Consider the following 57,671-nt stretch of genomic DNA (forward strand, 5'->3'; position numbering starts at 1 on the left):
AGGCATGCGACGGATCGCCGGGGGAGCCCTCTGGGGACGGATATGCCATGTGAAGTCCACCCGGCGGTGATGTCATAGGCTGGAAGCATGAGTTCACCGGCCGAGCGCTACGCACAGTCACGTCGACGAGCTGCGGAGGCCAAGACTCAGCTCGGGGTCTTCCGCCAGGCTCAGGCCTTCGACCTCGACGACTTCCAAGTCGAGGCCTGTCAGCATCTGGAGGCCGGACGGGCCGTTCTGGTCGCGGCCCCCACCGGGGCAGGCAAGACCATCGTCGGTGAGTTCGCCGTCCATCTCGGCCTGGCCTTCGGGACGAAGACGTTCTACACGACCCCGATCAAGGCCCTGTCGAACCAGAAGTACCAGGAACTGGTGGAGGCCCACGGCACGGACAAGGTGGGACTGCTCACCGGGGACACCTCGATCAACTCCGAAGCGCAGGTCGTGGTGATGACCACCGAGGTGCTGCGCAACATGCTCTACCAGGACTCGGCGACGCTGCGCGACCTGGGCTACGTCGTGATGGACGAGGTCCACTACCTGGCCGACCGCTTCCGCGGCGCGGTCTGGGAGGAAGTGATCATCCACCTCCCGGAGCATGTCCAGGTCGCCGCGCTCTCCGCGACGGTCTCCAACGCTGAGGAATTCGGAGCCTGGCTGGACACGGTGCGCGGGGAGACCTCCGTGGTGGTCTCCGAGCACCGCCCCGTGCCGCTGTGGCAGCACATGTTCGTCGAGAACGAGCTGCACGACCTCTTCATCTACGAGGAGGACGATGACGCTCCGACCCTGGTCAACCCGGAGCTGCAGCGTCTGGCGCACCAGGGCGAGGCTCCCGGTTCCCGGCGCAGCGGCGGAAACCGATCTCGCGGCAACGGCCGCGGTCCCGGGCGAGGACCCGGTCGAGGCCGTGGCCCCGGCAGGGGTGGCCCGGGCCACGGCGGCCCCCGCCAGGAGCTGCGCAGCAGCGCCTCCTCCAGCCGGGGCGGCGCGGGCGGCCGCAGTGGAGCGGGACCCTCCGGTGCTTCTGGGATCTCCGGGTCCGGGGCAGGACGCCCACGGCTGAATCGGCCCAAGATGATCCGCGCCCTGGACCGGGACGGGCTGCTGCCCTGCATCGGCTTCATCTTCTCCCGCGTCGGCTGCGAGGCCGCAGTGGAGCAGTGCCTGCAAGCCGGCATCGTGCTGACCACCCGCGAGGAGGCCGCTGAGATCACCTCCCGGGTGGAGCAGATGGGTTGGGACCTTCCTGCCGAGGACCTTGCGATCCTGGGCTTCGAGAGCTTCCGCGAGGCTCTGATCAACGGGGTCGCCGCACATCACGCGGGCATGCTCCCGCCGTTCAAGGAGCTCGTCGAGCAGCTCTACGCCGAGGGGCTGCTCAAGGTGGTCTTCGCCACCGAGACCCTCGCGCTGGGGATCAACATGCCCGCGCGCACCGTGGTGCTGGAGAAGCTGGACAAGTTCAACGGCGAATCCCACGTGGACATCACGCCTGGGGAGTACACCCAGCTCACCGGTCGGGCTGGCCGGCGCGGCATCGATGTGGAGGGCCACGCCGTCGTCGTCTGGCAGCCCGGAATGGACCCGCGCCAGGTCGCGGGACTGGCGTCCAAGCGGACGTATCCGCTGAACTCCAGCTTCAAGCCCTCCTACAACATGGCGGTCAACCTCACGGCGCAGTTCGGACGACGGCGCGCGCGCACCATCCTGGAATCTTCCTTTGCGCAGTTCCAGGCCGACCGTTCGGTGGTCGGCGTCGCCCGGGATGTGGCGAAGCGGGAATCCTCCATGGCCGGATACGAAGAGGCGATGGCCTGTCATCTCGGGGATTTCCGTGAGTACGCGGCGCTGCGCCGGAGGCTCAACGAGGCCGAGAAGGACCAGGCCAAGGCGCGCCACCGGCAGCGCCGCCGCGAGATCATCCGGGTCCTGGCAGCGCTGCAGCCCGGTGATGTCATCGAGGTCGGTGGCAAGCGTGGCTTGGGCGAGTCCCTGGTGGTGCACAGTGCGCCGGAGCATGATCCGCGTCCCGGAGTGATCACCGCCGACGGCAAGTTCCGCAATATCACCGCCGAAGACTTCGTGCAGCCGCCGGAGGTGATCGCCAGCATCAGGCTCCCGCGCAAGCCCCAGGTCAAGGTGCCCAAGGTCCGCCGGGATCTCGCGTCCTCGATGCGCGCCGCGATGCATGAGCGGGTGCCTCCCCGAGCGGGGGCGCCGACCGCCGGATTCGGATTCCGCGAGGAGGAGACCGAGTCGGAGTCGCTGGAGCAGCTGCAGACCGCCTTGCAGCGCCACCCCTGTCACGGCTGCAGCGAGCGGGAGGACCACGCTCGCTGGGCCGAACGCGCCTGGAAGCTGCAGCGGGAGATCGACCAGCTCAAGCTCAAGATCGACAGGCGCACCGGCTCTATCGCGAAGATCTTCGACCGGGTCTGCGGGGTGCTGCACGAACTCGGGCACCTGGAAGCGGTGGATCCGGAGCTGATGCCCCATGTGCCACCCGCCGACCCGCAGCAGCTCAGCCCCGCTGAACCGGCACCGCAGCGTCCGGGATTCACCGCCGAGGAGTGGTTCGCCACTGAATTCGCGGTGACCGATCGCGGACAGCAGCTGCGCCGCATCTACGGGGAACGAGACCTGTTCACCGGGCTGCTCATGGAACGTGGGGTCCTCTCCGGGCTCACGGCGCAGGAGCTCGCCGCGTTCGTCACGGTGCTGGTCTACCAGGCCAAACGTGAGGATGAGGGGGCCATGCCGGTGATGCCGACCAAGCGCCTGGCCCAGGCCACGCGCACCGGGATCGAGGTTCACGCGGAGCTCGAGGGTCTGGAGAAGCGGCACCACCTGGAGCCCACTGCGGCACCGGAGCTGGGCCTGGTGCTGCCCATGTATGCCTGGGCGGGGGGCCAGAGCCTGCGCAGCGCGCTGGACGACTCGCCGCTCGCCGCAGGAGACTTCGTGCGGTGGACCAAGCAGTGCATCGACACCTTGGACCAGCTGAGCAAGATCCCCCACACCCCGGCCAAGCTTTCGGCGCGCTGTCATGAGGCAGTGCAGCTGATCGGCAGGGGAGTGGTGGCATACTCCTCGGTGGCCTATCAGAACCTGGAGGAACCCGCTGATGACTAGCACCGGTGCCGCGCACCCGCCGCGGCTGCTGACCAACGGCACGATCCATTCCCCGTCCGAGCCCTACGCCGACGCGATGCTGGTCGAGGACGGGCTCATCGCCTGGGTCGGCTCGGACGAGACCGCCGCGGAGCGCAGCGACCCCGACCTGGTGATCCAGGATCTGGACCGCGCCCTCGTGGCGCCCGCCTTCGTGGGCTGGGTGGATGTGGCTGCCCCCGGTGCTGAGGAGGGCTCCGGGACGCCCGAGCCCAGCTCCAGCTCCGTGGAGACCGACTCCTGGGAAGACCGCATCACCGCCGAGCTGGACGAGACCGCGGCGCAGGGATGCGGCGCGGCACGGCTGAACATCGACCTGCCGGTGAGCGCACTGAGCGACGCCGAGGCGGCACAGGCCTCGTTGAACGCCGCGTTCCGCGCCGCCGCCGATCACCGGGTGCGGGCCTATCCGGTGCTCACGCTGACCGGTCTCGGCGACTCAGGCGTGGCAGACCGGCTCGACGCGGTTCGGGGCGCCGCGGAGCTGCTTCGCACCGTGGACGCGATCATCGGCCGCCCGGCCGCCCTGCAGCTCCCCGCCGAGGATGTGCTGGAACACCTGCTGAGCATCCGGATCGCGGTCGCACTTGCACAGCGTCAGCTCATCCTGCGTGTGGAGCAGCCCAGCGACCCTGCCGTCGTGGTCGCCGCCCTGGTGGAGTCCACCGCCGAGATGCGCGCCAAGCGGCAGAGTCCACCCGGCGGGCTGCCCACGATGCTCCACGGCTTCGATTCCGCCTCCCGCGAGGACTGGGAATTGCTGCTGAACACCGGTGTGCAGGTGGTGCTGCGCGGTCGAGGTCACCTGGCCACGGCGCTGAGCGTCGGTGTACCGGTCAGCGCCGTGGCGGAGGCCGGGCACCATCCATGGGCGGCGGTGAGCGCGCACGTCCATCATGAGGACGATCCGGTCTCGGTGCGGGCGGCCTTCAACGCCCAGACCCGCGGCGCCTACCGCTCGCTGCCCGAGTCCAGCGGGACCCCGGCCACCTCCGCGCAGCTGGATCCGGGCGCCGGGCCACCTACGCGCTCTGGGAGGTGGATTCCCTGGCAGTCCAGACGCCGGATTCGCGCACGGCCGCGTGGAGCACCGACGTGCGGGCCCGCACGCCGCTGCTGCCCTACCTCGACGGAGAGACGCTGCCCACGCTGATCGCCACGGTGATCGACGGTATGACGGTGACCGCTGGACCGGGCGCCGGTTCCGGAACAGCCTCCCAGGCCTAGCTGCCAGCACGTGACCGTAGACTGACCCCGACCCTCCGCCCCCAGCCCCACGACCCCCAGAAGGACGCGAAGCGACTCGTGAAGATCCTGACGATCATCCCGACCTACGACGAGATCGACGCCCTGCCGGGCACGGTGGCACGTCTGCGGGCGGCAGTGCCGACCTCAGATGTGCTCATCGTCGATGACAACAGTCCCGACGGGACGGGAGACTTCGCCGAGGAGCTCGCCGAGCAGGACGCGCAGATCAACGTGCTGCACCGCAAGGCCAAGAATGGACTTGGCGGCGCCTATATCGCGGGATTCCACTGGGGACTCGAACGTGGCTACGACGTGCTTGTGGAGCTCGACGCCGATGGTTCACACCAGCCCGAACAACTGCCGAAGCTGCTGGCCAAGATCGATGAGGCCGACCTGGTCATCGGGTCGCGCTGGGTGCCGGGAGGTTCGGTGGTCAACTGGCCGCTGCACCGGGTGGCGATCTCTCGGGCGGGCAGCCTCTACTCCCGGACCCTGTTGGGCCTGAAGGTCCGCGACATCACTGCCGGATTCCGGGTGTTCCGACGTTCGGTGCTCGAGGAGATCGATCTGGGCAGCATCGAATCGGTGGGCTACGGCTTCCAGGTCGATATGACCTTCCGGGTGGCGAGCATGGGCAAGACCATCGCCGAGGTGCCGATCACCTTCGTCGAGCGCACCCAGGGCGAATCCAAGATGAGCTCGAACATCGTGGTCGAGGCCATGGTCAACGTCACGCGCTGGGGACTGCGCGCTCGGGCCCAGAAGCTGGGGCAGAAGCTGCGCCAACGCTGAGGATCCGCCCCTACGGGCTGGGCGGCAACGCCTCCACCGGGAGCGCACCGAGCCGCAAGATCCGAATCTGCAGCGAGGTGTGACGGCGGAAGAAGGACTGCTGAGCAGCAGATGCATAGAGCGACGGCGTCCGTCCCGAATTCTCGGGAAGGACGCCGTCGCTCTATGGTCGGCAGGCTTCTCAGCTCAGCCGGGTATCCGCTGCAGCAGTGTCAGGCGGCTTCGCCGCGACGCTCCTTGAGCAGCTTCAGCCGGTCCTGCAGGATCACCTCGAGGTCCTCCGTGGAACGGCGTTCCAGCAGCATGTCCCAGTGGGACCTGACCGGCTTCACCGGCTCGGCCTCGGGCCGGTCCACGTCGACGCGCAGACCTTCCTTGCCGGTGGGGGAGACCCAGGTGGCTGGGACGTCGGCCTCAGCGGAGAACATCACCCGCATCCGCTCGCCATCCTCAGTGCGGTACTCGATCTCCTGGCGGGGCGCCGGCTCGACGCCCTGCTCGGTTTCCATGGACTGCGCACCGAGGCGCATTCCGCGCAGACTGCGATCACTCATCGATTATCCTCCAGTGTGATGGGCAGAGTCATTCCTAGCTATAACTCTAGAGCACCGCGGTGTTATTCCCATCTTGGTCAGCGCTGGGGGTCCTCCAGTGGCTCCGGCTGCTGCTGGAAGACTGGCTGCTCGGTGAGCTCGGCACCTTCTTGGCTGGGAGCCTCGGTGCGTGACTTCGCGGCCTCGGCGTTGCCGACCTGAGCCTTGCGGGCCTCCTGCTCAACCTCCTGGCGACTGGTGTAGTGCGGGTTCTCGTCGGTCACCGAGGTGCTGCGGGCCGATTCGGCCAGATCCGCGATGGTCGAGGAGATTGCGGGCTTGCCCTGGTTCTGCGCGTTCTCCTGGGCCTTCTCCTGACGGCGCTGCTTCAGCCGCTCCGCGCGGGCCGCGCGTTCGGTCTCTCGGTCCTCGAGGCTGATGCCGGACTGCTGGGCTGACTCCGGGCCGCCGAACGCGCCGGAGAGGTTCTTCAGCGCGTCGCTGAACTCTCCGGGGATCATCCACATGGTGTTGGACTCGGACTTGGCGATCTCCGGGAGGATCTGCAGGTACTGGTAGGAGAGCAGCTCTGGGCCGGGCTCGGAGTCGTGGACCGCGTTGAACACGGTCTCGATAGCCTGCGCCTCAGCGTTGGCGCCCAGGATTCGTGCCTGTGCATCACCCTCGGCGGCGAGGATCGAGGCCTGGCGCTCACCTTCTGCGGTGAGGATCGCGGCCTGCTTGGTGCCCTCCGCGGTGAGGATCGCGGCGCGACGTTCACGCTCGGCGCGCATCTGCTTCTCCATCGAGTCCTGGATGGAGTGCGGCGGCTCGATGGCCTTGAGCTCCACTCGGGCCACGCGGATGCCCCAGCGTCCGGTGACCTTGTCCAGTTCTCCGCGGAGCTGTCCGTTGATCCGGTCTCGCGAGGTCAACGCCTCTTCCAGATTCAGTCCGCCGACCACGTTGCGCAGGGTGGTCGTGGTGAGCTGTTCCACCGCGATGATGTAGTTCTGGATCTCGTAGGTCGCAGCCTTCGGATCGGTGATCTGGAAGTACACCACAGTGTCGATGGAGACCACCAGGTTGTCTTCGGTGATCACGGGCTGTGGCGGGAAGGAGACGACCTGCTCACGCATGTCCAGCATCGGCAGCAGCCGATCAACGAAGGGGACGAGCAGGGTCAGTCCCGGGCCCTGGGTGCGCTGATACTTGCCCAGACGCTCGATCAGTCCCGCGCGAGCCTGCGGCACGATGCGCACGCTGCGAGCGATCACGATCACCACCAGGGCGACAAGGACCAGGAGAACTACAAGTGCAGTGACTTCCATGACGTTCCGTTCTTTTCAGTGGAGCGCCTGATGATCGCTCAGGCGCCTTCCGGTCGGGGAGTGTGGGGCCCGAGGGTGTCAGGTCCCGCGTCATCCCATTTGATCTCTCGCGCCGGCCTAAGGTAAACGGTCGCGCCGTCCACCGAATCGACGACGGCGGTCATGCCGGGTTCGATGCGCACGTCGTCGAGGGTGCGGGCCGTCCAGGTGTCGCCGTCGACCTCGGCGAGTCCGGAGTCTCCCGTGATGGCTTCCAGGACATGTGCTTCCATGCCGGCCATCCGGTCGATGTTGGTCAGCTGGTTCGCCGGACCCTTCTTGAGATGTTTGAGCGCGATGGGCCGGACCGCGCCGAGCATCAGCAGCGCGGTGGCGCAGCCGACCAACACCTGCAGCCAGGGCTCGCCCCCTGCGAGGGCGACAGTGGTGGCCGCGCCGGCTCCGACGGCGAGCATCAGGAAGAGCAGATCGAGCGTGATGGCTTCCAAAACCAGCAGTCCCAGGGCCAGTGCCAACCAGGGTGCCCAGAGGTTATCGCCGAACCATTCGATCATCTCAGCTCCTCATCAACCCATATACGCGTGGGTTCAGCCTATCCGCGCCACAGGCTCACGTCGAGGTGGACGGTGACTTGTGACACCTCCCGCGCCTGAAGGCTCTGGCGCAGCGTGTCATAGTCATGGTGATGTCCGGCAGGACCCATGAACACCAGGTCAGCCGCGAGGCCGGCGTCGACGGGAACCGCCGCGGTGACCTGTGTGGTCTGCTCGAGGGCCCCGAAGGACGGTGTCATCTGCTCCTGCAGCTGATGCAGCTTCTGGCCCGGCACCTCGAGCATCCCGGCTGAGCGCAGCTCGATCAGGTGTGAGTCCCCCGGGGTGACCACCACAGCAAGACCGTTCGGCCGGAGCACGCGCGCGTACTCGCCCACGTTGCGGGGCGCGAAGATGTCGAGCAACAGGTCCACCGAATCCGAGGCCAGGGGGAGTGGCTGCCAGAGGTCCCAGGCCAGCGCCAGGGTTCGCGGGTGGCGGGCCGCGCGTTTGAGTCCAGCGGTGGAGAGATCCAGGGCTATCCCACGGGCCTGGGGGACCACCTCGAGCAGCTGGTGCAGGTAGTGCCCGGTGCCGGCGCCGCAGTCCAGCAGCAGCGCAGGTTCAGCGGGGGAGGCGGCTGCCTGCTGGGGCAGGTGCTGGGTGAGGATCCGTGCCAGTTCCTTGCTCAGAGCCGCGAAGATCCCGGCATCCTGAACGCTTTCACGGGCCATGATCATCTGCGCCGAATCGGCGGTGAAGCGGGTGCCGCGGCCCGATAGCAGGTTGACATAGCCCTGACGTGCCGCGTCGAAACGATGACCGGCGGGGCAGCTGAGCGCCTGCAGCGCCGAGGGTGACGATTCTCGCCGCCGCAGCTCGATCCGTTGTGACGCTCGGTTATTCACGGTGGTCCTGGCGTGCTCCTGCAGCCCGGCACTGGTCGATGAGGCGGGTGATTCGCGCTTCAGGGTCGCCTCCAGCGGTGCGGCGCAGGCGGGGCAGGTCAGGGGCCAGGGTGGGGTCACGTGGTCCAGGCTATCGCTCGGGACCGGTGCCGCCGGACGATCGAGCCGAGCCATCCACCGAGCTGAGCCCTCCACTCGGGGCCGGGCCTCATGGCAGGCCAGGCGGGATCGGATCCCGCGGATCTGATCCCTGCGAGTGACGCATCAAACGGTCGCAGGCATGTCCTCTTGCTTGTTCTCCTCGCTGCTGCCCCCGGCGGGACCATCCCCGGCCGGCTCTAATCTGATGATCACGCCCTTCGAAACCGGAGTGTTGCTGCCGACCACGGTGTCATCGAGCGGCACCAGAACGTTGCCCTCCGGGTAATACACAGCGGCGCAGCCGCGGGCTGTGGGACAGGCCACCGCCCGGAACTTGCGCAGCACTCTGTCCTTGCCGTCGGCATACTCCCCATGCACATCCACCAGGTCACCATCGCTGAAGCCCAGCTGCACCAGATCCTCAGGGTTCCCGCAGCTCGCTGATCGGGTGTTCGGCCCAGAAGTCGGAGGCCACCGTCACCGGTGTGGCTTCCCAGGTGACTGTCTTCGCCCCGTTCTCGCAGTACTCGAACTTGCTGCGGTGACCACTTGGGTCCGGCCACGCGCAGCTCATGCAGTCGAATCCCTGTTTCTGGTTCATCGTCAGCAGCGTGCGAGCGCTTCGCGAGGCCCCCATGTGCTTGAGCGCTGGCTGCAGCGAGTGGTACACCCCCGGCATTCCGGCCGCCCAGTCCTTGGGCTTGTCAACTTCGAGATCGTTCTCGTCAGCTTCCTCCACGGGTGGATTGGAGCGAGTCATGAGCATCCCTTCTAGACCGCGTCTCAATGTTCAGTGGCCCTGCTCCTGCCGTTGTGATTCACAAGTCGGGTCCAGGTCCCTGGGTGACGTCCGGCTTCGAGCGGATAGGGCCGCCGTCACAGCGATATGACCCTCACCGCGAAGCGCGGTGAGGGTCTTCGACCATCGCGGTTCACTGGTTGGCGGCTCGCGGCGCACCGATCCCGGGAGTGATCTGGAACGGGCCATCTGCGGATGGCTGCACGTCGAAATCGAAGATCGAGGTGGGGATGTATACCGTCGAGCAGGAATTCGGAATGTCCACCACCCCCGAGAGTCGGCCTTCGATCGGCGCCGCACCGAGCAGCAGGTACGCCTGTTCGGGTGAGTATCCGAACTTGGCGAGGTAGTCGATGGCGTGAAGGCAGGCTCGCTGGTACGAGAGGTGTGAATCCAGGTAGCGCTGTTCGCCGTCGAGGGTGACCGAGGTTCCGGAGAACGCCAGCCACTGGCTGAATTGAGGTTCTACGTTGCCGGGCATGAAGATGGCGTTCTCACTGACCCCGTAGGTCTCCATGCCGCCCTTGATCACATCGACATGCAGGTCGATGAAGCCACCCATCTCGATCGCGCCACAGAAGGTGATCTCACCGTCACCCTGGGAGAAGTGCAGATCACCCAGGGAGAGGTTGGCCCCGTCGACGAATACCGGGTAGAAGATCCGGGTGCCCTTCGAGAGGTTCTTGATGTCTTGGTTTCCGCCGTTCTCGCGGGGTGGCGCAGTCCGGGCGGCCTCATGGGCCACTCGGTCGAAGTCCTCCGCGGCCAGGGACCCGAGAACCGCGTGTTCTGCCTCTGGAGGCAGCGCCAGGGGAGGTACTCGGTGTGGGTCGGTTGCGATCAGATCGCCTTCTCGCTTGTTCCACTTGGCCAGGAGTTTCGCCGACGGCGCGGTGCCCATCAGCCCCGGATGGATGAGTCCGGTGAAGGACACATGGGGGATATGGCGGGAAGTGGCTGTTTGACCGGTGAAATCCCAGATCGCCTTGTACGCGTCGGGGAACTGATCTGTCAGGAAGCCGCCACCATTATTGCGCGAGAAGATTCCGGTGTAGCCCCAGCCTTGCCCAGCGAGGGGGCCGGAATCCTCCATGGGGATGGGTCCCACGTCAAGAATGTCCACCACCAGGAGGTCCCCTGGCTGAACGCCTTCCACGGCGAATGGACCGCTGAGCTTGTGGACGGTCAGCAGCGGCGCGTTGAGTATGTCTTCAGCAGAGTCATCGTTGACGATGGCGCCGTCGAACCATTCGCGGCAGTCCACCCGGAATGACGTACCAGGCTTCACCGAGGCGACCGGCGGGATCTCCGGGTGCCAGCGGTTGTGTCCTACTTTCTCCTGATCCTCGAACTTCTTGGAAGAATCGAGTGGAAATAGCAGCTCGGGCATGGTGTTCTCCTTCGTCGGATACGTCGGATACGTCGGATCGGGCAGTTAGGGGCGGGGAAGCTTCTGGTGCAGCGGGTTCGCGGTGTACTTCTGTGCAGGCCCAGAGGGGCGGCCGGGAGCAGGAGAGTCCACGACGTCTGGTTCATGTGCACTGCGCTGAGTGGCTTCGATGAGTCGAGCTGCGGCGGAACCACCCCGAGAGAGCCGGGGCGCGCTGACTCGGCGTCTGGAGGAACCTCCGCAGGTGGGGCAACGTGCGGTGTCCGGCACCGAGCGCATCTCAAAGACCAGGTCGAAGTCGGTGCATTCTGGGCATCGGAACTCGTAAGTCGGCATGATCAGCTCTCAGGTGGCGATGGGTGCGGTGGTCGATGCCTCGGACTCTGCTGCGGCGCTGCTCCGGCGTCCGATGGTCACCGCGATGGCAAGCGCCAGAACTCCGAGGGCCGCAAGGGTCAATGCGAGGGTCGTGTTGGATTCGTATCGGCCGAGCAGCAGGACGAACGCTGGGATCGTGCCGGTGAGGTGGCTGATCAGAATCGTGAACCAGCCGGTGGTGAGGGTCAGAGAGTCCATGTTCAGTCCCAGCAGCAGGAAGAAGAGGAACCACAGGACGGCCCAGATCCACCAGATGACCGCGAACACGGGGTCATCGAGCGTGAGTTGGATGAACCCGATCACGACTGCGCATACCGAGACGAACAGCGAGAACCAGCCGAGGCCCTCCCCGCTCAGACCAGTGAGCTGCAGAATGCCCACATAGAGGTAGGTGAACCCGAAGAGGTAGAGGCCTGCGGCCCCAAGGATGATCCCCGGGTCGTTGTCGGCCTGTATCAGGATGATGGTCGGGAAGACCACCTGCATGCCACCTACGAAGAAGTTGAGTATGGCGGCGGACTTGCCGGGGATCACCCCGATCAGCATGAGCCCGTTGATGAATAGAACCGCACCGACGTACAAAAGTCCGACGTTGCCCATGATTCGGTCGCCTCCCAAGTGGCCTTCGGCCTATTTCAACCATGGTCCCGGGGTGCGAGGGCGGATAGGGCCTAAGGTCCTATGAGCCTGGTCAGCGGGCGGCGTCAGGGCTTCAGGATTGGTCCCCAGGCCGCCGGATCCCGGGTTCGGTATCGACGGTGGACGGTGAGCGTGCCGACCTGGGGGAGCGGGTCGTCGATCTTCCCTGCTTCTGCAATGGGTCGGGCTCGGGGCGCAAGCTTCGAAGACGTCGACGAGGACGAGACCTGGTTGGTGTGATGGCCAATGGCCCTGCTGCTGAGGAGTCTCGGGAGAAGCCAGGGGCCGTTGGGCCCTGGCGTGGACACTCACCTCGCGCTGGGATGTGGAGATGAGTGCCCATCATGGCGAGTCAGAGCGAGGGTCAGCTTCTGCCGCGGAATCCGGACGCAGTGACGAACTGTCCATCCAGGATCCGACGGAGTCTCTCGAGCGGCTGCTGATTGACCTCCGGACTCGGCGGGGTGGCCTGTCATCGAGGGAAGCTGCGCGTCGGCTTGTGGTGGCAGGTCCTAATCGGCTGATCCGCGATGAGAAGCGTGGCTGGGTGCGGGAACTGTTGAACCAGTTCATCCATCCGCTCGCCCTGCTGCTCTGGGCGGCCGCCCTGTTGGCCGTCATCACCGGCACCACAGCGCTCACTGTCGCGATCGTGGCGGTCATTCTGCTCAATGCGATCTTCGCCTTCCTTCAGGAGAGGCACGCCGAGAAGGCGGTCGAGGCCTTGGCGGCCTACCTGCCAGAGCGCTGCCAGGTGATTCGGGACGGCACTCTAGCCACGATCGAGGCCACCGAACTCGTCCCGGGAGACGTGATCGCCATTCAAGAGGGAGATCGGATATCAGCCGATGCCCGTCTGCTCACGGGATCACTTGAGGTCGATCTATCGACCTTGACTGGAGAATCCCAGGCAGCGCTGAGGACCCCGGAGGCGGAGATCAACGCTGAGACTTCCCTGCTGCAGTCGGTCGACGTGGTCTTCAGCGGCAGCAGCTGCGTGGGAGGTGAGGCCACGGCGTTGGTCTACGCGACGGGAATGGGCACCGAACTTGGACGCATCGCCGCGCTGTCCAAGCGCGTGGTGAAGGACCCGAGTCCGCTGGAGCAACAGGTTGCTCGAGCAGCCCGGCTCATTGCGCTGATTGCTGTCGGCATGGGTATGGCGTTTGTTCCGGTGGGACTCTTTCTGGCGGATCTTCCGCTGACCGACACCGTCAACTTCGCCATCGGTCTGCTGGTCGCCAATGTCCCGGAGGGTCTGCTTCCTACCACCACCTTGGCCCTGGCCGTCGGGGTACGAGTGCTGGCCCGCAACGGAGCGTTGGTCAAACGCATCTCTGCGGTGGAGACATTGGGCTCCACGAGCGTGATCTGTACGGACAAGACCGGGACACTCACGATGAACCGGATGCAGGTCACGGCTTTCTGGACATTCGGGGGGCCCCAGGATCCGCCGGCATCTCCGCCGGCCGAGTTGCTGCCGGGCATGAGGGTCTCGGAAGCGATGCGGGCTGAGGCTGGAGCGTCAGATCTGCTCGGGTTCAGGTTTGGGCGAGCGTCGGCGGCCTGTTCCAATGCCCGCTTGGTGAACCCGACAGTGTTCCCGACCGAAGCTGGGCCGTCGGCGTCTGAGGACCTGGGAGATTCCTCGGATCCGGTCCACTCGCGAGCTCAAGACGTCGGAGACCCCACGGAAGTGGCGATGCTTCGCCATGCGGTGACCCTGGGTGCCGTAGGCGACAGATCGGATCTGGAGAGACTAGTGCACTTCCATTTCGACCCTGTGCTCAGACGCATGTCCACGGTGGATCGTGTCGGGCACCAGGCGGTGGTTCACTCGAAAGGAGCTCCTGAGGAGATACTTCGGCTGTGCACCCGCGTGGCAGGGGCAGGGGAGGATCGCCCCCTGGGGGATCATGATCGGCGCTTGGTCGAGGCCGTCGTCCAGGAATGGGCGGCCCGGGGCCTCCGGCTGATCGCTGTCGCTGATCGGGTGCTCCACGATAGGGACCTGGGAGGTCTCTCTCGGGCGCAGGCGGAGAAGGATCTGACACTGCTGGGTATGGTGGGATTGTCGGATCCTGCTCGCCCCGAGGTCGCCGCCGCGGTGACACAGTGCCACGCCGCAGGGATCAGACTCATCGTGGTGACCGGTGACAACGGTCTGACCGCAGCCGGAATCGCCCGGCAGGTGGGCATCGGCGTCTCAGGTTTGGCGGTCGTCAACGGTTCCGATCTCGATCTGATGAGCGAAGCGGAGCTGGACGAGCTCCTGGAACGCAATGAGGAGCTCATCTTCGCGCGCAGCTCGCCGGAGGCGAAGCTCAGGATCACTGATGCGTTACAGAGCCTGGGGCACATCGTGGCTATGACCGGTGATGGCGTCAACGATGCGCCAGCTCTCCGCCGGGCCGATATCGGCGTCGCGATGGGCGGATCAGGTACCGACGTCGCGCGCGAGGCAGCCACCATGGTGCTCACCGATGACAACTTCGCTTCCATCGTTGCTGCCGTGGAAGCCGGTCGGCGGGTCTATGACAATGTCCGGAAGTTCATCGTCTACATCTTTGCCCACGCCACACCGGAGGTCGTGCCTCTCCTGATCTACGCGGCCTCTGGTGGTGCAGTTCCGCTGCCACTGACGGTCATGCAGATCCTCGCCATCGACCTTTTCACCGAAACGCTGCCGGCGCTGGCGCTGGGGCGCGAAGCACCGGAGCCGGGTCTGATGGAGCGTCCTCCCCGCCGACGGAGGGAGAACGTGATCAACTCCGAGATGTTGATCCGGGCTTGGGCGGTCATGGGAGGGGTATCTGCCGTCCTGGTCACCGGACTCTTCTTGCTGACCCTGGCCTCCGGAGGGTGGGCCTTCGACTCTGCGACGGGGGCGACCCAGCCGGAGCTTCTCTGGAGGGAAGCCACCACGATGACCTTCCTGGGCATCGTGTCGTGTCAGATCGGCACCGCGATGGCGTCCCGGACGCAGACGGAGTCTCTTCTCCGGGTCGGGGTGTTCAGCAATCGACTGCTGCTCTGGGGAATCGGCTTCGAAGTCCTCTTGGCTGCCGCCATCGTCGGGATAGCACCGCTGCAGGTGGTCTTCGGCACCGCGATACCTGAGACCTGGTTGATGTTTCTGCTGATTCCGCTGCCCTTCCTCGTCTGGGGAAGCGACGAGGCATTCAAGTGGCTCAAACGATCGCGCCTGACAGAGCAGGTCGAGGCTGCTCCGCGAGACTTCGGCGCGCCCCAGGCTCACTGAGACCTTCGGGACGCTCAGGGGAACGACGGAGTTCGCGGAGTGGGCCATCGGGACTCGTCGAAGAACCCAGCAGCCACCCCGGCCAGTTGCTGGACGTCAGCCGGTGAGCTGACGAAGCCCACGCAGGGATCTCAGGTTTGGTCGCACTGTGCCAGGCCAGGCTCACCCCATGCTGCTGGCAAAACTAGAGCCCAACCAGCGACCGGAGTATGGTCCCTTTCATGTCAGGGACGACGCCGCCACCGAGGACCGAGGTCTTGGAGAGTCGTGACTGCTGGGAGCTGCTCCGAGAGAACTCGATGGGTCGGCTGGGCGTGTGGACCGTGGATCACCCCGAGATATTTCCGCTGACGTATGTCACGGATGGACAGACCATCTTGTTCCGCACCGGTCCCGGAACGAAGCTTGATGCAGCACTAGGGACTGCACCGGTGGCATTTGAGATCGATGGCGTCAACACCGGCACCAACACCGCCTGGAGCGTCGTGGTTCAGGGCAGAGCAGACACGATCTCAGCACCTCTGGCGTCCAGTGGCAGTCGTGCGCACAGACTCATCTCCTGGCAACCCGGGACAAAGGACCACTTTGTATGCATCACCCCAGAACTGGTGACAGGTCGGCGATTTACGGTCGTTCCTGCTCATGATTGGGAGATCTCACTCGATGACGCGACACGTTCGGGCCTGGATTGAGACGGTGATCAGCTGTGCCTTGCTCTGAGGCGTCCGGTACCTGAGGGTCCGTCACCCACTGCAAGAAGTTCAGATGTAGCACCGGGACGAGGCCAAAGGCCCTAGGAGCCCAGCGGCTGGCTGATCAGGATTGGGTCAGAGAGCTAAAAACGGGGAGGCGTCTCGACGCTCAGCGGTCGGGATCCGAGAGCATCGGGCGACGGTTGGACCAGCATCTGAGTGGAGGCATCGAGGGGGTCTTCTCAGGGGCGAGCATCCGCAGAGCGGGAGATCGTCATAGACCGGGCACACGTTCAAGCAGGAGCAGCTGATGGTCAATATTCTTTGGTTCGATGACACCACCCTCGCCGATATGGCCGCTGTGGGCGGGAAGAATGCCTCATTGGGAGAGATGGTGACTCATCTTTCTGCCGCAAAGGTTCGCGTGCCAGGAGCTTCGCCACGACAGCGGAGGCCTACCGGTCTTTTCTTGCCGAGCGCGGTCTCGACCGGAGGATCTGGTCTGCCCTGGAGGCACTGGAGGTCGACGATGTGGGGGAACTTGCTCGCGTCGGCACCCAGATTCGTTCGTGGATCCACGACCAGCCTCTCTCGGAAGGACTGGAGCACGATATTCGCGAGGCATATACCAGGCTGATCGCACGGGATCCCGACCCAGAGGGCGTGACCTGGGCGGTCCGTTCCAGCGCGACAGCAGAGGATCTCCCAGACGCTTCCTTTGCAGGCCAGCAGGAGACCTATCTCAATATCGGCGGAGTGGACAATCTGCTCTCCGCGATTCGGAGGGTGTTCGCCTCGCTCTACAACGACCGCGCGATCGCCTACCGGGTGCACCATGGATTTACCCACCACGAGGTGGCACTCTCGGCCGGGGTGCAACGCATGGTCCGTTCCGATATCGGAACCTCCGGAGTGATGTTCACTGTGGACACAGAGACCGGATTCGACGAAGCGGTGTTCATCACCAGCGCCTATGGTCTCGGTGAAGCTGTGGTCCAGGGAGTGGTGAATCCCGATGAATTCTACGTCTACAAGCCTGGGCTGCGCCGCGGAGACGAAGCCATTCTGAGCAGAACACTCGGCGACAAGGCGGTGGCCATGCGGTACTCTTCGGGGCTGAGCTTGGAGAGCAGCACGGTACTTGAAGGCGTGGCATCCGCCGAGCGCTCCCGGTTCTCGATCACCGATGAGGAGGTCACAGAGCTGGGCCGCTGCGCCCTGGCGATTGAGGATCATTACGGTCGGCCGATGGACATCGAGTGGGCGCGTGATGGAGTCGACGGGCGGGTCTACATTCTTCAGGCGCGTCCTGAGACCGTGGTGTCCCGCACGAAACGACAGGAGCTACGTCGTTTTGTCCTACACGGCCGCGGGGAGGTTCTGACCACGGGGCGCGCGATCGGACAGCGCATCGGAACCGGCCCGGTGCGAGTTCTCCGTTCTCCTGCGGACATGCATCTGTTCCAACCCGGTGACGTGCTCGTCGCTGAGATCACGGACCCGGATTGGGAACCAATCATGAAGCGGGCCTCAGCGATCGTCACCGAACGTGGAGGTCGCACCTGCCACGCAGCGATCCTCGCGCGCGAGCTGGGGCTGCCCGCCGTCGTCGGAACCGGCGACGCCACAACGATCTTGGCCAATGGTGAGCATGTGACGGTCTCCTGCACGGAGGGAGACAACGGCATCGTCTACGCCGGTGCCCTGCCCTTCGAAGAGGTCGTCACAGACTTGGAGCAGCTTCCGGTACCTCCGGTGAAGATCATGATGAACGTCGGGACCCCCGATAAGGCCTTCTCGTTCTCCCAACTTCCGCACCATGGGGTCGGACTGGCTCGCATGGAGTTCATCATCAACCACCAGATCGGTGTGCATCCACGCGCCCTGCTGGCACGTGACGCCTTACCGGATGAGCTGGGCGAGGAGATTGATCGGCGGGTCCAGGCGTATGGGTCACCCAGGGGGTTCTTCGTGCGCAGGGTGGCAGAAGGGGTCTCGACCATCGCCGCGAGTTTCGCGCCTGAACGGGTCATCGTGCGGTTCAGTGATTTCAAGACGAATGAGTATGCCAAGCTCCTCGGCGGTGAACTCTACGAGCCGCAGGAGGAGAACCCGATGCTCGGTTACCGCGGTGCTTCCCGGTACCTCTCTGAGAACTTCCGAGAGTGTTTCGCCATGGAATGCCAGGCGCTGCGATTCGTTCGCGAAGAGATGGGCCTGGAGAACGTAGCCATCATGGTTCCCTTCGTCAGAACCGTCGAAGAGGCCGCAGCGGTCGTCGAACTTCTGGCCAGTCATGGCCTTCGCCGTGGAGAACTCGGCTTAGAGATCATGATGATGTGCGAGGTGCCCAGCAATGTTCTGCTCGTCGACGAGTTCCTGGAACACTTCGACGGTTTTTCCATAGGGTCGAATGATCTGACTCAATTGGTGCTCGGGGTGGACCGGGGTTCGGATCTGGTGTCCCACCTCTTCGATGAGCGCAATCCAGCAGTGCTCAAGATGCTCACCAGCGTGATCGACGCGTGTCGGTCGCGGGGTAAGTACGTGGGGATCTGTGGACAGGGACCCTCAGACCATCCGGATCTGGCGCGGTGGCTGGTCGCCCAAGGCATTGAGTCGATATCGCTGACGCCTGACACGGTGGTGCAGACCTGGGTCGATCTGACCGGGAAGGCTGATCGGTAGCCGATCATTGGGCCTCGGCGTCAGGAGGGGTGGACCTCGAGATAGTTCTCCACTTCTGTCACATGGGGTGAGGACCATGCTGCTGCGACAGCCTGCTTCTTCTCCGCCCAGGACCGCACCTTTCCGGTCAGCGTGACCGTGTTTCCCTGAACGGTGACCGTGATGTGCTTCGCGTCGAGTTGAGCATTGCGCACCAGCGCTCTCTCGATGCGTTCTGCTGCGTCTTCTGAGGAAGGCCGTGCGGCAAGTGTGACGCGGTTCTCCACGTGTTCCACGCCCCGGAGGTACTGGATTGACCTTTGGGCGGCTTCGCGCTGGAAGTGCCAGTCGGCTTCCCCCGTGAGGGTGACATTGGCCCCCTTGATCTCAGCCTTGACGGTGTTGGGCACGTTGCTGGACCAGGCCAGGGCGCGTTCGATGTCCCGAGCCAGATCTGTCTCGGTGAGATCCAGGGGTGCCTGAGAGCGCACGGTGAGCTCGTCGACCAGGGTTGTCACGCTGTGGACCCGCAGAGCGGCCCGTTTCGCGGCGAGGAACTCTGAATATGTGTCCACTTCTCCGGAGAGCGTGACGGTCCCATCCTGGACAGCGACCCCGATGCCGGCGGCGTCGAGGTCGCGAGTCCACTGGAGTTCTTCTCGAACGGCGTTCTGGAGGTCTAGATCGCGGTCCGGAGTGTTGGCGATGCTCATGGGAGCAGTCCTTTCGTGAAGCCGAGATTCGCACTACGTCGAAGGTCCGGGGACCCCGGTGGTGCAGGGGTGTGCTGTGAGGAGGGCAGCAGCTGTTCTGAAAGAGGATTCGGTCAGTAGGGACGAACCACCAAGCGGTTATCGACCTGTGTCACGCTTGGGCAGCCCCAGGTCGCTGAACCAGCTTGTTCCCATTCGGCCAGGGAGGAGACATAACCCGTGAGAACCGCCGTATGGTCGATGACTGTCGCGGTGATCCTGAGCCGCCCCCTCTGTTAGGTCCACACGTTGTGGGAGTCGTCGTTCTCCGTTTGGTAGGTGCATTGCCGAGCGTACTCGGCGGGCGTGAGGTAGCCCAGCGATGAGTGCGGCCGGGCGTGATTGTATTCCCTCTTCCAATCGCCTATCACGACGCGAGCGTGCAGGAGCGAGTAGAAGCTGTTGATGTTCAAGCACTCATCGCGCAGACGGCTGTTGAATGACTCGACGTACCCGTTGTTCCACGGCGTGCCGGGCGGGATGTAGAACAGCCCGGTGCGAGTGCTGGCCCAATCCGCCATCGCGTCGCTGATGAACTCCGGCCCATTGTCGGAGCGAAACACCCTGGGCGCGCCGCGAGCCGCGACCAGATCCTCGAGGTGATCGGTGAGCCGGTCCGCGGTGATCGACCGCTCGACGAGCCCGCCGATGCACTCACGGGTGTACTCATCGATAATCGAACAGATCTTGATCGCCTGGCCCTGCTCGTCGCGTCGAACTGGAAGTCCGCCGCCCAGACCGTGTTCGCCGCGGTCGCCGTGGGAGCATCGATGGTCGAGGAACCGAGGCGTTTGCGGCGCCGACGTTGCGGGACCCGGAGTCCTTCCTCTCGCCAGAGTCGCTGGATTCTCTTGTGATTGACGGTCCAGCCCTCGTTTCGGGCGTCATGGTACGCCCGACGGTATCCCCACCGAGGGTGCTTCTTTGCGTACGCGCGGAGCCAGCCCCGCAACGCGGAGTCCGGGTCCGCAGCCGCGTCGCCCTTCAACGGGCGGCGATACGCGGATCTGCTCAGCCCAGCCAGCCGGCACGCCATCCGCTCGCTCACCATCAGTGTCCTGAGAAGGTGTGAGACGGCGGCGCGACGCCTGCCCGGGCCTAGAAGTTTCCCTCAGCCAGCTCCTTCAGCGCAGCCTTCTCGAGCTCCGCCTCGGCCAGCAGCCGCTTGAGCGTCGCATTCTGCTTCTGGACCTCCTTGAGGCGTTTCGCGTCGCTGGCCTTCAACCCGCCGTATTGGTTCCGCCACCGGTAATACGTCTGCTCGCTGATACCGAGCTCGCGGCAGACACCCGCGATGTCTCCGCCATCGGCGAGGATTCTGTCGGCCTGTCCGAGCTTGCGGACGACTTGTTCCGGCGTATGCCGCTTCTTGGTGTTCGTCATGATCTGACCAGTCTTCCCGCCCGAGGACTCGGGCAACAAGACGACTCTCACAACGACTGGATCTAAAAAACGGGGTCAGCCCAATCCGGCTTGAGTCGAGCAGTGGATTACGTTCCATGGCATCCCGTAACTGCTGCTCAGCGTTCTCGACCGGAGTGCGTGTGGTGAGATGGATCAGGTTCTCCACCGATTCCACGCCCCTGAGGTCGTGGACCGCTCGCTGGGCTGCTCGACGCTGGAAATCCCAGCTCACCTCCCCAGTGAGGGTGACGTGACGGTTCAACACGCGAGACTTGACGGTTCTCGGGACGGTTGTGGACCAAGTCAAAGCGTGATCCACGATTCTTCGGATATCAGCATCGGTCACCCAACGGGAGTTCTCGGCTTGCACCACCACTTTGTTGATCGCCGAGGTCACTCCGCGGACGCGCCGCATGGCACGCCCTACGGCGAGAAATTCGGCGTAGGAGCCGACGACTCCCGAAGCAGTCACCGCTGAATCTTCTACGTGAATTTCTATCCCGGAGGCATCGAGGTCCGGGGACCACGAAAGTTCGGCTTCTACCCCACGTTGCAGCACGCGGTCTGTGTGAGCCATTTTGGGCGATACACGATGCATGGACGAACTCCTCGAGTCTTTGTCGCTGAGGCGCGAACCGGACTTCAGTGTGCTCAGGGAAGTCCGAGTCGAGTAGGGCCATAGGTCTCACTCACGGCCGGTGGAGATCCCTCCAACAAGCCGGACGCAGCGTCTGATGAGCCATCTTTCCCGGACGGGTCAGGACAGGGGCTGCGAGAGCCAGAACTACCGAGGCGCCACACAGGTTCGAGCAGCGGATCGTAGCTTCGCCTCACCTGCTGGGGGCCTCGAAGATCACGAGGGCGTCAACCCTGGAGAGTCAGCCGGTCAGCGCGAACCTGGTGTTCTGTTCCGAGAGTTCGAAGGAGAGAGCACGGCCCGCGCCCTGCAGGTTCCTTCACCAACTCGTCACACACTGTCTTGGCACTCCTTTCGTGGGTTCAGTGAACCCACGTGATCAGCGTGAGATCGGTCAGCTGCGGTCAGATCTACCGGATGGGTCCTGGCTGGTCGCTGAGCCGGTCGTCCTGGAGGTCTGGAACAACCATGACCGGACCGGCAGCCCGCAGGAGCACCCCGCGGGAGACGGACCCCAAGAGCACACCGGTGAACACGCCGTGCCCTCGGGTGCCGACCACCACGAGCTGGGCGTCGTGGGTTGCCTTGGTCAGCTGTGCCACAGCGTCACCGGGCTTCACTGCCGCAGTGACTGACAATCCGGGGTAGTGGCCAAGCAACCACGCGACCTCTGCACGGAGAGACTGCTCCAGCTGCGACTGCCTGCGATTGATCACCCCTTGGTCTATGGGGTCCAGCTCCGGGTACCAGTCCAACCAGCCCTCCAGCGAGGGCAGCGTCATGAGGAGCTGCAGTGTCGCATCACGGTCCTGCGCCGCTCGCGCCGCATGCAGGGCGGCGACTCTGCTGTGCTCAGAGCCATCGATGCCAACCACGACCGGACGTGGGTCTGATTGGGGGACGAAACGCGCAGCCCCCTCCGTCTCGCTCGATACGGACCCTCCAGAGACCACGATGGTGGGGCACTGGGCATGGGCGGGCAGCGCTGTGGCCACCGAACCTCTGATCTTGCCGAGAAAACCGCCCCGTCCACGGGCTCCGACGATCACCAGCTGCGCCACGGTGGACAGCTCCCGCAGCACCACAGTGGCGTCTCCGCGCTCGGTTCGGAAGTTCACTCCTCCTGGATAGCCCTGCAGGTGCTCCCGGGCATCGCTGAGAATCTTCTTGGCCGCATCGCCAGGGACCTCGTCTCTGAGCTTTGACGGCAGGGGAGCGGTGGAGACCGGGAGCGGGGCTCCGGATGCGGTGACCACGGTCAGGACGCGTCCGCTTCGTTGCGCCTCCAGCGCCGCGTAGTCCAGGGCATGGATAGATTGGGTGGACCCGTCGAAGCCGACGATCACATCCAGGTCCCGGGTCACCGGGTCAAAGACGACGGGGCGAGGTGGGGCGTGTGGATCAATGTTCATGGGATGCCTCCAGAGCGGCTGGTGATGGGCGAGGATCGACGCTGTTGTGTCCCCTTGGGGGAGGAGGTTCCGGATGCACTCTAAGCAGAACATCGACCCCGGCACGTCCGGTCAGTGGGACCAGCGGACGCGCGGACCTCAGATCGCTGGCGCGGTCGCTGGTGGGGTCGCTCACGGGGATGGTGACTCGCAGAGTCCCGTCCTGGAAGTCCGCGCAGATGAGGTCTTGCTGGGCGCCGGAGGGCAAGGTGACCCTGCGGTAGAAACTGTTGCCACCCCGGACCAGGTACTGCGTGCCCTCGCCATCGGCATCGTGCTCTGCTCGGATCGAAAGTTCTCCCTGGTGAACGTCGATGGTGATGTCAGATGCGTCGAAGTTGGGCAGCATCGCCTCGATGAGGAGTCCTTCACCTGGTTCATCGCGCAGGTGAATCGTGTGCAGCTTTCCGCGCAAGGCACGGAGAATGACGTCTTCGGGTAGGTCGCAGCGCGGTACTTCGGCGCCCGTGATCGGGTCACGTCGCACCAGTGTCTCTGCCATGGAGGATTCCTTAGTCTTCACAGTCGATGTCAGTACGCGTATCCGGGGGCTGTGCTGTTCGCGGTTGCTTGTTGGCCTTTGGAAGGTGAGGTGGATGACGGCGCCCAGGGCCAGGACGATCACCACCGTCTTGGACGTGTACCAATCTGGTGCGCCTGGTACACGGCGGGTTGTCGGTGCGGTGGCGTCAACCGCCGCGCCCCGCCAACCTGCCAGCAGATCCGATGACTCAGCTCTGCTCAGGCGCGGGGTGTCCGTTGTGTCCACCCGTGATGGGGATGCGGGTGGGAGCTGAGAGTTCCTTCAGCGGCACGGTGACTTTCAGGACCCCGTCGTCGAAGCTGGCGTTGATCCGCTCGGTCTCTGCTTGTTCCGGGAGGTCGATGCTGCGATAGAAGCTGCTGCTGCTCTCCCTGATCACGTACTTTCTCTTCTTGTCCTCATCGTGTTCGTGACGTTCGGCTTGGATCACCAAGGCGCCCTGCCCGAGGCTGACGGTGACGTCCTCCTCCTCGAAGTTCGGCAAGTGCGCCTCGATGACGAGTTCTTTGTTGTCGTTGGTGTAGACATCCGTGGTGGGCAGCTTGCCGAGCCGCCCGCGCAGCGGACCGTCATCGAAGAGCTCGCGGCGGAGGCTTTCGAAACCAGCGAACGGGTCGAAGCGGACGAGTGTGTGTGTCATGGTTCTGTCCTTCTGCTGGGGGCTTGGGGTGGGGTGCTCAGCTCGGGTGTACTTCGAGACGGTCATCGACGTGGGCAACGTGCGCGGAGGACCAGGCTGCTGTTCGGGCCTGCTGCTTCTGCGCCCATGACCGCACATGGCCGGTGAGGGTCACGGTGCTCCCGGTGACGCTGACGGTGATGTGAGTGGCGTCGAGTTGAGCGCTAGTGGTCAGCGCGGTCCGTATCCGCCGGGCTGCCTCTCCAGAACAGGGCCGGGCGGTGAGGGTGATCTGGTTTGTCACGGTATGGACACCGCGCAGGTGCTCAATCACGTGCTGGGCCGCTTCGCGCTGGAAGTCCCAGTCGACTTCACCGGTGAGGGTGACATTGGCCTCTTTGACCTGGGCCCTGACGGTCGGCGGCACATTGGTGGCCCAGGTCAATGCGCATTCGATCTCTTGTGCGATGTCGGCCTCGCTGAGATGTCGTGGCGTCTTGGGGCGCACGACGAGCTCATCGACGATGTTGGACACTCCGTGGACCCGCATGGCGGCACGTTTCACGGGGAGGTATTCCGAGTCCGCGACTTCTCCGGAGAGGGTGACGGTGGAGTCGTGGACTGTGACTCTGATGCCGGCCGCCTGCAGGTTCGGCGTCCAATGCAGCTCCTCTCGGACTGCGGACTGAAGCTGCAGGTCCTGAGAAGCGGTCGTCAGGGTGCTCATCGCGGGTGATCCCTTCGCAGTGCATCAGGTCGCATGCTGGATACGCATCGACGTCTGGGCAGGTCGGAGACGCGCAGGTCTTGCTCTGCGCGGAGGGTGGCTCCACGTGACAGGTCCCAACCGACCCCCGGTGACAAAGTCCGCGCGTTCTGGCCCGCGATGTTGCGGGCCTGACTCCACCATGAGCTCCGGCGAGGAGTTATCCCAGGGTCATTGGTCCTACCGGGAGTCCAAGTTGTCGGCAGTGCAACGACGCAAATATCGTGAAGGCCCCAAGCAGCACCTAGGCTTCGTCGGCATCAGGGGGAGCAGCGCTCTGACCTTGATCCTGACAAGAAGCTCCAGGTCATGGACCCGGGCCCAGGCAGGTCGATGCAATCTCAGCTATGCCCGCCGACTGGTCGCGATCCTTGTCGGGTCATTTCTGGCTGCCCTTGACGCTTGGCGGCCTGCAGCAGTTGCTTGAGGTTCAGCGCCGGAGCATCTCTGTTGCTCAACGGGAAGAACAGGACGGCGACGCCGGATGCGATGGCACAAGGCACGGGGTCTCACAGCGTAGGCACCACTCTCGGTAAAGCGCCGATAATCTACATTATGTCAGGTTGAAGCGAGAGCCGTCTCTTGCGCGTCCCGAGAGTCACCTTAGCCCCGGGTCGGTGGAACGACATCGCCATACCGTCAACCCCGCGATCCGACGGCTCGTTCCAAGCTCCTCCGCCGCTGCCGACGTTTCGTTCCCCGCAGTTCTGGGACAGACTTGGCCCATGTCTGATGTCGAGGAGATCACCACGCAGCGCTCAACCGTCGATGAGTGGACCGAGGGCCTGGCCCAGTCCACCGGTTCCCCGGGCGGTGGCGCCGGGGCCGGAGTGATGCTTGGCATCGCCGCATCGCTGACCTCTATGGTCGCCGGATACACCGAGGCTGATCCCGAGCGGCGAGACCGCCTGAGCGCCATCCTGACTCGAGCAGAGACGCTGCGGCAGTCGGCCCTGCACCTTGCCGACGACGACGCGACCGCCTCTCGCGCGTTCGGGGCAGCCTTCAAGCTGGACCAGGGCCCGGAACGCGACGAGGCGATCCGCGAGGCCGCCATCGGCGCGGCGCAGACCTCGGCCGAGCTCGGCGACCACGCCGTCGCGGCCATCGAGGACCTCTCCTGGCTAACAGACCACGGCAAGCGAGCCGTGATCGCCGACGTCGTCGTCGCCTTCGGCGCCCTGCGAGCTGCGGTCGCAGGCGCACGGACCAATGCGAGCTTTGACCTTGCCACACTGAAGTCCTCGGGTTCCACGCTGGAAGAGATCCACGCCCAACACCCCAGGCTCTGGAACAGCGTCGAGACGCTGACCACCGCTATCGAGCGCATCGATGCCTGCACGGCCTCGATCGATCATCGGGCGGCCCCGACCCACGCCGATGGATCGACCTAGACTCGGCACATGCACTCCTCCCCCGCCCCGCAGCCAGCCCCGACCCGTCAGGCCGTACTCCCCTGGCTGCTGCTGGTGCTCGACGGCCTCCTCGTGGTGGGTTTCGCCGCGCTGGGCAATCGCTCCCATGAGAGCGGCCTCGCCCTTCTCGACGTGATGGGCACCGCAGCTCCGTTCCTGCTCGGACTCCTGGTCAGCTCGTTGGCCGTGCGCTTCTGGCGCGGCCCCTCGCGACTCTGGCCGGACGCCGTCGTGGTGATCCTCGGCACCGTGGCACTGGGCATGACGGTGCGCGTGCTCAGCGGTGGTGGAGGCACGGAATGGTCCTTCATCCTGGTGGCACTGGGAGTGTTAGGGGTGCTCCTCGCGGGCCGTCGGTTGGTCACCGGGCGGCTGCTCACGCCTCGCCGCGAGAACCTTGCCGGTTAATCTCATGCTGGCGTTCAGCCAGCGTCAAGGTGAAACTCGATAGCGTAGGCGTGTAAGGGTGAGAAAGGCAGTGACGTCTGACGTTCGGCCCTCGACTCGCCCACCGACAGACTTCTGAGGAGACACCGCGTGAAAGCAGTGACATGGCAGGGCCATCACAAGGTCAGTGTGGAGACCGTTCCGGATCCACAGATCCAGCGGGCGAACGACGCGATCATCGAAGTCACCTCCACCGCAATCTGCGGTTCCGACCTCCACCTCTATGAGGTGCTCGGCCCGTTCATGACACCCGGGGACATCCTCGGCCACGAACCTATGGGCCGTGTGGTCGAGGCGGGTCCCGACTCGAACCTTGCCACCGGTGACCGAGTGGTCATCCCGTTCCAGATCTCCTGCGGCAGCTGCTTCATGTGCCAGCGCGGCCTGCAGACCCAGTGTGAGGTCACGCAGGTCCGCGAGCAGGGCATGGGTGCAGCCCTCTACGGCTTCTCCGCGATGTACGGAGCCGTCCCTGGCGGCCAGGCCGAGTACCTGAGGGTGCCGCATGCGGACTACAGCCCGATCAAGGTCGGCAACGAACTGCCGGATCACCGCTACCTCTTCCTCTCCGACGTCATCCCCACCGCCTGGCAGGGTGTGGCCTACACCGGGCTCAAGAGCGGTGACAGCATCGCGATCATCGGACTCGGTCCGATCGGTCAGTTCGCCGCACGGATCGCGAAGCATCACGGCATGAAGGTCTACGCCATCGATCCCGTAGCCGAGCGCCGCGCGATGGCCGCGCGCCACGGCGTCATGGTCTTCGACACCGGCGAGGAGTCGCTGAACCAGATCCGCGAGGCCACCGGTGGCCGCGGCCCCGACGGCGTCGTGGACGCCGTGGGCATGGAGGCCCACGGCTCCCCCGTCGCCAAGGCTGCCCAGATCTCCGCCCAGTTCCTGCCCGACGCGGCGGGCAAGGCGATGATGCAGACCGTCGGCGTGGACCGCCTCGCGGCACTGTACTCGGCGATCGATCTGGTCCGCCGCGGCGGCTCGATCTCACTGAGCGGCGTCTACGGCGGTGCCGCCAGCCCACTTCCGCTGATCACCATGTTCGACAAGCAGATCAGCTTCAAGATGGGCCAGGCCAACGTGAAGAACTGGGTCGACAAGATCCTGCCGCTTCTCGAGGACCCCGCAGATCCCCTGGGTGTGGACGACTTCATCACCCACACCCTGCCGCTGACCGACGCCCCTGGTGCCTACGAGACGTTCCAGAAGAAGGAAGACGGCTGCATCAAGGTCGTCCTGGACCCCTCGAAGTCGGCGGTCTGATCGGTAACTTCAGCCTGGGCCGACCCCCGGTCGGACCCGACACACTCGAAGGGATTCAGCCATGACGACAGATTCATATACCCAGCAGGACCCCCGGACCAAGTATCGCCACAGCGACCTTCCCGAGCAGGAACAGTCGGATCAGCCAGGACTCACCGGAAAAACCGGCCCAGACCCAGATCACGGTGAACAGAGCTGGGTCGGCCACGGTCGGCTCAAGGGCCGCAAAACGCTGATCACGGGCGGGGATTCCGGCATCGGTCGAGCAACCGCGATCGCTTTCGCGCGTGAGGGATCGGACATCGCGATCGCTTACCTCCCGGAGGAGGAGGAAGACGCGCAGGTGACTGCGCAGCACGTCCGCGATGCAGGCCAGAAGTGCGCCACCTACCCGGTGGACATCACCGAGGAGGAGAGCGCCGTCGGGATCGTACGACGCACCGTGGAGGACCTCGGCGGCATCGATGTGCTGATCCTCAACGCTGCGTATCAGCGGGCGCGCGACGGCATCGATGCGGTGCCGACCGCTGAGGTGCGCAAGGTCTTTGAGACCAACCTGATTGCGCACATCGTGGTCACCCGTGAAGCAGTGCCTCATATGAATCCCGGTGCCTCGATCATTGTCACGACATCGATCCAGGCGGTCGAGCCCAAGGCCCCGTTGTTCGACTATGCGATGTCCAAGGCCGCGCAGGTCGCGTTCATCGAGTCGATGGCCGCGGAGCTCGCCGAGAAGGGCATCCGGGTCAACGGTGTGGCGCCAGGGCCAATCTGGACTCCGCTGATCCCGGCCACCGGGTTCGACGGTGTGGCTCAGTTCGGTCAGGACACTCCCCTGGGCCGACCAGGACAGCCCGCGGAGCTCGCAGGGGCGTACGTCTACCTCGCAAGCGAAGAGGCCTCCTACGTCTCCGGCTCGGTCATTCCGGTCACCGGCGGCAAAGGCTTCTGAACCGCGGCTCCGCAGAGCAGCACGAGACTGGGAAGGATCGGCGAGATGGCACGTTCAAGCGTGAAGGACGAGGAGCTCTACGAACGCCTCCGCGAGGAGGGCAACTCCAAGGAGAAATCGGCCCGGATCGCCAACGCCGCTGCGAAAGAGGGCCGCAGCAGCGAAGGCGAGAAGGGCGGCGAGGCGTCGAACTACGAGGACCGGACCGTGGCGCAGCTGCAGGACCGGGCCAAGAAGCTCGGTCTCAGCGGGTACTCGCAGATGAACAAGGATGAGCTGATCGACGCACTGCGCAACCACTGAGCCGCCTTCTGGGACAGACGATCCCCTGCTGAGCGGGGGCTTCGCCGCACGGCGATTCAGCATAGAAGTTGGACACACAGCAATGGCCGGGAACCCCGCAGGGTTCCCGGCCATTGTCATATCAGCCGAAGGTGGCGAGTCCGGAACTCATCACTTGCTGTAGCTGAGGCTCCCCAGGTTGCCGGAGAGCACGTCTTCGCCGGAGACCTGGCGGTTCTCCACCGAAGCGGTCCAGGTCCCCCACTGCTCGGGATCGATGGAGTCGCCGTTGTTGCCGAGGTTGGCGAGGCGCTGCTCCTCCTCCTCGGTGAAGTTCTGCACCGCCAGCGGCTTCAGGTGCTTGACGTCATCCACGGTGAGACCGATGTTCTTCGCGATCCGCTGACCATAGTCGTCGTGGATCATGAAGAAGTGCCAGACGATGCGCTCCTGCACGTCGCGCTCCGACTGCTCCAGCATGCCGGTGAGCACGTTGATCAGCTCATCGCGCTCCCAGTCCATCATGGTGTTGTAGCGGCCCCGTGCCTGCAGGTAATCGTTGCGGCGATCCAGGTTCGCCTGCACCAGCTTTCCACCCACGGCCGGAGCGTTGTTCGGCTGCGGCTCCGGGGACTCGTGCAGTCCGTTGTGGATGGAGGGCTCGTAGTTCACGTGCGGGTTCTGCTCAGGGTGCACGTCGTTGCCGAAGGACATCAGTCCGCCGCGCTGGTTCGTGTAGACCTGGCCGTCGCGGCCCTTGGGCTGGTTGACCGGCAGCTGCAGGTAGTTCGGACCCACGCGGTAGCGCTGAGCGTCCGAGTAGGAGAACGTGCGCCCCACCAGCATCTTGTCGTCCGAGAAGTCCAGACCGTCGACCAGGACACCGGTGCCCATGGCGATCTGCTCGTTCTCGTTGTGGTGATCCCCCACGTTGCGATTCAGCGTCATGACACCGATCTTGCGCAGCGGGAACTGATCCTCGGGCCAGATCTTGGTGTCATCCAGCGGATCCCAGCCGAGCTCAGGGTGCTCGTGGTCTTCCATGATCTGGACATGGACGTCCCACTGCGGGAAATCGCCGCGTTCGATCGACTCGAAGAGGTCCTTCGAGGCGTGGCCGAGGTCCTGGCCCTGCACCTTGGCGGACTCAGCCTCAGTCATCGAGGCGACGCCGGCGCGCGGGTGGAAGTGGTACTTCACCAGCACGGTCTCGCCTTCGGCGTTGACCATCTTGTAGGTGTTGACGCCGAAGCCCTCCATGTGGCGGTAGGTCGCCGGGATGCCGCGCGGGCTGAAGAGGTGGGTCAGCATGTGCATCGACTCGGGAGTCTGGCCCATGAAGTCCAGGATGCGGTTGGGCTCCTGGCGGAAGGTGATCGGGTCCGGCTTCAACGAGTGGATCACGTCGGGGAACTTGATCGCATCGCGGATGAAGAACACCGGAAGGTTGTTGCCGACCAGGTCCCAGTTGCCGTCTTCGGTGTAGAACTTCACGGCGAAGCCGCGGGGGTCCCGGGCGGCCTCGGAGGAGTCACGGCCACCGATGACGGTGGAGAAGCGGATCGCCAGGTCGGTCTTCTTGCCGGCTTCCTGGAAGAGCTTTGCGCGGGTGTACTTCGATGCCGGCTCGTCACCGATCATCCCGGTGGCCTCGAACTCGCCGTAGGCGACGAAGCCGCGGGCGTGGACCACACGCTCCGGGATCCGCTCCCGGTCAAAGTGGCTGATCTTCTCGAGGAACTGGTAGTTCTCCAGCGTGGCGGGCCCGCGGTTGCCCACGGTGCGCTGGTTCTGGTTGTTGGTGACAGGGTGACCCTGTCGAGTGGTCAGGATCGGATCGGTCTGTGCCAATTCGCTCTCCTTCTCGCTGAGGCGAGATCCCTTGCGCCTGACGCAGGCAGAAGGGGATCTCACCGGCCCGACACGTGGCGGGCAGACTTATCTTGTGGACTCTTCGACCTTAGCAAGATCGAGATGTTATTACGAGTAATTCAGAACTACATGCTCAGCGTGTCTTTTCGAAGGTGCTGCGGTCTCGACGGAACGCGCGGTGCCGGGCGTATTCGTGGACGGTCTCCAGCTGCTCGCGCTGGGCCTCTGCATCGTCGATCAGCCCCTGGAAGACCTTCGGGTCTACTCCGAGGGCTGCGGCGTGGTCCTTCATCACGGACCATCCATGAAGCTTGCCCGTGACAGCAGTGATCATGACCTCCGCCTCGAGCACCAGCGTCGAGGGTGATCGACCGCCAGGGGGCCTGCCATTGGGCTTGAGCCGTCCCACCCGCTCCCCCAGCCAGGCGATGGTCGTGGATCCGGGTGGAGTCGAGAAACCCTGGCGCTGGATCAGTTTCACCAGGAAGCCGTGTTCACGCGTGATGGCTTCGGCCACCTCGGAGATCTGAGGAAACACGGGGGTGTCCACATAGTCCGCCGCCATGCGCTTGATCCGATTCGTTCCCGCTGTGGCACCGGCGAGATGGTCTGACATGTATTGGCGCAGCAGCAGGGCGTCCACCTCGCCACCGAGTTCGTGGTCGGTCGAGGGAAGCTCCGGCCGTTCCGCGGCGTCGATGTCCCGGGGGCGCAGAGGAACCGAGGGGGCGCCGACCCCGGCGGCCATGCCCTGAACCAGCTCCTCGAGGGCCTGGGCCCCGGAATGCTGCGGCGCCCAGCCGAGCTCCCGCTTCGCTCGTGAGTTGTCCATGACCGGCACATGACGGCCCATATCTAGCCAGCCTTCATCTGCTGGGAGGATCCGGGCCCGATGAGCGGCCTTCATCAGTGGTCGCAGCGCGGCGGCTGGCAATCGCAGGGGAATCCCCTGGGTCTTCTCCCCGGAGACGACCTTCGCGATGGCATCACCGTCGAGGAGGTCATCCGCGCAGACATTGAACGCACCCTGAGCCCCGAGGATAGCGGCCTGTGCGTAAGCGGCAGCCAGATCGTCTGCATGCACGGCCTGGGTGCGGATCCCACCAGGGACCGGTACCACCGGCGGGCGGAAGAGCTGCAGCAGCTGCACCGGTGCCAGATCTCCGGCGAAGTAGCGCTGGATCTCGGAGCCTGCCTCTCGCTGGAAGACCAGTCCCGGGCGCAGCCGTGCCAGAGAGAATCCAGGGTGCGCCTCGAGGAACTCATCCATGACGCGCTCCTGGGCCACCTTGTCCTGGCTGTAGTGCGACCCGGGAATGCCCTCGGTGGGCCACTGCTCGTCGCGCGGGGTCGCGTCCTCGGCCGGTGAGTACACCCCGACCGAGGACGCGACGACGGCCTGGCGCACCCCGGCGAGTGCCGCGGCCTCCAACACGTGCCGAGTCCCGTCCACGTTGACCCGGCGCAGCAGGCTCCGCTCGCTGTTGGGCTGGATCAGCCAGGCCAGGTGGATCACGGCATCACAGCCGGACAGCGCCTCGGCGAGCTCCGGCACGACTTCGCTGTACTGGATGTCTGCGCGGTGCCACTGGGCATCCGCGTAGGGAGCGGCGTCGGTGTCGGGGAGTCGTCGCGCGATCCCGAGCACGCTCTGCACCTCGGTACGGCCGCTCAAGTGCCGCAAGACCGCCGTTCCCACGTTTCCTGTCGCTCCGATGACGGCAATGCGCATAGGTCCTCCTGCTCAAAGGTGTCTGTTCGGTGTTCTCTGCTCGGTGGCGCCTCCGGGAGGGCCTACCAGCGGTCCTGAACCGAGGGGGCGATCCTATCGGCATAGAGCTTCCGCACGGCGGCCCGGAAGTCATCGGAGAGCTGGGGTGCGGCGCCGGCCTCAGCGTTCTGCTGGGCCTGCTCGGCATTGCGCGCCCCGGGGATGACGGTGCTCACGCCGGAGGACTGGATGATCCAGGCCAGGGCCGCCGTCGTGGGCTTGAGTCCCTCCTGTTCCGCGAGTTCGGAGAACTGCGCCGCCGCATCGACTCCAGTCGCGAAGTCCACTCCGGAGAAGGTCTCCCCGATGTCGAAGGCCTCACCAGAGCGGTTATAGCTGCGGTGATCCGAGGCTTCAAAGGTGGTGTCCTTGGTGTACCGGCCGCTGAGCAGTCCGCTGGCGAGCGGGACGCGCGCGATGATGCCCACTCCGGCTTCACGTGCCGCCGGAAGCACCTTCTCCAAGGGCTTCTGCCGGAAGGCGTTGAGGATGATCTGCACCGAGGCCACATTCGGCCGGGCGATGGCGCTCAAAGCCTGGTCCACGGTCTCCACACTGATGCCGTAGTGGGCGATGGCGCCGGACTCCACCAGGGCATCCAGGCGATCGAAGACGGCGTCTGAATCGAAGACGTCATCGTTGGGGCAGTGCAGCTGCACCAGGTCGAGGGTGTCTCTACCGAGATTCTTCCGAGAACGGTCCACCCAGGCCTGGAAGTTCTCGGCCGTGGCGTGCTCCAGGCTGGGCTCTTCTGCGCGGCGGATCATCTTGGTGGCGACCAGGCCCGTCCATTCGGGGTTCTTCGCCAGCCACTTGCCGATCAGCTGCTCGCTGAGTCCGTCACCGTAGACGTCGGCAGTGTCAAAGATGGTGACCTCGTGCTCGGCTGCGGCATCCATGACGGCATAGGCGTCTGCCTCCTCGACACGACCGAAGTCCCCGCCGAACTGCCAGGTGCCGAGACCGATGGTGGATACTTCGCGGCCGGTGCGGCCAAGGACACGGTGCTGCATGAAGGGACCTCCGAGGTTTGGTGTGACGTCTGCCTCCACCCTACTCCTGACCCAGGACACGTCTCGGGTGCCTGACTCGGAGCGCCGTAGAGGTCCAGCTGCAGGTCAGGGTGCAGGCTGACGGAAAGATCCATGAGGACGAATCTGGGCATACGAAAAAGGTCCGGAGTCCTATTGGACTCCGGACCTGCTTCGCTCTGGTGGAGGTAAGGGGATTCGAACCCCTGACCTTCCGCATGCCATGCGGACGCGCTACCAGCTGCGCCATACCCCCAGATCATCACCCCGGATCAGCGTCTGCGCCGCGGCAACTCCCCTACTCTACTGTGAACCCGAATCGCTGCGCAAATCGGATCCCATTCCCAGGAGAATCGCTCGGATCAGTCGCTGACCTGGGGCTATACAACCCTCTTTACTGCGCGTCGGGGAGCTGCAGATCGACCTTGTCGACATCGGCGTAGAGCCGGTCGAGGCCATAGACGGCGCGCTCCTCTTCGTGCTGGACATGGACCACCATATGTCCATAGTCCAGCAGCACCCAGGTGCCGGTGCCGCGACCTTCTCGGCGCAGCGGCGAGGAGTCGTGGACCTCCTTGAGCGCTCGCTCGACCTCATCGACGATGGCGCCGATCTGCCGTTCGGAGGGTGCCGAGCAGACCAGGAAGGCGTCAGTGATGCCGAGCCGTTCCCCCACGTCGAGCCCGACGATGTTCGTCGCAAGTTTGTCCGCTGCCGCAGAGGCAGCGGTGCGGAGTTCAGAGAGCACAAGTTCGGTGATAGCCATGACGTCCAAGCTTAGAGGATGAATGAGAGTACAACACCGAGCGCGACGATCAGCAGCACGGCGAGAATGATCACGAGCCAGCCCATCATGGACTGACGCGCTCCCTGACGCGTGCTGTGTTCGACCATCGCGTCGATTTCCAGACCGTGGGCTCCTCGAGCGTGGATCGGTTCGATGGCTCCGGTCGGGTGGTCGGTGGGTTCTGCGGGTTCATCGGATTCCACGTGCGCCCGCAGGGTCTTGCGCGTGATCACCTCGGACTCGGGCCGCAGTCGACGTCGAGGATCTTTCGCGTCACGCTCGGCTTCGACCTGTTCCTTGCGCAGCCGCTCCTGGTTGGCCTGCATCGCCCGAGCCGCCAGTGCCTGCTGCTTCTTCAGCAGCTCTGGATCTACGCGGTTCGGGTCGTCCGTGGCGGCCAGCGCCGCAGTGAGCCCCTGCAGGTCTGCGAGCTTGTCCTCGGAGAGTGCGGCGATGTTCTCGGTCACCTGCAGGCTTCGGCGAGACTTCCGGGAGGCGGGCACCGGGGCCTCCTCCTGGTCATCGAGCTCGGTGCCTGGGAGATCCTGCGGCCGTATGGACGGCAGTTCAGAGGCGGGCTCGGTCTCGGGGGCGTTCGCCAGGTCCGGCCGGGGGTCTTCACCGTCCTCGGACGGCTCCGAAACCTCGGAGTCGTCCTCAGGCTCCTTCTCCGACACCTCGTCGACCGCCTCACCGGCAGTCTCCTCTGGCGCCTCAGGCGCGGCTTCGGCTTCGGCTTCGGACCAGTCTGTCTCCGCCCGATCCTCCGGCGTGTCGGACTCTTCGGTGCCGAAGAAATCGGCTTCTGCCTGAGAATCCGCAAGTTCTGCTTCCGCGGCCGCTACGGGTGCCGAAGCAGGTGTGGCGTCCGGAGCGGAGGCGGCTGGCAGGGAGAACTCCCAGGACCCGACAGGCGCTGAGCTGGAGCTGAGTCCGCCGGTGGACTCGGAACCGGTCGTGAACGCAGGAGCAGCACCGGCACCCTGGTCCGTTCCAGTGTCCTGGTCCGTTCCAGTGTCTTGGTCCGCTCCCGTGTCCTGGTCGGCCTCGGGCGTGAGATCAGTGGCGGAGTCGACATCGACGTCGGCGCCCGTGTCGACGACAGTGCCACGCTGGCGTTCGGTGCTGGAATCGACGGCGGTGCTGGGCTGGTCCTCGGTGCGGGACTCGGCGTCCTCGCGCGGGGTTTCCTCACGGGACGCACCATCAAGCGCAGAGACGGGCGCAGGGGCGGCGGTGGTGTCGATGGCCGGCTTCGGCGGGCGACGTCGTCCCGGGCGCTTCTTGGCAAGCTCGGCCTCGCGCTGGCGGCGCAGCTCCTTGCGTGAGACCGGTAGGTACCGTGCGCGCAGATCATCCTTGCCTGAGGCGTCGTTCGGCTCGGTGTTCTCTGCGGTCATCCTGCGGCCTCCTGAGGTCCCTGGTCGGACAATGCTGTCCGAGCCGGAACATTGCCCTGGTTCAAAGTGGTCTCGACGGTGAAGAACCGGTGTCCATCGTATGCCGAGGCGTGAGGGTGCGAGACACTCAACGCGCGGGGTCTGCTGGATCTCGTTGGTACAGCCGGTGTTTGGCGATGTATTGCACGACCCCGTCGGGCACCAGGTACCAGACGGGCTTCTCGGCGCGGACCCGCTGGCGGCAGTCCGTGGAGGAGATCGCCATCGCGGGGATCTCCATCAGAGAGATCTCTTTGGTCCGACCGAAGTCCTCGGAGATGTACCCGGGACGCGTCACCGACACGAAGTGCGCGAGCTCCCAGAGCTCATCGACGTTCTTCCAAGACATGATCTGGGCCATCGCGTCGGCCCCGGTGATGAAGAACAGTTCGGCATCTGGGTACATCTCGCGGAAGTCCCGCAGGGTGTCGATCGTGTAGGTCGCTCCCCCGCGGTCGATGTCCACCCGAGAGACGGTGAAGCGGGGGTTCGCCGCTGTGGCGACTACCGTCAGCAGGTAGCGGTGCTCGGCCGGCGCGACCTCGCGCCCGACCTTCTGCCAGGGCTCCCCCGTAGGCACGAAGATGACCTCATCGAGCCCGAACTCGGTGGCCACTTCACTCGCCGCGACCAGGTGCCCGTGGTGGATGGGGTCGAAGGTGCCACCCATGATTCCCAGCCGCAGTCGACCTGGAGCTCGCTCTGAGGTCGCCGCGACGCGCGGGTGACGCTGCGCCAAGCGAGGTCAGTGGTCGCCGTGCGGCGCGGCGGGCAGCTGGCGACCCTTCCCGGCGAAGCTCACGGTGATCAGCAGCAGGAACATCAGCAGGATGAACATGATGATGCCGTACCAGTGCGCCTCGATGGGCAGCGCGGCAGTCTCCTCGGCGCCCAGGACTGTGGCGATGACGTGCAGGTTGAACATGCTTCTCCCTCGTATGGGATGAACGTGGATTGATCGGTCCCCAGTGTACGCCGAATCAGGCGCGGACCTGGCCCTCGCCCCGGACGATCCACTTCGTGGTGGTCAGCTCGGCCATGCCCATGGGCCCGCGGGCATGCATCTTCTGCGTCGAGATCCCGACCTCGGCGCCGAGGCCGAACTGGCCGCCGTCGGTGAACCGGGTCGAGGCGTTGACGATCACGGCGGCGGCATCGACCTCGGCGACGAACCGGTCGGCGTTCGAGACCGAATCGGTCACGATCGCCTCGGTGTGGCCGGTGGAGAAGCGGGTGATGTGCGTGATGGCCTCATCCAGGGAGTCCACCACGGCGACCGCCAGCTCCAGATCGTGGTATTCGGTGGCGAAGTCCTCCTCGGTGACCTCGGTGACGGTGCCGAACTTCACCGGGTCCTCGGTGAGGCTCTCCGGCTGGGTCGCGGGCAGCCATTCGCGGGCCCGGGAGTCCACGTGCAGGTTCACGCCGCTGCGCAGCAGCCCGCGCAGGACCTCCTGGCCGGCATCGGCGGCATCGGCGTGGAGCAGCAGGGTTTCTGCGGCGTTGCAGACGCTGGGCCGGGAGGTCTTGGCGTTGACCACGATGTTGCGCGCGGTCTCGGGATCGGCCTGGGCGTCGATGTAGATGTGCACGTTGCCCTCGCCGGTCTCGATCACCGGGACGCGGGAGTTCTGCACCACATGCTGGATCAGCTCCCGGCCGCCGCGTGGGATCAGCACATCCACGGACCCGCGCTGAGTCATCAGCGCGGTCGCGCCCTCGCGGCCGAAGCTGTCGATGGACTGCACCGCGTCGACCGGCACCGCGGTGGTGCGCAGCGCATCCCGAATGATGGCCAACAGCATCTCGTTGGTCTTCTGTGCGGCTGACCCGCCGCGCAGGATCACCGCGTTGCCGGACTTCAGTCCGAGTGCTGCGATATCGATGGTGACGTTGGGACGGGCCTCGTAGATCACGCCCATCACCCCGAGTGGGACGCTGACCTGGGTCAGGCGCAGGCCGTTGGGCAGCGTTCGGCCCTGCAGCACCCGGCCGACGGGATCGCTGAGACCCATGATCTCCTCCACAGAGGCGGCGAGGGCCTCGATGCGCTCGTGGCTGAGCGCCAGGCGGTCCAAGAGTGAACGGCTGAGCCCGGCCTCACGACCCCGATCCAGGTCCTCCTGGTTCGCTTCGGTGAGCGAGGCGAAGGACTCGCGCAGCCCGGAGGCCACGGCCGCCAGGGTCCTGTCCTTGTGTTCGCGGTCCAGGCCGCGCAGTCCGCGAGAGGCGTCGCGAGCCCGCTCTGCGACCGCACGGATGCCCTCGGCGATCTCCCCCGAGACGTCCTGGGAGTTCTCGCTCGAGACGTCCGGGGCGTCCTCCCCCGAGGCGTCCTCGACGGTCTCTGCCGCGGTGTTCTGCGTGGAACTGGTCTCGGTCTTCTGAGTCTTCTGCTCTTCAGCCATGCTCACAGCCTAGTCTCGATCCGCACGATGTCATCTGCGTGAATCACGGCGCGCTCATATTCCGGCCCCAGGTCGGTGCCCAGCTCGGCGGTGGAGCGGCCCAGCATCTGCGGGAGCTCGGTGGAGGAATACCCCACCAGTCCTCGGGCTCGCACGGTGCCGGCGCGGTCGAGGATCTCCACCGGGTCAGAGGCTTCGAAGTCTCCGGTCAGCGAGAGGATCCCGGCGGGCAGCAACGAGCGACGACCCTCGACCACCGCGGCGACCGCCCCGTCGTCGATGCTCAGCCGGCCTTTCGGGTGCGCCAGGTGCGCGATCCAGGCCGAGCGGGCGCCGCGGCGTCGTCCCCTGGCCTCGAAGAAGGTGCCCACGTCTTCGCCGTGGAAGAGTCGGCGGGCGTTCGGCGCGGAGGTCAGCAGCGCCGGGATGCCGCTGGAGGCCACGATCTGCGCGGCTTCGACCTTGGTCACCATGCCGCCGGTGCCCACACCGGCCTTCCCGCGACGACCCAGGGTCACCCCGATGAGGTCCTCCGGGCCGGAGACCTGCGAGACCGGAGTACCGCCCTGCTCGGGCGGACCGTCATAGAGCGCATCCACATCGGAGAGCAGGATCAGCGCGTCGGCGCGCAGCAGGTTCGCGGTCAGCGCGGCGAGCCGGTCGTTGTCGCCGAAACGGATCTCGTGGGTGGCCACCGCGTCGTTCTCATTGACCACCGGCACCGCCCCGAGGCTGAGCAGCTTCTCCAGGGTGCGCAGCGCGTTGGTGTACTGGGTGCGCCGCATCAGGTCCTCCACGGTGAGCAGCACCTGCGAAACCGTGGTCTGGTACTGGGCGAACGCCCGGGTGTAGTGCGCCAGCAGCAACCCCTGGCCGACGGCGGCTGCCGCCTGCTGGGTCGCGAGGTCCGCGGGTCGGGTGCCCAGACCCAGCGGCGCCAGACCGGCGGCGATCGCGCCGGAGGAGACCAGCACGACCTCGGTGCCGCGCTCACGCAGCACCTGCAGATCCGCCACCAGTAGATTCAGCGCGTCCACGGAGATGCCCCCGTCAAGGGTGGTCAGCGAGGAGGAGCCGATCTTGACCACCACGCGTCGGGCATCGACCAGATCGGTGCGGGAGGTGACCATCGACTCGGTCAGCCGGGGCGTGCTCATGACCGGTCGGTCTCCGCCTCGTCCGTGCCGAAGCCCTCGTCCTGCAGATCATCAGGGTTGCCGTGCGGGTAGAAGATCTCCACGCCGTCCTCGTCGGTCACGCTGGTGGGCGCGCCGTCGTCCTTGCGCTTGGTGGGTGCACCGTTCTGGGAGCGGTACTCCACGTCCATCTCGGCCCGGGTGGCGACCTTCGCGGCGCGGCGGTCTGCCTGTTCCTGCTTCTTCTCCGCACGGGTGGGCCGGGAGTGGTCGTCCAGGCGCAGGTCGGTGCCGCGAGGACCGCCGAGGTGCTCGGCGCCGGCAGCCATGGTGGGCTCCCAGTCGAAGACCACGCCGTCCTCTTCGGAGCCGATGACCACGGCCTCGCCGGGCTTGGCGCCCTGCTTGAACAGCTCGTCCTCGATGCCCACGGCCACCAGGCGGTCGGCGAGGTAACCCACGGCTTCGTCGTTGCCGAAGTCGGTCTGCAGGATCCAGCGCTCTGGCTTGTCACCGCGCACCCGCCACAGCGGCTCGCCGCCCTTGGACTCTGCCGTGACGGTGAACTGCTTGCGATTGACCGAGCGGGGCCGCACGGTGACCGGCACCGGTGCGGGCTCGATCTCGCGCTGGGCTCGTGCCTCGAGGACCAGCTCGGCCATGGCGAAGCCGAGGTCGCGCAGACCGTCGCGGTTCAGCGCGGAGACGTCGAAGACCCGGTAGCCGCGGTCGGTGAGATCGGCACGCACCATCTCGGCCATCGCGGCACCGTCGGGCAGATCGGTCTTGTTCAGCGCGATCAGGCGGGGCCGCTCATTGAGCGGAACGGCGTTGGAGGAGTTGTCCTCGGTGCCGCCGGCGCCCTCGACCTTGTCCGGGGCGTAGGCCGCGAGCTCTGCCTCGATGGCGTCGAGGTCGCCCAGCGGGTCACGGTCGCTCTCCAGCGAGGCGCAGTCGAGCACGTGGACCAGCGCGGCGCAGCGCTCCACGTGGCGCAGGAACTCATGTCCCAGGCCCTTGCCCTCGGCGGCGCCGGGGATCAGCCCGGGCACGTCGGCCACCGTGAAGCGGGTCTCCCCGGCCTGGACGACGCCCAGGTTGGGCACCAGGGTGGTGAAGGGGTAGTCAGCGATCTTGGGCCGCGCGGCGCTCATCGCGGCGATCAGGCTGGACTTGCCGGCGGAGGGGAAGCCGACCAGGGCGATGTCCGCGACGGACTTCAGCTCCAGGACGATGTCGTTAGCCTCGCCGGGGGTGCCCAGCAGCGCGAAGCCGGGGGCCTTGCGCTTCTTCGAGGAGAGTGAGGCGTTGCCGAGGCCGCCCTGGCCGCCTTCGGAGATGGTGTATCGGGCACCGGGCTCGACCAGGTCAGCCAGGACCCGGCCGTCGCGGTCCTTGACCACGGTGCCCTCGGGCACGGGGAGCTCCAGCACGGGACCACGGGTGCCATGGCGGAGATCGCCCTGGCCGACTCCGCCGTTCTCGCCGTGGCGGTGGGGCCGGTGGTGGTACTCCAGCAGGGTCGTGGTCTGCGGGTCGACCACGAGGACCACCGAGCCGCCGTCCCCGCCGTTGCCGCCGTCGGGCCCGCCGAGGGGTTTGAACTTCTCGCGGTGCACGGAGACGCAGCCGTGGCCACCGTTACCGCCCGTGGTGTGGAGGACCACTCGGTCGACGAAATGTGCCATGGCTGGAGACTCCTTGAAGAAAATTCTGACTTAAGACAAGTCGAGGGTGGGCCCATCAAGTGGGCCCACCCTCGACTTTACGTACGAAACGTCTGTGCAGGCCTGAATCAGGCTGCTGGGACGATGTTGACGACCTTCCGACCGCGACGGCTGCCGAACTCGACGGCGCCTTCTGCCAGTGCGAAGAGGGTGTCATCGCCACCGCGTCCGACGTTGACGCCGGGGTGGAACTTGGTGCCGCGCTGGCGGATCAGGATCTCACCAGCGGAGACGTTCTGGCCGCCGAAGCGCTTCACGCCCAGGTACTGGGCGTTGGAATCGCGGCCGTTGCGAGTCGAGCTCGCACCTTTTTTATGTGCCATGGGTCTGCCTACCTCTCAGGGAGAACGGGGGATCTGCGAACCTGGATCGCCTCAGGCGATCGAGGTCACCTTGATGCGGGTGAGCTCAGAACGGTGACCCTGGCGCTTGCGGTAGCCGGTCTTGTTCTTGAACTTCTCAATGACGATCTTCTTACCGCGCAGGTTCTCCAGGACCTCGGCCTCAACCGTGATCTTGGCGAGCTCATCTGCTGCGGTAGTGACCTTGTCCCCGTCCACCAGCATCACTGCCGGCAGCTTAATGGTGCTGCCTGCCGCGCCCGGAACTCGGTCAACGGTCACGAGGTCTCCAACGGAAACCTTTTCCTGGCGGCCGCCAGCGCGGACAATCGCGTACACCACTTGGGACTCACTTCTCTCGATGATCATTTCGGACTAAACCAATCGCGCATATCCATGGGGGTCCTCCTGGAACGGAGACTCTCCACAGATCTGCGCGGAAGACATATCGGTGCTTATCACACCAAGGGTCAACCTTACGCGAGGACCTCAGGGACAGCAAGTTGGCCGCGGCCGATCCCCCGCTGAGGGATCGGGCACGGCCCTCCGGCTACTCGGGGCGGGCGATCTCCTCGGCCTTAACCCCTACCCCGAACATCACCGGCTCGCTCGCGGGCTTCTTCTTCGGGGTCTCGGCAGAACTCTGCTCCGACGGCGTCGAGGAGAACGTCTTGCCTTCGGGCTTCTGCGCGGTGGGGATCTGCTGGACCTCACCGGAGACGCCCTGCAGAGACCCTGCGGCACGACGACGGCGACGCACCGGTGCCGGGCTGCGCGGTTCACGCGAGTCCAGCGCCTGCCCCAGGGTGTCCAACGAGGCCTGCTTGTCCTGGCCGGAGCCGCCTGCGGAGGAGGGCGCCTGCCGCTCGCGCTTCTCGGCGCGTGGAAGCGGGACCTCTTCGCCGCCGATCTTGAGCACCTTCTCACTGGAGGCGCCGGTCGGCTCCGCTGCCTGGCGCTCAGACTTCGCTGCCTCAGACTTCCCGGCCCCGGACTTGGCTGCCCCGCCCTGCTCGGCGCTGGCCTGCTTAGTGCTGCTCTGTTCGTTGTCGTCCTGAGCAGCGCCGGACTGAGCGGCGCCGGCCTGGGCATTGCCGCCCTGAGAGGTGCTGCCGGCAGGCTGGCTGGCGCTGCGGCGGCCTCGGCGGCGTGCCGGGCGAGACCCCGAGGCGGAACCTGAGGCAGAACCGGACTGCTGGTTCTCAGCCCGAGGGCCGCCGTCGCTGCGATCGCCGGACTTCTCGGGGCTGCCCGCGGAGCCCTGCGCGGAGACGGTGTCAGTCTCCTTATGGCGATCCTCGCCGGCGGGGCGCTGCTCCTGATCGGCGTGCTTCGAGGCGGCGGCGACCTGGGCCAGTGCCTGGCGTGCCTTCTCCTGGCGCTCCTTCTCCTCGGCGCTCACCTCGGGCGCGGACTGGGCCGAGTCATTCTCGTCCTCGGAGCGGCGGCCCTTGGACTTGCGCCGCTTCTTGGGCGCCCGGGCCTTCTGCGGGTCCCCATGGGAGGTGAAGGAGCCGCCATGCTCGATCGGCTCGGCGTGGGTGATCACGCCGCGGCCCGCGCAGTGCTCGCAGTCTTCGGAGAAGACCTCCAGGAGGCCGGTGCCCATACGCTTGCGGGTCATCTGGATCAGGCCCAACGAGGTCACCTCGGCGACCTGGTGCTTGGTGCGGTCGCGTCCGAGGCACTCGACGAGCCGGCGCAGCACCAGGTCCCGGTTGACCTCCAGGACCATGTCGATGAAATCGACCACGATGATCCCGCCGATGTCGCGCAGGCGCAGCTGCCGGACGAGCTCCTCGGCGGCCTCGAGGTTGTTCTTGGTGACGGTCTCCTCGAGGTTGCCGCCGGATCCGATGAACTTGCCGGTGTTGACGTCGACCACGGTCATGGCTTCGGTGCGGTCAAAGACCAGCGAGCCGCCGGAGGGCAGGTTGACCTTGCGGTCCAGCGCCTTGTTCAGCTGCTCGTCGATCCGGTGGTGCGAGAAGATGTCGTTGGCCTGCTGCTCCTCTGGGATCCACTGCTGGAGCCGGTCGAGCAGGTGTGGGGCCACATAGGTGACATAGGCCTCGATGTTGTCCCAGGTCTCTTCACCCTGGACCTCCATGGAGGAGAAGTCCTCGTTGAACACGTCGCGGACGACCTTGATGGTCAGGTCGGGCTCGGCGTAGAACAGCTCCGGGGCCAGCACCTTCTTGTCATCGGACTGGCGCTGGATCTGCTCCCAGAGCGAGCGCAGTCGGTTGATGTCGTTGGTCAGCTCCTCCTCGGAGGCGCCTTCCGCGGCGGTGCGCACGATCACGCCGGCGTTGTCGGGCATGTGGTCCTTCAGGACCTTCTTCAGCCGGGCGCGCTCGGTGTCTGGCAGCTTCCGGGAGATCCCGGTCATCGAGCCACCGGGCACGAACACCAGGTAGCGGCCGGGAAGTGAGATCTGGCTGGTCAGCCGGGCACCCTTGTGTCCGACCGGGTCCTTGGTGACCTGGACCAGCACGGAGTCGCCGGACTTCAGCGCGTTCTCGATCTTGCGCGGACCGCCGTTGAGGCGCGAGGCGGCCCAGTCGACCTCACCGGCGTAGAGCACGGCGTTTCGGCCGCGGCCGATGTCCACGAAGGCGGCCTCCATGGAGGGCAGCACGTTCTGGACCTTGCCGAGGTAGACGTTGCCGATCAGCGAGTCCTGGGTGGTGTGCGAGACGTAGTGCTCCGCGAGCACGCCGTCCTCGAGCACGCCGATCTGGATCCGCTCCCCGCGCTGTCGCACGATCATCTTGCGGTCCACGGATTCACGGCGGGCCAGGAACTCGGCCTCGGTGATCACCTGACGACGCCGTCCGGTGTCACGGGAGGACCGGCGGCGCTGCCGCTTCGCCTCGAGCCGGGTGGAGCCCTTGAGCCCGGTGACCTTGTCCGAGACCGGGGCCTCGGCGGCCTCACGCGGAGCCCGGACCCGGGTCACGGTGTGGGCATCATCCTCATTGGACTCAACCTCGAGGTCGGCGCTGCCCCGACGACGACGACGGCGCTTGCGGATCACCGGTGAGTCATCCTCGGCGGAGTCGGTCTCCCGGTCCCCGCGGTTCTGCGAGCCTGACCCGTTGCCGGAGTCACCGTTCTTCGCATCTGGGTTCTTCGCGTCTGAGTTCTTCGTGTCGTTGGACTGCGAGCCGTTCCCGCGGTCCGCGGAGTCCCCGGCTGAGGACTGCGCCTCCGATGACTCGGAGTCGCTGGACCCCCGGGAGTCCTCGGAGCCGCGGTTCTGTTCCGGCCGCCGCGGCGGCGCTTCCGGCGTGAGCGGCGGCCCGAGCCGTCCTCGTCCTGATCATCCTCGGACTGGGCATCCCAGTCCTGGGAGTCGTCGTCCTCGAAATCCCTGGTCTGGGAATCGCGGCTCGACGCTGAGGAGCCGCGGGAGTCGGAGTCCGCATCGTCGGCGCTGCGGGTCTTCGAGGGGGTGCGGGCTTTGACCGTGGCCAGATCCGGCGCCTGGAACAAGACGTTCACGGCGTCGTCCTGGGCGGCGGCCCGGGGCTCTTCGGGCTCTGGTGCCTCGTCCGCGTCGCTGGAGGGCTGGGGGCTCTCGCTCGAGGACTGCGGTGCACTGAAGGGATTGAAGATGTCGTTGCTGCCCGCTGCGTCGTCCGCGGGGGTCTCGGGGTGGGACATTATGGAGTTGCTCCTGACCGCTCCCACGGTGCCACACTCACCGCGTCCGCGGCTCTGCTTGGGTGAATTCAGCCGGTCGCGTTGACCCTGTCTCTCACAGAGGGTGCGACCTGCTCATTCCACATATTGATGTTGTCTCAAACCTATGTTCTTAGCTCCACTGGCCTTCCGGGCGCTGCTCCCTTTCACGGAGCGCGCTCTGCGCGGCCTTCCAGTGGCTACTCATCAGTCCTCGGCCCCTGCTGTGACGTATCTCACAACGGCGTCTATGGGGCCCAGGTGATGGCATGGAAGCCTTCTCGGTCTGCGGGTGTGGTCCGCTCGCCGATGTTACTCAGTATCGCATACCCCTTCTGAGAACTTGCGTAGAATCCCCGCATGGCCCTTTACCCGACCGAGCAGCTGATTCGTCCCCACATCGCCGGAACCCGTTCGGTGGGGCTGTGGCTGCTGCTGACCTCCGTGGTCGGCGCAGTGGCCAGCGGGCTGTTGATGCATGAGCGCATCCAGCTCTGGCAGGACGCCGACTACACCACGGCCTGCGACATCAATCCCTGGGTCTCCTGCGGTCTAGTGATGGACTCCTGGCAGGCTTCCAGCTTCGGCTTCCCGAACATCTTCCTCGGCGTGATCGGTTTCCCGATGGCGATCCTGGTCGCGGTGACCATCCTGGGCCGGGTCCAGCTGCCCCGCTGGTACTGGATCGGACTGCAGGCTGGGGTGAGCTTCGCGATGCTCTTCTGCATCTGGCTCTGGTCCCAGGCGGTGTTCGTCATCGGCGCGCTGTGCCCGTACTGCATGGTGGTCTGGGCTGCGGTCATCCCGATGTTCGTGATCGTCACGACTCGCAATATCGCCACCGGGGTCCTGCCCGTCGGTCCGGGGCTGAAGAAGCTCTCTGCGGACTGGTGGTGGGTGGTCATCGTGCTGATCTACCTGGTGGTGGCGGGCAGCATCATCGTGCAGTTCCCTCAGGTCTTCACCGGCTGAGGTCAGGGTCTTCCTCCTGAGATATCGTGGAAACCGGCGTGCAAGACTCGCCGAACGTGTGACCTGCAGATATTTAGGAGCTGGCAATGTCCCAGACCGTTAGTGCCGTCGTCGTCAAAGAGAAGGACGGCCCCGCCGTCCTCGAGCAGATCATCGTGCCGGACCCGATCGCTGGTGAGGTCGTGGTCGACGTCTTGACCTGCGGCGTGTGCCAGACCGATCAGCATTACCAGCAGGGCGAGGTGGGCGACAACTTCCCCTACCTGCTGGGCCACGAGGCCACCGGCCGGGTCTCGAAGATCGGCGAGGGTGTGACCAACGTGAAGGTCGGTGACACCGTGATCCTGAACTGGCGCGCGGTCTGTGGTGAGTGCCGAGCCTGCCGCAAGGGTGAGCCGAAGTACTGCTTCGACACCCACAACGCGCAGCAGCAGATGACGCTGACCGACGGCACCCCGTTGGAAGCAGCCCTGGGCATCGGCGCTTTCGCCGAGAAGACCCTGGTCGCTGCCGGACAGTGCACCGTGATCCAAGACCTGCCGGCGGAGTCCAATGCCGCCGTCGGACTGCTGGGCTGCGGGATCATGGCCGGAATCGGTGCCGCGATCAACACCGGTGAGGTCCAGCGCGGCGAGTCCGTCGCCGTGATCGGCGCCGGCGGCGTCGGGACCGCCGCGGTGCTCGGCGCCAAGCTTGCCGGAGCCACCACCATCATCGCGGTGGACCTGGACGACCGGAAGCTCGCCAAGGCCGCGGAGCTCGGCGCCACCCACACCGTCAACTCGAAGGAGTCCGACGCCGTCGAGACCATCCGCGAGCTGACCGGGGGCTTCGGCGCCGATGTGGTCATCGACGCGGTGGGCCGGCCGGAGACCTATAAGCAGGCGTTCTACGCCCGCGACCTTGCCGGACGCGTGGTGCTGGTCGGCGTTCCAGATCCCTCGCTCATGCTGGAGCTGCCGCTGGCTGACTTCTTCGGCCGCGGCGGATCGCTGAAGTCCTCCTGGTACGGCGACTGCCTGCCGTCCCGGGACTTCCCGATGCTGGTGAGCCATTACCGCAACGGCAACCTCGACCTCGATGCGTTCGTCACCGAACGCGTCAGCCTGGACCAGGTCCAGGAGGCCTTCGACACGATGAATCGCGGCGAGGTGCTGCGCTCGGTCGTGGAGCTCCAGTCCGCAACCCAGAATTGAGGAACCCTATGAGCACCCGCTTTGAGAATCTCGTCACCTCCGGAACCTTCTCGCTCGACGGCGGCACCTGGGATGTCGAGAACAACGTCTGGATCATCGGTGATGAGAATGAAGTGATCATCATCGATCCCGCCCACGACGCCGATGCTGTGGCCGCGGCGGTGGGAGAACGCGCCGTGAGCGCGATCCTGCTGACCCACGGACATGACGATCACATCAGCCAGGCCCTGGAGGTGCAGAAGCGTCTCGGTGGCAGAATCCACCTCAACCCGGAGGACCAGATGCTCTGGGACGCCGTGCATGAGGGCACCGTGCCGGATGTGCACATCAGCGACGGCGACGTGTTCACCGTGGGAGACGCCACCCTGGTGGCACTCCATACCCCGGGCCACTCCCCCGGATCCACCTGCTTCTATTCCGAGTCCCTGACCGGGCCGGACGGAGCCACCCAGCCGGTGCTGTTCTCTGGAGACACCTTGTTCTCCGGCGGACCCGGCGCGACCGGTCGGTCGTACTCCAGCTTCGAGACCATCATCGAGTCGATCCGGACCCGACTGTTCCAGGAGCTCCCGGGGGCCACGGTGGTCAACACCGGACACGGTCCTTCGACCTCCATCGGGGCTGAGTCGCCGCATCTGCAGGAATGGATCGATCGCGGCGAGTGACCCGCTGCGGCAACTGAGCAGCCGCGGCGACTGATCTGCTGCGGTACCTGATCCGCTGCGGGCCCCGGTCAGCCGCGCGTGGTGACGCTGGGAGGGATCGGCGAGGGTTCGTCGATCTCTTCCAGCTCCCAGTGCCTCCGGTAGACCTGGAGCACCGCGGCTTCGATCTTCTCCACGGTGGTCTCGACACCGAGGTCGGTGATCGCACCGGCGGTGAGCGGGTCCCAGGGAATCCCGAGCGCCTCATAGGCCCGGGAGAGCACCCGGCGGATCGGCGCTCCGTCCTCGACGATGATCGAGGAGGAGAAGAGCCAACCCGAGCTGATGACCCGCTGGGCGGTCCCGATGAGCTTGATCCGTACATCCGGAAGCTCTCGTGAGACCCCGTGGACCGAATGGTCTCCCGGGCAGTACTCCCCCGGGATCGGACCGAGCCGTGCTGAGACCCCGGCAGCCTCCAGCGCGTCGCGCAGGAGTTCGCCGAACTCGGTGAAGCGGGCCTGGGAGTGACGGATCGGATCCGGGTCAGGCTCGATGTGATCGAGCACCAGGGAACCCTGATGATAGGCCGCTGCCCGGCCCCCGGCTCGACGAACCAGCGGCGTGAAGCCTTCCTCGCGACAGGCCTGGGCCGCCGCAGCGAATCCGGGCAGCCGCTCATCGCGCTGTCCGAAGGCCACTGTGGGGTCCGGACGGTACATCCGCAGCAGCGGGGCGACCCGGCCATCCGAGGCTCGCCGCGCATCACGGGGGCTGCCCGCGGCGCGAGTGCGCTGCAAGAGCGTCAGCGCCCGCTCGAGATCAGCCTCGGCGCCGAGGCTTCTGGGCTGCCGATAGACGTGGAGCGGCTCTGCCGTCGTCATTGAGTCTGTGCCATGGGGATGTGTCTGTCGCTTGTGGGTCGTGAGCTGGGACGACACCCGAGTTTACGTCATCGGGCCTTCTGCCTGGGCGCCCCGTGCCTGCTCTCAGCCGACGCCGACCTGCAGCTGAGTCATCCAGGCGAGACTCTCGGCATGGAGCCAGTACTCGATGATTCGATCTTCTTCGACCCAAAGAAGGTCCGTGCCGTGGAAGCGCCCAGCAGTGCCCACTGCGGCGGCGGCCCCGGCATTGTCCGGCCGCAGTGCCCGGTGGCCGCCCAGCGCAGCAGGACCAGGTCACCGTCGAGGAGGGGGCCCCATTCGATGCCGTCTCCTCCATCGAACATCGCCGCGTGCACGCGGTTGCGCTCGGAGACGATCTGCTCAGCGATGTCGTAGTCGCCGTTCCACGGTGCGACCCATCTCTCGACCAGGGCGCTCGACCAGGGCGCTCGATGTGTGGCGCTCGCGGTGGGGCGATGAGGGGTGGGGCTGCCCCATGGGGGTCTCCTGTCGCGGCGGAACAACGGCGCGCAGGCCGCACCAGATCGCTGGTCCGAGCCAGGACCGTCTGCCCCAAGGCTATGCAGAGTCCGACCGCACCACGTTGAATCCTCACAGCCAGCAGGCGAACAACAAGGAGCCTCTGTCGAGACTGCGTCCGATACAGGAATGGCCCTGCTCTGCAGAAGACTGCAGAGCAGGGCCATTCACGCGTCCGGTGGGGCAGGACTCAGGGCTGACGCACTAGAAGTCCCAGTCGTCGTCCTCGGTCTCCTCGGCCTTGCCGATCACGTAGGAGGAGCCGGAGCCGGAGAAGAAGTCGTGGTTCTCGTCGGCGTTCGGGCTCAGCGCCGAGAGGATCGCGGGGTTCACGTCGCTGATCTCCTTGGGGAACATCGCCTCGTAGCCCAGGTTCATCAGGGCCTTGTTGGCGTTGTAGTGCAGGAACTTCTTGACGTCCTCGCTGAGGCCCACTCCGTCGTAGAGGTCGTGGGTGTACTGCAGCTCGTTCTCGTAGAGCTCGTACATCAGCTCGTAGGTGTAATCCTTGAGCTCCTGCTGACGCTCCGGGGTCTCGCGCTCCAGGGCGCGCTGGTACTTATAGCCGATGTAGTACCCGTGCACGGCCTCGTCGCGGATGATCAGCCGGATGATGTCTGCGGTGTTGGTCAGCTTGGCCCGTGAGGACCAGTGCATGGGCAGGTAGAACCCGGAGTAGAACAGGAAGGACTCCAGGATGGTCGAGGCCACCCGCTTCTTGAGTCCGTCATCGCCGTGGTAGTAGTCCATGACGATCTGCGCCTTGCGCTGCAGGTTCACGTTCTCCTTGGACCAGCGGAACGCCTCGTCGATCTCCTTGGTGGAGCACAGCGTGGAGAAGATCTGGGAGTAGGACTTGGCGTGGACCGACTCCATGAAGGAGATGTTGGTCAGCACCGCCTCCTCGTGCTGGGTCAGTGCATGGGGGATCAATGCGACCGCACCCACGGTGCCCTGGATGGTGTCCAGCAGGGTCAGCCCGGTGAAGACCCGCATGGTGAGGGTCTTCTCCTCTTCGGTCAGCGTGGCCCAGGACTGGACGTCGTTGGAGAGCGGGATCTTCTCCGGCAGCCAGAAGTTGTTGACCAGCCGGTTCCAGACCTCGCTGTCCTTCTCGTCTTCGAGGCGGTTCCAGTTGATCGCCTCGACGTGCTCGAGGAGCGCTTTAGATGGTGTCAACGTCAGGAGTCTCTTTCTAGAGGAAGCGTGGAGTTCCGGGAGGGGCCATGGTCGTCACGGCCCGGATGGGACCTGGGGTCACAGCATGCAGGACACGCAGCCGTCGACCTCGGTGCCTTCCAGCGCGAGCTGACGCAGCCGGATGTAGTAGAGCGTCTTGATGCCCTTGCGCCAGGCGTAGATCTGCGCCTTGTTGATGTCGCGGGTGCTGGCGGTGTCCTTGAAGAACAGCGTCAGGGACAGGCCCTGGTCCACGTGCTGGGTGGCAGCGGCGTAGGTGTCGATGATCTTCTCGTACCCGATCTCGTAGGCATCCTGGTAGTACTCCAGGTTGTCGTTGGTCAGGTAGGGCGCCGGGTAGTAGACCCGACCGAGCTTGCCCTCTTTGCGGATCTCGATCTTCGAGGCCACCGGGTGGATCGAGGAGGTGGAGTTGTTGATGTAGGAGATGGAGCCGGTGGGCGGCACCGCCTGCAGGTTCTGGTTGTAGATGCCATGGGCCATGACCGAGGCCTTGAGCTCGCGCCAGTCCTCCTGGGTCGGGATGCTCACATGGCCGAACAGGGTGCGGACCTTATCGGTGGCCGGGGCCCAGAGCTGCTCGGTGTACTTCTCGAAGAATTCTCCGGAAGCGTACTGCGAGTTCTCGAAGCCGTCGAAGCTCTGACCGCTCTCGATCGCGATCTGGTTCGAGGCGCGCAACGCGTGGTAGAGCACCGTGTAGAAGTAGATGTTGGTGAAGTCGAGGCCCTCTTCGGACCCATAGTGCACGCGTTCCCGGGCCAGGTAGCCGTGCAGGTTCATCTGGCCCAGACCGATCGCGTGCGACCGGCGGTTGCCCTCAGCGATGGAGGGCACCGAGTTGATGTAGGACATGTCCGAGACGGCGGTCAGGGTGCGGATCGCGGTCTCGATGGTCTGCCCGAAGTCCGGGGAGTCCATCGCCTTGGCGATGTTCATCGAGCCAAGGTTGCACGAGATGTCCTTGCCGATCTCGGAGTAGCTCAGATCGTCGGCGTACTCGCTGGGCTCCGAGACCTGAAGGATCTCCGAGCACAGGTTGGACATGGAGATCCGTCCGGCGATCGGGTTCGCACGGTTGACCGTGTCTTCGAACATCACATACGGGTAGCCGGATTCGAACTGGATCTCGGCCAGGGTCTGGAAGAACTCGCGGGCGTTGATCTTGGTCTTGCGGATCCGCGCGTCGTCGACCATCTCGTGGTACTTCTCGGTCACCGAGATCTCGCTGAACGCCTTGCCGTAGACGCGCTGGACGTCATAGGGGCTGAACAGGTACATCGGCTCGTTCTTCTTGGCGAGCTCGAAGGTGATGTCCGGGACGACGACGCCGAGCGAGAGCGTCTTGATCCGGATCTTCTCGTCCGCGTTCTCCCGCTTGGTGTCCAGGAAGCGGAAGATGTCGGGGTGGTGGGCGTTGAGGTACACCGCGCCGGCGCCCTGGCGTGCACCGAGCTGGTTGGCGTAGGAGAAGGAGTCTTCCAGCAGCTTCATCACCGGGATCACCCCGGAGGACTGGTTCTGGATGTGCTTGATCGGGGCGCCGTTCTCCCGGATGTTGGTCAGCGAGAGCGCCACGCCTCCCCCGCGCTTGGAGAGCTGCAGCGAGGAGTTGATGGCACGCGCGATGGACTCCATGTTGTCCTCGATGCGCAGCAGGAAGCAGGAGACCAGCTCGCCGCGCTGCTTCTTCCCGGAGTTCAGGAAGGTCGGGGTCGCGGGCTGGAAGCGGCCGGAGATCATCTCGTCGACCATCTTGTTCGCGAGCTGCTCATCGCCGCGGGCCAGGTGCAGCGCGACCATGGTGACGCGGTCCTCGTAGCGCTCCAGGTAGCGGTCACCGTCGAAGGTCTTCAGCGCGTAGGAGGTGTAGAACTTGAAGGCACCCAGGAAGGTGGGGAAGCGGAACTTCGCGGCGTAGGCCCGGTCGAAGATGGCGCGGATGAACTCCTGGGAGTACTGCTGAAGCGTCTCGGGCTCGTAATAGTCGTTCTCGACCAGGTAGCCCAGCTTCTCCTCCAGGTTGTGGAAGAAGACCGTGTTGGTGTTCACGTGGTCCAGGAAGTACTGCCGAGCCGCCAGCTGATCGGCCTCGAACTGGATCTCACCATCGGGACCGTAGAGGTTGAGCATGGCGTTGAGCTCGTGGTAGCTCAGGCCCTGCCACTGGGCGGGCATGACTTTGGCCAGCGGTGCGCCCATGGAGTCCCGGCCGTCCTGGGTCTGGGCGGTGCTCGCCGCGTTCAATGGCTTGGTTGCTGTTTCCAAAACTCTTCCAATCCCGTTTGAACTGTGGCCACGTCTTCCGGTGTGCCCATCAGTTCAAATCTGTAGAGGTGAGGGACTCGGCACTTGGCGGCGACGATGTCCCCGGCGATGCAGTAGCTCTCGTGAAAATTCGTGTTGCCCGCGCCGATCACTCCGCGCAGGAGGTTCCTGTTGGATTCAACATTGAGGAACTTGATGACCTGTTTCGGCACCGAGCCTTCGCCGGCGTCGGCTCCGTAGGAGGGAAGGACCAGGACGAAGGGCCGCTCCGCCGCGAGGGTCTCATCCTTGGTGCGCAGCGGAAGCCTCGCTACCTCCCCCGCCCCGTGCTGAAGCTTCTCCACGAAGCGGTGCGTGTTGTTCGACACCGAGGAGAAGTAGATCAGCCTCGCCATGGTGTTCACGGCTGCATCAGGCGACCGAGCTGATCGCAGCGTGCTGTACGGCCAGCTCGGAGATCTTGTCGGGACGGAATCCGGACCAGTGATCGGCCTCGGTGATGACCACGGGGGCCTGCATGTAGCCCAGGCCGCGAAGCCGCTCGAGGGCCTCGGCATCCTGAGTGATGTCGACGGTCTCGTAGGTCACGCCGTTCTTGTCCAGGGCGCGGTAAGTGGCGTTGCACTGGACGCATGCGGGCTTGGTGTAGACAGTGACAGACATGGGACTCCCCGATTCGAACGTGACGTTTTGGCTATGCCCCAATACTACATCTTGGGTCCGGAGATATCAGCAGCCACTAGATGATGTACTTGCACCGATGTAGTTCTCCACCGGCTGTCCACAGGACCTGTGGACCACGACTCCCCTGCAATGACGCGGAAGCAACACCCATCCCGGTCATTCCTCCACAGCTGTGGAGTTCGATGCTCCCAAGAAGAAGTTTCTCGAAGCGCCGCGTGTCTCGGCGTGTCTGATGCCCGAAATCAGAAGATGTTGCGTCTGCGCCCTCGGGTCTTCACCAGATGTTGTGTTTGGGGTCTCATCCGACGGGGTGCGTGGGCCGCATTCCGCAGCATCGCTCACCGTCGAGGATCCAGGCCTCCAGCCTAGCGGTGGGCAGGTGCAGGCGATCACAACGATTCTGTTGCGGGACTTCACAGACAATGCGCCTAGGGTCGAGAATCGAAGCAACGGTCCTATGACCGTCGACTCCCTGCTCCGCGCGGCGAGCCCCTGAACCCCTAGGAGAACCTCCCCCATGTCCGCTGGACACGCTCCTGCCACTGACCATCATTTCCTTCCCGTTGAGGCTCCCGAGGGGGTCTCGCTCAGCGCCGGAGTCCGGGTTCCGCCGGGCAAGGATCTGGCCCAGCAGGCGCCCGTGGGGAAGCAGACGAAACAGGCGCAGCGTAGCGAGTCAGATGTCTACCGCGCCCTGCTCTCGGAGCTGCACAGCGGCGCCGGGGATGGCCGCGACGGGGTGGCGGTGCGGATGGTCGACATCCGTCGGCAGCTCACCGAGTTTCAGCTGCACTATAAGTTCGGCATGGACGAGGTGCTGACCAAGATCAATGTGCTGCGCGAGGAGTTCGAGCACACCCGCGACTACTCCCCCATCGAGCATGTGAACTACCGGCTGAAGTCCCTGGACCGGATCCTGGACAAGGTGCAGCGCTATGGCGCCGAGCCCACCCTGGAGAGCATCCGACACTCGATCCGAGACATTGCGGGGATCCGGATCACCTGCTCCTTCGTCTCAGACGCCTACTGGGTCGCGGAGATGCTGTGCAGCCAGCCGGACCTGCGGGTCGTCGAGGTCAAGGACTATATCCGCACGCCCAAGGTCAACGGCTACCAGAGCCTGCATGTGATCGTCCAGGTGCCGGTCTTCCTGTCCAACCGCACCGAGTTCGTCTACGTGGAGGTCCAGATCCGCACCGTGGCGATGGACTTCTGGGCCTCGCTGGAGCACAAGATCTACTACACCTACGACGGCGAGGTGCCCGGCGACATCCTCGATGAACTCCGCGACGCCGCCGTCCAGGCGGCCGCCCTGGATCAGCAGATGGCCTCGATCAGAGACCGGGTCACCGCACTGAAGGATCAGGCGCCAGTCTCAGGGCAGGGCGCCACCGGTCCCACGCCGCGGGATCGCGAGACCACCGGGGCGTGGTTCCCCTCCGATGATGCGATGGGGACCACCTGGAAGTGGGAGGACATCGCCAATCACGCCGGCGGTCCGCAAGAGTGAACACCGGGTGAGCGGTCCCTCCTACCGGCGTGTCACCAGGATGTCGAAGAAGACCGTCCCATCAGGGCTCTTTTCGAAGGATCCGCTGCAGGAGACTGGCTCGCCGTGACCGGTCCGCTTGCCATAGGTCTTGTTGTACTCCCAGATGAGCTGGCCAGCGTCGGAGAAGAGGGCGGCGTCGATCGAGCGAAGGAACAGCTTCTCACCCGTGGCGACCCCCGTCTCGTCGAAGACGACGGCGGTCGCTCCGCGGGGCTGCACCTGCAGCATCTCGAAGCCACCCTCGCCGTCGGCGCATCCGATGGTGATCAGGGGGAAGTCCGGTTTCATCGGCACGGCCTGTGCGGTCGTCACGCTTCCTGCAAAGATCCCCGCTGCTAAGAATGTCGCTAGAACGCCTCGACGTAACATCGCCCATCACTCCCTTGTAAGTCATGGACGTGCCACCTCAGCGATGGGCAACGCCCTTCTATGACGCTGGATCTATCGGTAGTAACTCCTCCATGCTGTCACTCCGGGCTTGCCACTGCTAGGACGGATCTCCTAGGTCCGACCTCGGATCGTCCAGCACCACGGCGGGCTGCTCTGCCCATGGGGCGCTCTCCGAGACACGACTGGGGGCTCAGCGCCAGAGCTGCGCGAAGTGCTGGATCGGACCGTGGCCCTGGCCGACGTCGAGGCGTTCAGAGTCCTGAAGCGCTGCGGTCATCCAGTCCTTGACCACGGGCAGAGCAGTGGACCAGCTGTGGCCGCGGGCCGCCAGCGCGGCCAGCGCCGCGGAGACCGAGCATCCGGTCCCGTGGGTGTTCTGCGTGTGGATCCGCGGTGAGCGGAACTGCTCCTCCTCGGCGCGCTCACCCGACTGCGTCGGGTAGACCAGGGTGTCGAGGACGGACTCCTGCGCGGAGGCATCGTCGAGATGTCCACCCTTGGCCAGGACCACCACCTGATGCTGATCGGCCACCGCCCTGGCCTGAGCGATCAGCCCAGCGGGCTCGGTCGCGGGTTCGCCGCCCGCCAGCAGCGCCAGCTCGGGCACGTTGGGTGTGATCAGGTCTGCCCGGGGCAGGAATGCGATCAGCGCAGACTCTGCGGCGGCGTCGAGGAGTCTGTCGCCCGAGGTGGCGACCATCACCGGGTCAAGGACCAGCACGGGCCGAGCTCCGGCGTCGTCGTGGCCGGTGGCCTCGGGGAGCTCACCGCGGAACCCGAGGGTGTCCAGCCAGTCGGCCACGGTGCTGATGATCTCCTCGGTGCCGAGCATCCCGATCTTGATCGCGTCCAGCGCGACATCGTCGGACACGGCGTCCAGCTGGGCGCGCAGGAAGCTCACCGGGGGCAGGTGGATCTCCCGCACCCCCTGGGTGTTCTGCGCGACCAGAGCGGTCACCACGCACATCCCATATCCTCGGTGCGCCGCGAAGCTCTTGAGGTCCGCCTGAATGCCGGCACCGCCGGTGGGATCTGTGCCGGCGATCGAGAGGATGTTGGGGATGCTGCGCGGTGACGTGAGACTCATGGCTCCATGCTAATCGGCCCACGCGGCTCCCACCGGCCCGGCGGACCGGGGCGCGGCACGGGCCGGAGGCGGTCCGGTGGCCCGGTGGCCCGGTGCCGGACCTGGGTCAGTCGATCACGGCGTGGCTGCCCACGCGCCGGTCGTCGTCGGCGCCGGTGACCTCACCGGTCTCGTAGTCGACCTCCAGTGCCTGGACCGAGCCGAAGCCGCCCCATTCGTCGGGCCAGACCTGCAGCTCCCAGCCGAGCTCTTCGAGCTCTTCCCTGGTCTCTTCATCGGGCTCATCGTCGAGGACCAGAAGCTCGTCCTCTGCGATGAGACGGAAGCGCAGCCCGTCGATCGCCTCCTGCAGGTCCGCGTCCTGGAGTCCCCACTGGGTCAGCACGGTGCCCATGATGTTCAGGATCTGGTGTCCGCCGGGGGTCCCGATGCCCAGCACCGGACGCTGTTCGTCGTCCAGGACGATCGTGGGCATCGACCAGGTCACCGACTTCCGGCCCGGCTCCGGCTGGTTCGCCGGAGAGTCCACCGCCTCGAAGCGGCTGAGCTGGTTGTTCAGGAAGAACCCTCCGCTGACCTCCCCGGCACCCCAGAAGTTGGTCAGCGTGTTGGTCATCGAGACCATGATGCCGTCGTCGTCGATCACCGAGATGTGCGTGGTGTTGGCGTCCTGGGGGGCCTGGGCCTGGGCTGGGGCGTCGTCGTCCTGGGGCTGGGCGGCGGACTGCGTGGAGATGTCCATGGCCGCGTTGGCGTCCTTGTCGGTGATCTCCTCGACCGGGACCTCCACGAAGGCGGGGTCGCCGATCTCGGTGAACACGGTCTCCTCGGCGATCAGCCAGGCTTCAGAGAGGGTCTCGATGTATTCGGCGGAGCCCGGCTCCAGCTCTGCGATGCCCTGGCCCTCGGCGATCTGGAGCAGCTGCACCAGGGCCGGGCCGGGAAGCGCGGGCGCGGCGGCGAGCACCTCGTAGTCACCGAACTCCCCGGAGACCGGCTCGGAGGCGGTCACCTCGAA

The 57,671-nt window shown here is 65.4% G+C and carries 49 protein-coding genes, 1 tRNA gene and 5 pseudogenes (1 of these 55 running past the window's edge); 15 read left to right on the plus strand and 40 right to left on the minus strand.

The window, feature by feature from the left end:
- The first annotated feature begins 87 nt into the window (after positions 1-87).
- The 3 genes from BG28_RS07210 (at position 88) to BG28_RS07220 (ending at position 5,214) form a co-directional block, all read left to right on the plus strand.
- Complete coding sequence (locus BG28_RS07210) at positions 88-3,135, plus strand: RNA helicase (RefSeq protein ID WP_051501148.1); 3,048 nt, start codon at positions 88-90, stop codon at positions 3,133-3,135.
- Positions 3,128-4,327 carry a hypothetical protein gene (locus BG28_RS07215; protein WP_036475403.1) on the plus strand — a complete coding sequence of 400 codons (1,200 nt, stop codon included), beginning with the start codon at positions 3,128-3,130 and terminating at the stop codon, positions 4,325-4,327. The genes BG28_RS07210 and BG28_RS07215 overlap by 8 nt, the downstream gene beginning before the upstream one ends.
- Before the next feature lie 152 nt (positions 4,328-4,479).
- Positions 4,480-5,214, plus strand: coding sequence for a polyprenol monophosphomannose synthase (locus BG28_RS07220; RefSeq protein ID WP_036475406.1), 735 nt, complete (start codon positions 4,480-4,482; stop codon positions 5,212-5,214).
- Between the two features lie 212 nt (positions 5,215-5,426).
- On the opposite strand, the gene BG28_RS07225 is transcribed toward BG28_RS07220, so the two are convergent.
- The 9 genes and pseudogenes from BG28_RS07225 to BG28_RS07265 form a co-directional block, all read right to left on the minus strand.
- The gene (locus BG28_RS07225) at positions 5,427-5,768 is read right to left on the minus strand and encodes an RNA polymerase-binding protein RbpA (RefSeq protein WP_036475408.1); all 342 of its coding nucleotides are present in this window, start codon (positions 5,766-5,768) and stop codon (positions 5,427-5,429) included.
- Between the two features lie 77 nt (positions 5,769-5,845).
- Positions 5,846-7,078 carry an SPFH domain-containing protein gene (locus tag BG28_RS07230; RefSeq protein ID WP_084479551.1) on the minus strand — a complete coding sequence of 411 codons (1,233 nt, stop codon included), beginning with the start codon at positions 7,076-7,078 and terminating at the stop codon, positions 5,846-5,848.
- 38 nt (positions 7,079-7,116) lie between these two features.
- Positions 7,117-7,632, minus strand: a complete 516-nt coding sequence (locus BG28_RS07235; RefSeq protein WP_051501149.1) for an NfeD family protein — start codon at positions 7,630-7,632, stop codon at positions 7,117-7,119.
- Positions 7,633-7,670: 38 nt separating this feature from the next.
- Entirely contained in the window at positions 7,671-8,639 is a 969-nt protein-coding gene (locus BG28_RS07240) for a putative RNA methyltransferase (protein WP_161634813.1), read from the minus strand.
- Between the two features lie 144 nt (positions 8,640-8,783).
- Entirely contained in the window at positions 8,784-9,074 is a 291-nt protein-coding gene (locus BG28_RS07245) for a hypothetical protein (RefSeq protein WP_036475410.1), read from the minus strand.
- 13 nt (positions 9,075-9,087) lie between these two features.
- Positions 9,088-9,420 (minus strand): annotated as a pseudogene (locus BG28_RS07250) (hypothetical protein); the annotation flags it as partial.
- A 172-nt stretch (positions 9,421-9,592) separates the two neighbouring features.
- Positions 9,593-10,849 (minus strand): formamidase, encoded by a 1,257-nt coding sequence (fmdA, locus tag BG28_RS07255; protein ID WP_036475415.1) that lies wholly within the window; start codon positions 10,847-10,849, stop codon positions 9,593-9,595.
- A gap of 45 nt (positions 10,850-10,894) precedes the next feature.
- The gene (locus BG28_RS14930; protein WP_036475416.1) at positions 10,895-11,185 is read right to left on the minus strand and encodes an FmdB family zinc ribbon protein; all 291 of its coding nucleotides are present in this window, start codon (positions 11,183-11,185) and stop codon (positions 10,895-10,897) included.
- Between the two features lie 9 nt (positions 11,186-11,194).
- Positions 11,195-11,827 carry an AmiS/UreI family transporter gene (locus tag BG28_RS07265; protein ID WP_036475417.1) on the minus strand — a complete coding sequence of 211 codons (633 nt, stop codon included), beginning with the start codon at positions 11,825-11,827 and terminating at the stop codon, positions 11,195-11,197.
- A gap of 370 nt (positions 11,828-12,197) precedes the next feature.
- Here BG28_RS07265 and BG28_RS07270 point away from each other — a divergent pair, with 370 nt between their 5' ends.
- The 3 genes and pseudogenes from BG28_RS07270 to ppsA all read left to right on the plus strand — a co-directional run bounded on the left by BG28_RS07270 (position 12,198) and on the right by ppsA (position 18,508).
- Complete coding sequence (locus BG28_RS07270; RefSeq protein WP_084479552.1) at positions 12,198-15,128, plus strand: cation-transporting P-type ATPase; 2,931 nt, start codon at positions 12,198-12,200, stop codon at positions 15,126-15,128.
- 221 nt (positions 15,129-15,349) lie between these two features.
- A complete protein-coding gene (locus BG28_RS14935; RefSeq protein ID WP_084479565.1) occupies positions 15,350-15,820 on the plus strand; it encodes a pyridoxamine 5'-phosphate oxidase family protein in 471 nt (156 codons plus the stop codon).
- Between the two features lie 310 nt (positions 15,821-16,130).
- A pseudogene (gene ppsA, locus BG28_RS07275) lies at positions 16,131-18,508 on the plus strand (phosphoenolpyruvate synthase).
- 20 nt (positions 18,509-18,528) lie between these two features.
- Here the strand turns inward: ppsA and BG28_RS07280 are convergent.
- The 8 genes and pseudogenes from BG28_RS07280 to BG28_RS07310 form a co-directional block, all read right to left on the minus strand.
- Complete coding sequence (locus BG28_RS07280; protein WP_036475418.1) at positions 18,529-19,200, minus strand: BON domain-containing protein; 672 nt, start codon at positions 19,198-19,200, stop codon at positions 18,529-18,531.
- A gap of 113 nt (positions 19,201-19,313) precedes the next feature.
- Positions 19,314-19,457, minus strand: coding sequence for a BON domain-containing protein (locus tag BG28_RS16505; protein ID WP_084479566.1), 144 nt, complete (start codon positions 19,455-19,457; stop codon positions 19,314-19,316).
- An 18-nt stretch (positions 19,458-19,475) separates the two neighbouring features.
- Positions 19,476-20,622 (minus strand): annotated as a pseudogene (locus BG28_RS07285) (IS3 family transposase).
- 178 nt (positions 20,623-20,800) lie between these two features.
- A pseudogene (locus tag BG28_RS16770) lies at positions 20,801-21,241 on the minus strand (BON domain-containing protein); the annotation flags it as partial.
- Between the two features lie 449 nt (positions 21,242-21,690).
- Positions 21,691-22,692 carry a universal stress protein gene (locus BG28_RS07295; RefSeq protein WP_036475419.1) on the minus strand — a complete coding sequence of 334 codons (1,002 nt, stop codon included), beginning with the start codon at positions 22,690-22,692 and terminating at the stop codon, positions 21,691-21,693.
- Positions 22,682-23,233 carry an Hsp20/alpha crystallin family protein gene (locus BG28_RS14950; protein WP_084479554.1) on the minus strand — a complete coding sequence of 184 codons (552 nt, stop codon included), beginning with the start codon at positions 23,231-23,233 and terminating at the stop codon, positions 22,682-22,684. Before BG28_RS14950 ends, BG28_RS07295 begins: the two co-directional genes overlap by 11 nt.
- A gap of 229 nt (positions 23,234-23,462) precedes the next feature.
- Positions 23,463-23,915: an Hsp20/alpha crystallin family protein gene (locus BG28_RS07305; protein WP_036475421.1), complete on the minus strand. Its 453-nt coding sequence runs from the start codon at positions 23,913-23,915 to the stop codon at positions 23,463-23,465.
- Positions 23,916-23,952: 37 nt separating this feature from the next.
- A complete protein-coding gene (locus BG28_RS07310; protein WP_036475422.1) occupies positions 23,953-24,621 on the minus strand; it encodes a BON domain-containing protein in 669 nt (222 codons plus the stop codon).
- Between the two features lie 764 nt (positions 24,622-25,385).
- Here BG28_RS07310 and BG28_RS07315 point away from each other — a divergent pair.
- The 5 genes from BG28_RS07315 (at position 25,386) to BG28_RS07335 (ending at position 29,055) form a co-directional block, all read left to right on the plus strand.
- Complete coding sequence (locus BG28_RS07315; RefSeq protein ID WP_036475423.1) at positions 25,386-26,054, plus strand: cyclodeaminase/cyclohydrolase family protein; 669 nt, start codon at positions 25,386-25,388, stop codon at positions 26,052-26,054.
- Between the two features lie 9 nt (positions 26,055-26,063).
- Positions 26,064-26,483 (plus strand): DUF3054 domain-containing protein, encoded by a 420-nt coding sequence (locus BG28_RS07320; protein WP_036475424.1) that lies wholly within the window; start codon positions 26,064-26,066, stop codon positions 26,481-26,483.
- A gap of 129 nt (positions 26,484-26,612) precedes the next feature.
- Entirely contained in the window at positions 26,613-27,800 is a 1,188-nt protein-coding gene (locus BG28_RS07325) for a Zn-dependent alcohol dehydrogenase (protein ID WP_036475425.1), read from the plus strand.
- Between the two features lie 61 nt (positions 27,801-27,861).
- Entirely contained in the window at positions 27,862-28,752 is an 891-nt protein-coding gene (locus BG28_RS07330) for an SDR family oxidoreductase (protein ID WP_036475426.1), read from the plus strand.
- Positions 28,753-28,797: 45 nt separating this feature from the next.
- Positions 28,798-29,055 carry a Rho termination factor N-terminal domain-containing protein gene (locus BG28_RS07335; RefSeq protein WP_036475427.1) on the plus strand — a complete coding sequence of 86 codons (258 nt, stop codon included), beginning with the start codon at positions 28,798-28,800 and terminating at the stop codon, positions 29,053-29,055.
- A 150-nt stretch (positions 29,056-29,205) separates the two neighbouring features.
- Here BG28_RS07335 and BG28_RS07340 read toward each other — a convergent pair whose 3' ends face one another.
- The 15 genes and pseudogenes from BG28_RS07340 to BG28_RS15385 form a co-directional block, all read right to left on the minus strand.
- The gene (locus BG28_RS07340; protein WP_036475428.1) at positions 29,206-30,885 is read right to left on the minus strand and encodes a catalase; all 1,680 of its coding nucleotides are present in this window, start codon (positions 30,883-30,885) and stop codon (positions 29,206-29,208) included.
- Positions 30,886-31,039: 154 nt separating this feature from the next.
- Positions 31,040-32,638 (minus strand): NAD-dependent epimerase/dehydratase family protein, encoded by a 1,599-nt coding sequence (locus BG28_RS07345; protein ID WP_036475429.1) that lies wholly within the window; start codon positions 32,636-32,638, stop codon positions 31,040-31,042.
- A gap of 62 nt (positions 32,639-32,700) precedes the next feature.
- Positions 32,701-33,690 (minus strand): aldo/keto reductase, encoded by a 990-nt coding sequence (locus tag BG28_RS07350; RefSeq protein WP_036475552.1) that lies wholly within the window; start codon positions 33,688-33,690, stop codon positions 32,701-32,703.
- A 198-nt stretch (positions 33,691-33,888) separates the two neighbouring features.
- Positions 33,889-33,964 (minus strand) — tRNA-Ala (locus BG28_RS07355).
- Positions 33,965-34,102: 138 nt separating this feature from the next.
- Positions 34,103-34,474, minus strand: a complete 372-nt coding sequence (rsfS, locus tag BG28_RS07360) for a ribosome silencing factor (RefSeq protein WP_036475430.1) — start codon at positions 34,472-34,474, stop codon at positions 34,103-34,105.
- Between the two features lie 11 nt (positions 34,475-34,485).
- Positions 34,486-35,895, minus strand: coding sequence for a hypothetical protein (locus BG28_RS07365; protein WP_036475431.1), 1,410 nt, complete (start codon positions 35,893-35,895; stop codon positions 34,486-34,488).
- Positions 35,896-36,022: 127 nt separating this feature from the next.
- On the minus strand, positions 36,023-36,619 hold the full coding sequence (gene nadD / locus BG28_RS07370) for a nicotinate-nucleotide adenylyltransferase (protein ID WP_369797212.1): 597 nt from the start codon (positions 36,617-36,619) through the stop codon (positions 36,023-36,025).
- 60 nt (positions 36,620-36,679) lie between these two features.
- Entirely contained in the window at positions 36,680-36,859 is a 180-nt protein-coding gene (locus BG28_RS07375) for a hypothetical protein (RefSeq protein WP_036475432.1), read from the minus strand.
- Positions 36,860-36,914: 55 nt separating this feature from the next.
- Complete coding sequence (locus BG28_RS07380) at positions 36,915-38,342, minus strand: glutamate-5-semialdehyde dehydrogenase (RefSeq protein ID WP_036475433.1); 1,428 nt, start codon at positions 38,340-38,342, stop codon at positions 36,915-36,917.
- A gap of 2 nt (positions 38,343-38,344) precedes the next feature.
- Complete coding sequence (proB, locus tag BG28_RS07385) at positions 38,345-39,499, minus strand: glutamate 5-kinase (RefSeq protein ID WP_036475434.1); 1,155 nt, start codon at positions 39,497-39,499, stop codon at positions 38,345-38,347.
- Positions 39,500-39,588: 89 nt separating this feature from the next.
- Positions 39,589-41,166: pseudogene (obgE, locus tag BG28_RS07390) on the minus strand (GTPase ObgE); the annotation flags it as partial.
- Between the two features lie 107 nt (positions 41,167-41,273).
- Positions 41,274-41,528, minus strand: a complete 255-nt coding sequence (gene rpmA / locus BG28_RS07395; RefSeq protein ID WP_036475435.1) for a 50S ribosomal protein L27 — start codon at positions 41,526-41,528, stop codon at positions 41,274-41,276.
- A 51-nt stretch (positions 41,529-41,579) separates the two neighbouring features.
- On the minus strand, positions 41,580-41,888 hold the full coding sequence (gene rplU, locus BG28_RS07400; protein WP_036475557.1) for a 50S ribosomal protein L21: 309 nt from the start codon (positions 41,886-41,888) through the stop codon (positions 41,580-41,582).
- A gap of 208 nt (positions 41,889-42,096) precedes the next feature.
- Complete coding sequence (locus BG28_RS07405; RefSeq protein ID WP_051501152.1) at positions 42,097-44,586, minus strand: Rne/Rng family ribonuclease; 2,490 nt, start codon at positions 44,584-44,586, stop codon at positions 42,097-42,099.
- Positions 44,583-45,215, minus strand: coding sequence for a hypothetical protein (locus BG28_RS15385; protein ID WP_152539243.1), 633 nt, complete (start codon positions 45,213-45,215; stop codon positions 44,583-44,585). The genes BG28_RS07405 and BG28_RS15385 overlap by 4 nt, the downstream gene beginning before the upstream one ends.
- Positions 45,216-45,593: 378 nt before the next feature.
- On the opposite strand from BG28_RS15385, the gene BG28_RS07410 reads away from it, so the two are divergent.
- The 3 genes from BG28_RS07410 to BG28_RS07420 all read left to right on the plus strand — a co-directional run bounded on the left by BG28_RS07410 (position 45,594) and on the right by BG28_RS07420 (position 48,066).
- Positions 45,594-46,205, plus strand: a complete 612-nt coding sequence (locus tag BG28_RS07410; RefSeq protein WP_036475436.1) for a vitamin K epoxide reductase family protein — start codon at positions 45,594-45,596, stop codon at positions 46,203-46,205.
- Between the two features lie 86 nt (positions 46,206-46,291).
- The gene (locus BG28_RS07415; RefSeq protein WP_036475437.1) at positions 46,292-47,401 is read left to right on the plus strand and encodes an S-(hydroxymethyl)mycothiol dehydrogenase; all 1,110 of its coding nucleotides are present in this window, start codon (positions 46,292-46,294) and stop codon (positions 47,399-47,401) included.
- An 8-nt stretch (positions 47,402-47,409) separates the two neighbouring features.
- Complete coding sequence (locus BG28_RS07420) at positions 47,410-48,066, plus strand: MBL fold metallo-hydrolase (RefSeq protein ID WP_036475438.1); 657 nt, start codon at positions 47,410-47,412, stop codon at positions 48,064-48,066.
- A 68-nt stretch (positions 48,067-48,134) separates the two neighbouring features.
- Here BG28_RS07420 and BG28_RS07425 read toward each other — a convergent pair whose 3' ends face one another.
- The 5 genes from BG28_RS07425 to nrdH form a co-directional block, all read right to left on the minus strand.
- Positions 48,135-48,929 carry a lipoate--protein ligase family protein gene (locus tag BG28_RS07425; RefSeq protein WP_036475439.1) on the minus strand — a complete coding sequence of 265 codons (795 nt, stop codon included), beginning with the start codon at positions 48,927-48,929 and terminating at the stop codon, positions 48,135-48,137.
- Positions 48,930-49,676: 747 nt separating this feature from the next.
- Positions 49,677-50,651, minus strand: a complete 975-nt coding sequence (nrdF, locus tag BG28_RS07430; RefSeq protein ID WP_036475440.1) for a class 1b ribonucleoside-diphosphate reductase subunit beta — start codon at positions 50,649-50,651, stop codon at positions 49,677-49,679.
- 78 nt (positions 50,652-50,729) lie between these two features.
- Complete coding sequence (nrdE, locus tag BG28_RS07435; RefSeq protein WP_166645911.1) at positions 50,730-52,874, minus strand: class 1b ribonucleoside-diphosphate reductase subunit alpha; 2,145 nt, start codon at positions 52,872-52,874, stop codon at positions 50,730-50,732.
- Between the two features lie 41 nt (positions 52,875-52,915).
- The gene (gene nrdI, locus BG28_RS07440; RefSeq protein ID WP_051501178.1) at positions 52,916-53,335 is read right to left on the minus strand and encodes a class Ib ribonucleoside-diphosphate reductase assembly flavoprotein NrdI; all 420 of its coding nucleotides are present in this window, start codon (positions 53,333-53,335) and stop codon (positions 52,916-52,918) included.
- Between the two features lie 16 nt (positions 53,336-53,351).
- Positions 53,352-53,603, minus strand: a complete 252-nt coding sequence (gene nrdH / locus BG28_RS07445; RefSeq protein WP_036475442.1) for a glutaredoxin-like protein NrdH — start codon at positions 53,601-53,603, stop codon at positions 53,352-53,354.
- A 538-nt stretch (positions 53,604-54,141) separates the two neighbouring features.
- Here nrdH and BG28_RS07450 point away from each other — a divergent pair.
- A complete protein-coding gene (locus BG28_RS07450) occupies positions 54,142-55,134 on the plus strand; it encodes a GTP pyrophosphokinase family protein (protein WP_235181020.1) in 993 nt (330 codons plus the stop codon).
- A 21-nt stretch (positions 55,135-55,155) separates the two neighbouring features.
- Here the strand turns inward: BG28_RS07450 and BG28_RS07455 are convergent, their stop codons facing one another.
- The 3 genes from BG28_RS07455 to BG28_RS07465 all read right to left on the minus strand — a co-directional run.
- Complete coding sequence (locus tag BG28_RS07455) at positions 55,156-55,488, minus strand: hypothetical protein (protein ID WP_036475443.1); 333 nt, start codon at positions 55,486-55,488, stop codon at positions 55,156-55,158.
- A 268-nt stretch (positions 55,489-55,756) separates the two neighbouring features.
- Positions 55,757-56,653 (minus strand): bifunctional hydroxymethylpyrimidine kinase/phosphomethylpyrimidine kinase, encoded by an 897-nt coding sequence (thiD, locus tag BG28_RS07460; RefSeq protein WP_036475444.1) that lies wholly within the window; start codon positions 56,651-56,653, stop codon positions 55,757-55,759.
- A gap of 106 nt (positions 56,654-56,759) precedes the next feature.
- Positions 56,760-57,671, minus strand: partial view of a gamma-glutamyltransferase gene (locus BG28_RS07465; RefSeq protein ID WP_036475446.1) — the 3' portion only. The gene runs 819 nt beyond the window's last position; the window shows 912 of its 1,731 coding nt (coding positions 820-1,731); the start codon falls outside the window, past its right edge — the gene reads right to left on this strand; the stop codon is at positions 56,760-56,762.

The organism is Nesterenkonia sp. AN1, assembly GCF_000582475.1.
Lineage (GTDB): Bacteria > Actinomycetota > Actinomycetes > Actinomycetales > Micrococcaceae > Nesterenkonia > Nesterenkonia aurantiaca.

Coding starts and splice junctions, on each gene's coding strand:
- BG28_RS07215 (WP_036475403.1), top strand. CDS start 3,128: ATGACTAGCACCGGTGCCGCGCACCCGCCGCGGCTGCTGACCAACGGC.
- BG28_RS07265 (WP_036475417.1), bottom strand. CDS start 11,827: ATGGGCAACGTCGGACTTTTGTACGTCGGTGCGGTTCTATTCATCAAC.
- BG28_RS07380 (WP_036475433.1), bottom strand. CDS start 38,342: ATGGCTGAAGAGCAGAAGACTCAGAAGACCGAGACCAGTTCCACGCAG.
- nrdH (WP_036475442.1), bottom strand. CDS start 53,603: ATGTCTGTCACTGTCTACACCAAGCCCGCATGCGTCCAGTGCAACGCC.
- BG28_RS07270 (WP_084479552.1), top strand. CDS start 12,198: ATGAGTGCCCATCATGGCGAGTCAGAGCGAGGGTCAGCTTCTGCCGCG.
- BG28_RS07335 (WP_036475427.1), top strand. CDS start 28,798: ATGGCACGTTCAAGCGTGAAGGACGAGGAGCTCTACGAACGCCTCCGC.
- BG28_RS07295 (WP_036475419.1), bottom strand. CDS start 22,692: ATGAACATTGATCCACACGCCCCACCTCGCCCCGTCGTCTTTGACCCG.
- BG28_RS14935 (WP_084479565.1), top strand. CDS start 15,350: ATGTCAGGGACGACGCCGCCACCGAGGACCGAGGTCTTGGAGAGTCGT.
- thiD (WP_036475444.1), bottom strand. CDS start 56,653: ATGAGTCTCACGTCACCGCGCAGCATCCCCAACATCCTCTCGATCGCC.
- BG28_RS14950 (WP_084479554.1), bottom strand. CDS start 23,233: ATGGCAGAGACACTGGTGCGACGTGACCCGATCACGGGCGCCGAAGTA.
- BG28_RS07305 (WP_036475421.1), bottom strand. CDS start 23,915: ATGACACACACACTCGTCCGCTTCGACCCGTTCGCTGGTTTCGAAAGC.
- BG28_RS07345 (WP_036475429.1), bottom strand. CDS start 32,638: ATGCGCATTGCCGTCATCGGAGCGACAGGAAACGTGGGAACGGCGGTC.
- nrdE (WP_166645911.1), bottom strand. CDS start 52,874: ATGGGCGCACCGCTGGCCAAAGTCATGCCCGCCCAGTGGCAGGGCCTG.
- nrdI (WP_051501178.1), bottom strand. CDS start 53,335: ATGGCGAGGCTGATCTACTTCTCCTCGGTGTCGAACAACACGCACCGC.
- BG28_RS15385 (WP_152539243.1), bottom strand. CDS start 45,215: ATGTCCCACCCCGAGACCCCCGCGGACGACGCAGCGGGCAGCAACGAC.
- proB (WP_036475434.1), bottom strand. CDS start 39,499: ATGAGCACGCCCCGGCTGACCGAGTCGATGGTCACCTCCCGCACCGAT.
- BG28_RS07365 (WP_036475431.1), bottom strand. CDS start 35,895: ATGACCGCAGAGAACACCGAGCCGAACGACGCCTCAGGCAAGGATGAT.
- rpmA (WP_036475435.1), bottom strand. CDS start 41,528: ATGGCACATAAAAAAGGTGCGAGCTCGACTCGCAACGGCCGCGATTCC.
- BG28_RS07315 (WP_036475423.1), top strand. CDS start 25,386: ATGTCTGATGTCGAGGAGATCACCACGCAGCGCTCAACCGTCGATGAG.
- BG28_RS07350 (WP_036475552.1), bottom strand. CDS start 33,690: ATGCAGCACCGTGTCCTTGGCCGCACCGGCCGCGAAGTATCCACCATC.
- BG28_RS07375 (WP_036475432.1), bottom strand. CDS start 36,859: ATGTTCAACCTGCACGTCATCGCCACAGTCCTGGGCGCCGAGGAGACT.
- BG28_RS07210 (WP_051501148.1), top strand. CDS start 88: ATGAGTTCACCGGCCGAGCGCTACGCACAGTCACGTCGACGAGCTGCG.
- BG28_RS07330 (WP_036475426.1), top strand. CDS start 27,862: ATGACGACAGATTCATATACCCAGCAGGACCCCCGGACCAAGTATCGC.
- BG28_RS07320 (WP_036475424.1), top strand. CDS start 26,064: ATGCACTCCTCCCCCGCCCCGCAGCCAGCCCCGACCCGTCAGGCCGTA.
- BG28_RS07230 (WP_084479551.1), bottom strand. CDS start 7,078: ATGGAAGTCACTGCACTTGTAGTTCTCCTGGTCCTTGTCGCCCTGGTG.
- BG28_RS07235 (WP_051501149.1), bottom strand. CDS start 7,632: ATGATCGAATGGTTCGGCGATAACCTCTGGGCACCCTGGTTGGCACTG.
- fmdA (WP_036475415.1), bottom strand. CDS start 10,849: ATGCCCGAGCTGCTATTTCCACTCGATTCTTCCAAGAAGTTCGAGGAT.
- rsfS (WP_036475430.1), bottom strand. CDS start 34,474: ATGGCTATCACCGAACTTGTGCTCTCTGAACTCCGCACCGCTGCCTCT.
- BG28_RS07420 (WP_036475438.1), top strand. CDS start 47,410: ATGAGCACCCGCTTTGAGAATCTCGTCACCTCCGGAACCTTCTCGCTC.
- BG28_RS07415 (WP_036475437.1), top strand. CDS start 46,292: ATGTCCCAGACCGTTAGTGCCGTCGTCGTCAAAGAGAAGGACGGCCCC.
- BG28_RS07410 (WP_036475436.1), top strand. CDS start 45,594: ATGGCCCTTTACCCGACCGAGCAGCTGATTCGTCCCCACATCGCCGGA.
- BG28_RS07225 (WP_036475408.1), bottom strand. CDS start 5,768: ATGAGTGATCGCAGTCTGCGCGGAATGCGCCTCGGTGCGCAGTCCATG.
- BG28_RS07450 (WP_235181020.1), top strand. CDS start 54,142: ATGTCCGCTGGACACGCTCCTGCCACTGACCATCATTTCCTTCCCGTT.
- BG28_RS14930 (WP_036475416.1), bottom strand. CDS start 11,185: ATGCCGACTTACGAGTTCCGATGCCCAGAATGCACCGACTTCGACCTG.
- BG28_RS07310 (WP_036475422.1), bottom strand. CDS start 24,621: ATGAGCACCCTGACGACCGCTTCTCAGGACCTGCAGCTTCAGTCCGCA.
- BG28_RS07280 (WP_036475418.1), bottom strand. CDS start 19,200: ATGAGCATCGCCAACACTCCGGACCGCGATCTAGACCTCCAGAACGCC.
- BG28_RS07425 (WP_036475439.1), bottom strand. CDS start 48,929: ATGACGACGGCAGAGCCGCTCCACGTCTATCGGCAGCCCAGAAGCCTC.